Source organism: Mesorhizobium sp. WSM3868 (genome assembly GCF_002294785.1).
Classification (GTDB): domain Bacteria; phylum Pseudomonadota; class Alphaproteobacteria; order Rhizobiales; family Rhizobiaceae; genus Mesorhizobium.
This window is the reverse complement of the sequence record NZ_NSGB01000002.1, coordinates 110457-164834: the sequence shown is the minus strand read 5'-3', so window position 1 is coordinate 164834 and position 54378 is coordinate 110457. Positions and strand designations below refer to the sequence as shown.

59 protein-coding genes and 1 pseudogene (1 of these 60 cut by a window edge) are annotated in these 54378 nt (G+C 65.0%); 33 read left to right on the top strand and 27 right to left on the bottom strand.

Features of this window, described 5'->3' with window-relative positions:
* Nucleotides 1-254 carry the start of a translation elongation factor 4 gene (gene lepA / locus CK221_RS04025; protein WP_095777078.1) on the bottom strand. The gene continues 1552 nt to the left of window position 1, outside the view, so the window shows 254 of its 1806 coding nt (coding positions 1-254); its start codon is at nt 252-254; its stop codon lies beyond the left edge, outside the window.
* Between the two features lie 424 nt (nt 255-678).
* Here lepA and CK221_RS04020 point away from each other — a divergent pair, with 424 nt between their 5' ends.
* From CK221_RS04020 to msrA, 4 genes are all read left to right on the top strand, one after another.
* Nucleotides 679-1743, top strand: a complete 1065-nt coding sequence (locus tag CK221_RS04020) for a pilus assembly protein TadG-related protein (protein WP_095776804.1) — start codon at nt 679-681, stop codon at nt 1741-1743.
* Nucleotides 1744-2049: 306 nt separating this feature from the next.
* Complete coding sequence (locus tag CK221_RS04015) at nt 2050-2751, top strand: DUF1223 domain-containing protein (RefSeq protein ID WP_095776803.1); 702 nt, start codon at nt 2050-2052, stop codon at nt 2749-2751.
* An 85-nt stretch (nt 2752-2836) separates the two neighbouring features.
* Nucleotides 2837-3145 carry a hypothetical protein gene (locus CK221_RS04010; protein WP_095776802.1) on the top strand — a complete coding sequence of 103 codons (309 nt, stop codon included), beginning with the start codon at nt 2837-2839 and terminating at the stop codon, nt 3143-3145.
* Nucleotides 3146-3265: 120 nt separating this feature from the next.
* Complete coding sequence (msrA, locus tag CK221_RS04005) at nt 3266-3994, top strand: peptide-methionine (S)-S-oxide reductase MsrA (protein WP_095776801.1); 729 nt, start codon at nt 3266-3268, stop codon at nt 3992-3994.
* 162 nt (nt 3995-4156) lie between these two features.
* Here msrA and CK221_RS04000 read toward each other — a convergent pair whose 3' ends face one another.
* Nucleotides 4157-5161: a cytochrome d ubiquinol oxidase subunit II gene (locus CK221_RS04000; RefSeq protein ID WP_095777077.1), complete on the bottom strand. Its 1005-nt coding sequence runs from the start codon at nt 5159-5161 to the stop codon at nt 4157-4159.
* 187 nt (nt 5162-5348) lie between these two features.
* On the bottom strand, nt 5349-6710 hold the full coding sequence (locus CK221_RS03995) for a cytochrome ubiquinol oxidase subunit I (protein WP_095776800.1): 1362 nt from the start codon (nt 6708-6710) through the stop codon (nt 5349-5351).
* Between the two features lie 262 nt (nt 6711-6972).
* Between CK221_RS03995 and CK221_RS03990 the strand changes: the two genes are divergently transcribed.
* Together CK221_RS03990 and CK221_RS03985 are read left to right on the top strand one after the other, a co-directional pair.
* Nucleotides 6973-7899 carry an ABC transporter ATP-binding protein gene (locus CK221_RS03990; protein WP_095776799.1) on the top strand — a complete coding sequence of 309 codons (927 nt, stop codon included), beginning with the start codon at nt 6973-6975 and terminating at the stop codon, nt 7897-7899.
* A gap of 14 nt (nt 7900-7913) precedes the next feature.
* Nucleotides 7914-8675 (top strand): ABC transporter permease, encoded by a 762-nt coding sequence (locus CK221_RS03985; protein WP_067003307.1) that lies wholly within the window; start codon nt 7914-7916, stop codon nt 8673-8675.
* A gap of 102 nt (nt 8676-8777) precedes the next feature.
* Here CK221_RS03985 and CK221_RS03980 read toward each other — a convergent pair whose 3' ends face one another.
* Nucleotides 8778-9815, bottom strand: a complete 1038-nt coding sequence (locus tag CK221_RS03980; RefSeq protein ID WP_095776798.1) for a phosphatidylglycerol lysyltransferase domain-containing protein — start codon at nt 9813-9815, stop codon at nt 8778-8780.
* A gap of 234 nt (nt 9816-10049) precedes the next feature.
* Between CK221_RS03980 and CK221_RS03975 the strand changes: the two genes are divergently transcribed.
* A complete protein-coding gene (locus CK221_RS03975; protein WP_067003136.1) occupies nt 10050-10556 on the top strand; it encodes a MarR family transcriptional regulator in 507 nt (168 codons plus the stop codon).
* Nucleotides 10553-11233 carry a GNAT family N-acetyltransferase gene (locus CK221_RS03970; RefSeq protein WP_067323405.1) on the top strand — a complete coding sequence of 227 codons (681 nt, stop codon included), beginning with the start codon at nt 10553-10555 and terminating at the stop codon, nt 11231-11233. Before CK221_RS03975 ends, CK221_RS03970 begins: the two co-directional genes overlap by 4 nt.
* 61 nt (nt 11234-11294) lie before the next feature.
* On the opposite strand, the gene CK221_RS03965 is transcribed toward CK221_RS03970, so the two are convergent.
* Entirely contained in the window at nt 11295-13289 is a 1995-nt protein-coding gene (locus CK221_RS03965) for a PhoX family phosphatase (RefSeq protein WP_095776797.1), read from the bottom strand.
* Between the two features lie 349 nt (nt 13290-13638).
* On the opposite strand from CK221_RS03965, the gene CK221_RS03960 reads away from it, so the two are divergent.
* The 4 genes from CK221_RS03960 to CK221_RS03945 all read left to right on the top strand — a co-directional run bounded on the left by CK221_RS03960 (nt 13639) and on the right by CK221_RS03945 (nt 16840).
* Nucleotides 13639-13977, top strand: a complete 339-nt coding sequence (locus tag CK221_RS03960) for a hypothetical protein (protein WP_095777076.1) — start codon at nt 13639-13641, stop codon at nt 13975-13977.
* Nucleotides 13978-13994: 17 nt separating this feature from the next.
* Nucleotides 13995-14696 carry a phosphatase PAP2 family protein gene (locus tag CK221_RS03955; protein ID WP_095776796.1) on the top strand — a complete coding sequence of 234 codons (702 nt, stop codon included), beginning with the start codon at nt 13995-13997 and terminating at the stop codon, nt 14694-14696.
* A gap of 94 nt (nt 14697-14790) precedes the next feature.
* Entirely contained in the window at nt 14791-15060 is a 270-nt protein-coding gene (locus tag CK221_RS03950; RefSeq protein ID WP_067003144.1) for a helix-turn-helix transcriptional regulator, read from the top strand.
* A 79-nt stretch (nt 15061-15139) separates the two neighbouring features.
* Nucleotides 15140-16840, top strand: coding sequence for a SulP family inorganic anion transporter (locus CK221_RS03945; protein ID WP_095776795.1), 1701 nt, complete (start codon nt 15140-15142; stop codon nt 16838-16840).
* Nucleotides 16841-16863: 23 nt separating this feature from the next.
* On the opposite strand, the gene CK221_RS03940 is transcribed toward CK221_RS03945, so the two are convergent.
* Both CK221_RS03940 and CK221_RS03935 read right to left on the bottom strand, forming a co-directional pair.
* Complete coding sequence (locus CK221_RS03940) at nt 16864-17793, bottom strand: DMT family transporter (protein ID WP_067003148.1); 930 nt, start codon at nt 17791-17793, stop codon at nt 16864-16866.
* A 106-nt stretch (nt 17794-17899) separates the two neighbouring features.
* Entirely contained in the window at nt 17900-18760 is an 861-nt protein-coding gene (locus CK221_RS03935; protein WP_095776794.1) for an ATP/GTP-binding protein, read from the bottom strand.
* Between the two features lie 110 nt (nt 18761-18870).
* On the opposite strand from CK221_RS03935, the gene CK221_RS03930 reads away from it, so the two are divergent.
* Nucleotides 18871-19665, top strand: a complete 795-nt coding sequence (locus tag CK221_RS03930) for a helix-turn-helix transcriptional regulator (RefSeq protein ID WP_095776793.1) — start codon at nt 18871-18873, stop codon at nt 19663-19665.
* Between the two features lie 3 nt (nt 19666-19668).
* Here CK221_RS03930 and CK221_RS03925 read toward each other — a convergent pair whose 3' ends face one another.
* Complete coding sequence (locus CK221_RS03925) at nt 19669-20607, bottom strand: CHAD domain-containing protein (protein ID WP_067003154.1); 939 nt, start codon at nt 20605-20607, stop codon at nt 19669-19671.
* Nucleotides 20604-21077: a CYTH domain-containing protein gene (locus tag CK221_RS03920; protein ID WP_095776792.1), complete on the bottom strand. Its 474-nt coding sequence runs from the start codon at nt 21075-21077 to the stop codon at nt 20604-20606. Before CK221_RS03920 ends, CK221_RS03925 begins: the two co-directional genes overlap by 4 nt.
* A 90-nt stretch (nt 21078-21167) precedes the next feature.
* Between CK221_RS03920 and CK221_RS03915 the strand changes: the two genes are divergently transcribed.
* From CK221_RS03915 to CK221_RS03900, 4 genes are read left to right on the top strand one after another with little or no spacing between them, the layout of a single operon-like run.
* The gene (locus CK221_RS03915) at nt 21168-21872 is read left to right on the top strand and encodes a DUF1956 domain-containing protein (RefSeq protein ID WP_067003157.1); all 705 of its coding nucleotides are present in this window, start codon (nt 21168-21170) and stop codon (nt 21870-21872) included.
* Nucleotides 21869-22822 carry an HlyD family efflux transporter periplasmic adaptor subunit gene (locus tag CK221_RS03910; RefSeq protein WP_095776791.1) on the top strand — a complete coding sequence of 318 codons (954 nt, stop codon included), beginning with the start codon at nt 21869-21871 and terminating at the stop codon, nt 22820-22822. Before CK221_RS03915 ends, CK221_RS03910 begins: the two co-directional genes overlap by 4 nt.
* Nucleotides 22819-23739 carry an ABC transporter ATP-binding protein gene (locus tag CK221_RS03905; protein WP_095776790.1) on the top strand — a complete coding sequence of 307 codons (921 nt, stop codon included), beginning with the start codon at nt 22819-22821 and terminating at the stop codon, nt 23737-23739. The genes CK221_RS03910 and CK221_RS03905 overlap by 4 nt, the downstream gene beginning before the upstream one ends.
* 8 nt (nt 23740-23747) lie before the next feature.
* Nucleotides 23748-24884 (top strand): ABC transporter permease, encoded by a 1137-nt coding sequence (locus CK221_RS03900; protein ID WP_095777075.1) that lies wholly within the window; start codon nt 23748-23750, stop codon nt 24882-24884.
* A 15-nt stretch (nt 24885-24899) separates the two neighbouring features.
* Here the strand turns inward: CK221_RS03900 and CK221_RS03895 are convergent, their stop codons facing one another.
* Together CK221_RS03895 and CK221_RS03890 are read right to left on the bottom strand one after the other, a co-directional pair.
* The gene (locus CK221_RS03895) at nt 24900-25877 is read right to left on the bottom strand and encodes a threonine/serine dehydratase (protein ID WP_095777074.1); all 978 of its coding nucleotides are present in this window, start codon (nt 25875-25877) and stop codon (nt 24900-24902) included.
* A gap of 313 nt (nt 25878-26190) precedes the next feature.
* Nucleotides 26191-26514 (bottom strand): hypothetical protein, encoded by a 324-nt coding sequence (locus CK221_RS03890; protein WP_067003166.1) that lies wholly within the window; start codon nt 26512-26514, stop codon nt 26191-26193.
* A 176-nt stretch (nt 26515-26690) separates the two neighbouring features.
* Here CK221_RS03890 and mbfA point away from each other — a divergent pair, with 176 nt between their 5' ends.
* The gene (gene mbfA / locus CK221_RS03885; RefSeq protein WP_095776789.1) at nt 26691-27674 is read left to right on the top strand and encodes an iron exporter MbfA; all 984 of its coding nucleotides are present in this window, start codon (nt 26691-26693) and stop codon (nt 27672-27674) included.
* A 70-nt stretch (nt 27675-27744) separates the two neighbouring features.
* On the opposite strand, the gene CK221_RS03880 is transcribed toward mbfA, so the two are convergent.
* Together CK221_RS03880 and CK221_RS03875 are read right to left on the bottom strand one after the other, a co-directional pair.
* Nucleotides 27745-28089: an antibiotic biosynthesis monooxygenase gene (locus CK221_RS03880; protein WP_067003170.1), complete on the bottom strand. Its 345-nt coding sequence runs from the start codon at nt 28087-28089 to the stop codon at nt 27745-27747.
* Nucleotides 28086-28454: an NIPSNAP family protein gene (locus tag CK221_RS03875; RefSeq protein WP_067003171.1), complete on the bottom strand. Its 369-nt coding sequence runs from the start codon at nt 28452-28454 to the stop codon at nt 28086-28088. The genes CK221_RS03880 and CK221_RS03875 overlap by 4 nt, the downstream gene beginning before the upstream one ends.
* A 186-nt stretch (nt 28455-28640) precedes the next feature.
* On the opposite strand from CK221_RS03875, the gene CK221_RS03870 reads away from it, so the two are divergent.
* Complete coding sequence (locus CK221_RS03870; RefSeq protein ID WP_067323441.1) at nt 28641-29315, top strand: winged helix-turn-helix domain-containing protein; 675 nt, start codon at nt 28641-28643, stop codon at nt 29313-29315.
* A gap of 24 nt (nt 29316-29339) precedes the next feature.
* Here CK221_RS03870 and ligD read toward each other — a convergent pair whose 3' ends face one another.
* The gene (ligD, locus tag CK221_RS03865; protein ID WP_095776788.1) at nt 29340-31853 is read right to left on the bottom strand and encodes a DNA ligase D; all 2514 of its coding nucleotides are present in this window, start codon (nt 31851-31853) and stop codon (nt 29340-29342) included.
* Between the two features lie 154 nt (nt 31854-32007).
* On the bottom strand, nt 32008-32514 hold the full coding sequence (locus CK221_RS03860) for a ferritin-like domain-containing protein (RefSeq protein ID WP_067003177.1): 507 nt from the start codon (nt 32512-32514) through the stop codon (nt 32008-32010).
* A gap of 398 nt (nt 32515-32912) precedes the next feature.
* Between CK221_RS03860 and CK221_RS03855 the strand changes: the two genes are divergently transcribed.
* Together CK221_RS03855 and CK221_RS03850 are read left to right on the top strand one after the other, a co-directional pair.
* The gene (locus CK221_RS03855) at nt 32913-33059 is read left to right on the top strand and encodes a hypothetical protein (protein ID WP_082980733.1); all 147 of its coding nucleotides are present in this window, start codon (nt 32913-32915) and stop codon (nt 33057-33059) included.
* Between the two features lie 195 nt (nt 33060-33254).
* The gene (locus CK221_RS03850; protein ID WP_095776787.1) at nt 33255-33707 is read left to right on the top strand and encodes a DCC1-like thiol-disulfide oxidoreductase family protein; all 453 of its coding nucleotides are present in this window, start codon (nt 33255-33257) and stop codon (nt 33705-33707) included.
* 201 nt (nt 33708-33908) lie between these two features.
* On the opposite strand, the gene CK221_RS03845 is transcribed toward CK221_RS03850, so the two are convergent.
* Genes CK221_RS03845 through CK221_RS03835 form a run of 3 tightly spaced genes read right to left on the bottom strand, consistent with a single transcriptional unit; the run spans nt 33909 to nt 37407 of the window.
* The gene (locus CK221_RS03845; RefSeq protein ID WP_067003181.1) at nt 33909-34286 is read right to left on the bottom strand and encodes a DUF1850 domain-containing protein; all 378 of its coding nucleotides are present in this window, start codon (nt 34284-34286) and stop codon (nt 33909-33911) included.
* Nucleotides 34283-36409, bottom strand: coding sequence for a TRAP transporter permease (locus tag CK221_RS03840; RefSeq protein WP_095776786.1), 2127 nt, complete (start codon nt 36407-36409; stop codon nt 34283-34285). Before CK221_RS03840 ends, CK221_RS03845 begins: the two co-directional genes overlap by 4 nt.
* Nucleotides 36410-36447: 38 nt before the next feature.
* Nucleotides 36448-37407, bottom strand: coding sequence for a TAXI family TRAP transporter solute-binding subunit (locus CK221_RS03835; protein ID WP_067003186.1), 960 nt, complete (start codon nt 37405-37407; stop codon nt 36448-36450).
* A gap of 252 nt (nt 37408-37659) precedes the next feature.
* Here CK221_RS03835 and CK221_RS03830 point away from each other — a divergent pair, with 252 nt between their 5' ends.
* Nucleotides 37660-38022 carry a YciI family protein gene (locus tag CK221_RS03830; protein WP_067003312.1) on the top strand — a complete coding sequence of 121 codons (363 nt, stop codon included), beginning with the start codon at nt 37660-37662 and terminating at the stop codon, nt 38020-38022.
* A 4-nt stretch (nt 38023-38026) separates the two neighbouring features.
* Nucleotides 38027-39274 (top strand): DUF6596 domain-containing protein, encoded by a 1248-nt coding sequence (locus tag CK221_RS03825; protein ID WP_095776785.1) that lies wholly within the window; start codon nt 38027-38029, stop codon nt 39272-39274.
* 22 nt (nt 39275-39296) lie between these two features.
* Here CK221_RS03825 and CK221_RS03820 read toward each other — a convergent pair whose 3' ends face one another.
* The 6 genes from CK221_RS03820 to hrcA all read right to left on the bottom strand — a co-directional run bounded on the left by CK221_RS03820 (nt 39297) and on the right by hrcA (nt 45044).
* Entirely contained in the window at nt 39297-39926 is a 630-nt protein-coding gene (locus CK221_RS03820; protein WP_095776784.1) for a glutathione S-transferase family protein, read from the bottom strand.
* A gap of 450 nt (nt 39927-40376) precedes the next feature.
* Entirely contained in the window at nt 40377-41357 is a 981-nt protein-coding gene (gene cysK, locus CK221_RS03815) for a cysteine synthase A (protein WP_095776783.1), read from the bottom strand.
* Between the two features lie 188 nt (nt 41358-41545).
* The gene (locus tag CK221_RS03810; RefSeq protein ID WP_095776782.1) at nt 41546-42163 is read right to left on the bottom strand and encodes a LysE family translocator; all 618 of its coding nucleotides are present in this window, start codon (nt 42161-42163) and stop codon (nt 41546-41548) included.
* 112 nt (nt 42164-42275) lie between these two features.
* Nucleotides 42276-43625 (bottom strand): sorbosone dehydrogenase family protein, encoded by a 1350-nt coding sequence (locus CK221_RS03805; RefSeq protein ID WP_095776781.1) that lies wholly within the window; start codon nt 43623-43625, stop codon nt 42276-42278.
* 107 nt (nt 43626-43732) lie between these two features.
* A complete protein-coding gene (locus CK221_RS03800) occupies nt 43733-43930 on the bottom strand; it encodes a hypothetical protein (protein WP_067003314.1) in 198 nt (65 codons plus the stop codon).
* 31 nt (nt 43931-43961) lie between these two features.
* Nucleotides 43962-45044 carry a heat-inducible transcriptional repressor HrcA gene (hrcA, locus tag CK221_RS03795; protein ID WP_067003197.1) on the bottom strand — a complete coding sequence of 361 codons (1083 nt, stop codon included), beginning with the start codon at nt 45042-45044 and terminating at the stop codon, nt 43962-43964.
* Nucleotides 45045-45210: 166 nt separating this feature from the next.
* On the opposite strand from hrcA, the gene rph reads away from it, so the two are divergent.
* The 5 genes and pseudogenes from rph (at nt 45211) to CK221_RS03770 (ending at nt 48585) form a co-directional block, all read left to right on the top strand.
* Complete coding sequence (gene rph / locus CK221_RS03790; protein WP_067003199.1) at nt 45211-45927, top strand: ribonuclease PH; 717 nt, start codon at nt 45211-45213, stop codon at nt 45925-45927.
* A 76-nt stretch (nt 45928-46003) separates the two neighbouring features.
* The gene (locus CK221_RS03785; protein ID WP_095776780.1) at nt 46004-46414 is read left to right on the top strand and encodes a VOC family protein; all 411 of its coding nucleotides are present in this window, start codon (nt 46004-46006) and stop codon (nt 46412-46414) included.
* Nucleotides 46414-47091, top strand: coding sequence for an RdgB/HAM1 family non-canonical purine NTP pyrophosphatase (gene rdgB, locus CK221_RS03780; RefSeq protein ID WP_095776779.1), 678 nt, complete (start codon nt 46414-46416; stop codon nt 47089-47091). The genes CK221_RS03785 and rdgB overlap by 1 nt, the downstream gene beginning before the upstream one ends.
* Nucleotides 47088-48266, top strand: a complete 1179-nt coding sequence (gene hemW, locus CK221_RS03775) for a radical SAM family heme chaperone HemW (protein WP_095776778.1) — start codon at nt 47088-47090, stop codon at nt 48264-48266. The genes rdgB and hemW overlap by 4 nt, the downstream gene beginning before the upstream one ends.
* A pseudogene (locus tag CK221_RS03770) lies at nt 48263-48585 on the top strand (low molecular weight protein tyrosine phosphatase family protein). The gene hemW and the pseudogene CK221_RS03770 overlap by 4 nt, the downstream one beginning before the upstream one ends.
* 86 nt (nt 48586-48671) lie before the next feature.
* Here CK221_RS03770 and CK221_RS03765 read toward each other — a convergent pair.
* Both CK221_RS03765 and CK221_RS03760 read right to left on the bottom strand, forming a co-directional pair.
* The gene (locus tag CK221_RS03765; protein ID WP_067003209.1) at nt 48672-48860 is read right to left on the bottom strand and encodes a hypothetical protein; all 189 of its coding nucleotides are present in this window, start codon (nt 48858-48860) and stop codon (nt 48672-48674) included.
* 7 nt (nt 48861-48867) lie between these two features.
* Complete coding sequence (locus CK221_RS03760; RefSeq protein ID WP_095776777.1) at nt 48868-49065, bottom strand: hypothetical protein; 198 nt, start codon at nt 49063-49065, stop codon at nt 48868-48870.
* 153 nt (nt 49066-49218) lie between these two features.
* Here CK221_RS03760 and rsmI point away from each other — a divergent pair, with 153 nt between their 5' ends.
* Nucleotides 49219-50115 carry a 16S rRNA (cytidine(1402)-2'-O)-methyltransferase gene (gene rsmI, locus CK221_RS03755; RefSeq protein WP_095776776.1) on the top strand — a complete coding sequence of 299 codons (897 nt, stop codon included), beginning with the start codon at nt 49219-49221 and terminating at the stop codon, nt 50113-50115.
* The gene (locus tag CK221_RS03750) at nt 50108-50485 is read left to right on the top strand and encodes a YraN family protein (RefSeq protein ID WP_067323465.1); all 378 of its coding nucleotides are present in this window, start codon (nt 50108-50110) and stop codon (nt 50483-50485) included. Before rsmI ends, CK221_RS03750 begins: the two co-directional genes overlap by 8 nt.
* Nucleotides 50486-50519: 34 nt before the next feature.
* Here CK221_RS03750 and CK221_RS03745 read toward each other — a convergent pair whose 3' ends face one another.
* Nucleotides 50520-51326 (bottom strand): undecaprenyl-diphosphate phosphatase, encoded by an 807-nt coding sequence (locus CK221_RS03745; RefSeq protein ID WP_095776775.1) that lies wholly within the window; start codon nt 51324-51326, stop codon nt 50520-50522.
* Nucleotides 51327-51486: 160 nt separating this feature from the next.
* On the opposite strand from CK221_RS03745, the gene CK221_RS03740 reads away from it, so the two are divergent.
* Genes CK221_RS03740 through CK221_RS03730 form a run of 3 tightly spaced genes read left to right on the top strand, consistent with a single transcriptional unit; the run spans nt 51487 to nt 54239 of the window.
* Complete coding sequence (locus CK221_RS03740) at nt 51487-52179, top strand: glutathione S-transferase family protein (RefSeq protein ID WP_067003220.1); 693 nt, start codon at nt 51487-51489, stop codon at nt 52177-52179.
* Nucleotides 52160-53317 (top strand): tRNA epoxyqueuosine(34) reductase QueG, encoded by a 1158-nt coding sequence (gene queG, locus CK221_RS03735; protein WP_095776774.1) that lies wholly within the window; start codon nt 52160-52162, stop codon nt 53315-53317. The genes CK221_RS03740 and queG overlap by 20 nt, the downstream gene beginning before the upstream one ends.
* Before the next feature lie 16 nt (nt 53318-53333).
* On the top strand, nt 53334-54239 hold the full coding sequence (locus CK221_RS03730; protein ID WP_095776773.1) for an SDR family oxidoreductase: 906 nt from the start codon (nt 53334-53336) through the stop codon (nt 54237-54239).
* Nucleotides 54240-54378 lie beyond the last annotated feature (139 nt).

The window sequence follows — 54378 nt, the reverse complement described above, 5'->3', positions numbered from 1 at the left end:
TGGCCGGGGGTGTCGATGAGGTTCAGCACATAATCCTCGCCGTTTTTGGCGCGGTAGTTCAGCCGAACGGTCTGGGCCTTGATGGTGATGCCGCGCTCGCGCTCGATGTCCATCGAGTCCAGCACCTGCTCCTTCATGTCGCGCTCCTCCAGCGCGCCGGTGAGCTGGATCAGCCGGTCGGCAAGCGTGGATTTGCCATGGTCGATATGGGCGACGATGGAGAAATTGCGGATGTGGTCGAGGGGCGTCGTCATGCGGCGCGCTTTAGCAGGGGCGGGTTTAAGGGGCAAGCGGTGGGCCCGGGGAGATCGGAGCAGAGCAGGCAAAGACGCTCGCCAATGTCTGAACACGGCCAATGATCGGAGGCCGGCGCTGCCCCTCATCGCCCTGCCGGGCACTTCTCCCCGTAAGTGACGGGGAGAAGGGGCTGGCCGCCGCCTCGGTACCTTTCTTGCAGCGTTCCAAATTGGCGAAATCGTCGATGGGGGCGCCCCTCTCCCCGTTACCATACGGGGAGAGGATGCCGGCAGGCAGGTGAGGGGCAGCGCAAGCGTTTGAAGGTTAGGGCGCCTCCGCGCAAAAATTCAAATCCACTTAAACTTTCATGCACTCATTTTAGGCATATCTCCACCTCTGGTGGCAGGCAGGTTGCATTGCCGGTGTGTATGGGGTTGGGGCATGTTCTCGTCGGCAAGAGATTTCGTTCGATCGCAAGGCGGCTCGATGCTGCCGATGATGGCGCTGTTGGCGATCCCGCTGCTGCTCGCGGTCGGCTTTTCCGTCGACTACACCTCGGCGGTGACGACCAGGAGCAACATGCAGCAGGCGCTCGACGCCGCGATCCTGTCGATCACCACGCTGCCGGCCACGACCTCGAAGGCCGATCGCCAGACGGCGCTGCAGCAGGCCTATGTCGCCAATAGCGGGCTGGGCGACGCGACGCTCACCGCCGTCAACGTCGCCGCCGACGGCACGGCGACGTTCAGCGCCACGGCGGCCTATCCGATGCCGACCAGTTTCATGCAGATCGCCAGGATCAATTCGGTCGATGTCGGCGTCGGCTCCTCGGTGCGCAAGATGCCGGCGCTGGTGCAGTCCACCTTCAAGGTGACGAAGGTGTCGGGCTACTGGAACAAGACGATGACGCTCTACGGCACCCAGTTCGGCCAGACCAAGGCCAAGCCGCTGATGACGATCAGCTATAACTACAACGGCTATGGCGACCCGAAGGGCTACGGCACAACCACGGTGAGCACCATCAACGGGTCGACCACGACCGTGGTGCAGAAACAGGTCTGCACGACCTCGACGGTCGACAATTTCAACAATCTGCCGAGCGGGGCGATCACCCAGACCAGCGGCAGCAACAAGTACGTCACGACCTGCGCCGATACCTTCTATCCGGCCAATGGCGCCGGCGCGGTGATCGATGTCAGCCAGATGGACCAGCTCTATCTGCAAATGGATGTTCCCTCGGGCAACCCGAAGGTGCTGAAGTCGAACGATCCCAACACCTCGAACCGACTCTATATCGGCACCAGCGCCACCGATATGCCCGAGGTCGCGACCGGCCAGAAGGTCGACATCTTCACCTCGGTGCCCTGCGGCCAGACCGGCTACCAGGCCTGGGAAGACGGCGGCAACCCGGTGCCGGCGCCGGTTTCCAATGCCGACTTCTTCTACAATGTGACCGGCAAATGCGCCTTCGACCAGCGGCCGTCCGAGACCGTGCTGACGCAGTAGGAACTGCCGATCTCCCCCCTTGTGGGGGAGATGGCCGGCAGGCCAGAGGGGGGCGCTGTCCGCCGGCTTAGCCGGCTAGCGGGGACTAGGCGGAAACGGCCGGCTGTCCCGGTACTGCGGTCTATCGATGGGCTTGCGCTCTACGTCGCCCCCCTCTGTCCTGCCGGACATCTCCCCCACAATGGGGGGAGATTGGACGTCGCCACGGCCTTCGCCACTCTCCGATATCACAAACCGGTGAAGCTGTAACGAAGTCCTCCGCGGCGGCGAAATGGGAGCATTGCCCCGCTACGGAGACTGCTTCCAATGACCGGATTGAAGACAAGGATCGGCCTGCTTGCCGGCGCGGCATTTGCTGCGCTTGCCGCCACGCTCGATGCCGCTTCCGCTGAGCCGCTTACCGTGGTCGAGCTGTTCACCAGCCAGGGCTGCTCGTCCTGCCCGCCGGCCAATGCCAATCTGATCAAGGTCAAGGACCGGCCGGGCGTGCTGGCGCTGTCCTTCAACGTCACCTACTGGGACTATCTCGGCTGGAAGGACAGTTTCGGCCGGCAGGAATTCACCCAGCGCCAGGTCGCCTACGAGCCGCCGCTCGGCCATGACGGGCCGTTCACGCCGCAGGTGGTGGTGAACGGCAGCGCCGACGCCGTCGGTGCGGCGCCCGGCGAGATCGAGCGGCTGATCTCGACAACCCCGTACGCCAAGGGTCCGGCGCTCTCGCTCGGCGACGGCAAGGTGAGCATCGGCGCCGGCACAGCGCCCGGCAGGGCGGCCGATGTCTGGCTGGTGCGCTACGCACGCGGCGTCGTCGAGGTGCCGGTGGCGCGCGGCGAGAACACCGGACGCACGCTGCCGCATGCCAATGTCGTGCATTCGCTGCAGAGGCTCGGCCGCTGGAACGGCGAGGCGACGACGCTGCCGCTGCCTGCGGCACCCAAGGGCTTGAGCACGGCAGTGCTGGTGCAGACGCCGGCCGGCGGGCCGATCCTGGCCGCCGCGGCAAACTGATTTTTCTTTTCGCGCGGGCCGCATCAGAGCGGCAACGCTTAACCAAGGGCCCGCATCCGCGCGCCGCAACCCAAGGAGAACTAGCATGACCAAATTCCTTACGCTGCCGGCGCTGGCTTTCGCGCTTGCCGCTGCCGCGTTCGTTGCCGGCGCCCGCGCCGACGACACGACCGACGCGATGAAGCCCGCCAATGCGATGGCGACCGAAGCCATGAAGCCGGCGACCGATGCTATGATGCCGACCGGCGCGATGAAGCCCGCGGATAAAATGAAGCCCGATGCGATGGCGACCCAGGCGATGAAACCCGCCACGGATGCCATGAAGCCCGCGGATGCGATGAAGCCCGTGACGGATGCGATGAAGCCTGCCGACGCGATGGCGCCGGCGCAATAAGTCAGCGGCCCGGTCTCTTGGCAACAATCGCCATCGGCCAGAAGCCGCCCGCACGGCAAAGTGAGAAACCAGCGGCGGCTTGCTTCGTATATAGTGGAACAACGAACAAGGAGATCCGACATGAACGGCATCGACAAAAAGGCGGCGCGGCGCTCGCTGGCCCCGCTTGCAGCGCTGGTGCTGACGGCGGCCGCGGCCGTCTTCTGGCAGACGCCGGCGCGTTCGGCCGAGGACGCGGTGGTGATCCCGCCGCCGGCTATGGATGAAAAGGCCGCCGGCGGCACGGAGAAAGCGATCTTCGCCGGCGGCTGCTTCTGGGGCGTGCAGGGCGTGTTCCAACACGTCAAGGGCGTCAGCAAGGCCGTCTCCGGCTACGCCGGCGGCAGCGCCGAGCACGCCGTCTACGAGGTCGTCGGCACCGGCCGCACCGGACACGCGGAATCGGTCGAGATCACTTACGATCCGTCGAAGGTCACCTATGGCCAGCTGCTGCAGGTCTATTTCTCGGTCGCGCACAATCCGACGCAGCTCAATTACCAGGGGCCGGACCAGGGCACCCAGTACCGCTCGACGATCTTCGCCGAGAATGACGAGCAGAAGAAGATCGCCGAGAGCTACATCGCCCAGCTCGACAAGGCCAAGGTATTTTCGAAGCCGATCGTGACGACGCTGGAAACCGGCAAGACCTTCTATCCGGCCGAGGATTACCATCAGGATTTCCTGACGCTGAACCCGAACTACCCCTATATCGTCTACAACGACCTGCCGAAGATCGAGAATTTGAAAGCGCTGTTTCCCGCGCTCTACAGCGAGAAGCCGGTGCTGGTGCTGGCAAGTAGCAAAAGCTGAGCCGCGCAGATCTCCCCCCTCGAGGGGGAGATGTCGCCGAAGGCGACAGAGGGGGTCGCCGCGCGTGGAGCGCCGACTGTCTGCAGCAAAGCAGGCTGAGCCCAGTCGGACCAACCCCTCTGCCTGCCGGCCATCTCCCCCTCGAGGAGGGAGATTATGCGCTCAATCGTAGGTCAGATCTGTCGCCTTGCCGCCGAACACGCGGTAGGCGTAGAACGAATAGAAAATAATGATCGGCAGCACGACGACGGTGCCGACCAGGATGAAGGCCAGGCTCTCCGGCGCCGAGGCGGCCTGCCAGATCGTCAGCTTGTCGGGCACGACATAGGGATAGAACGACCAGGCAAGCCCGGCGAAGCCGAGCGCGAAGATGGCGGCCAGAGTCAGGAACGGCCGCAGCGCATGCCGGTCGTCGGACTTGGGCAGATGAAACGTCTGCCGCCACAGCCACAGGAACAAGAGCGCCGATACGATCGGCAGCGGCGAGAGATAGAGGATCTCCGGCCAGAGGAACCATCTGTCGAAGATGCGCGGGCTGGCGAAGGGCGTGGCCAAAGAGACCGCGACCATGCCGAGCGCAGTCAACACCAGCGTGACGCGCAGCCAGCGCACCGCCTTTCCTTGCAGGTCGCCCTCGGTCTTGTAGATCAGCCAGGCCGAGCCCATCGCCGCGTAGGCCGCCGACAGGCAGAGCGCGACCAGCGCGCCGAAGGCCATGCCGCCAATGCCGACATCGAGGCCGAGCACATAGACGCCGAGCATATAGCCCTGCGCCAGCGAGGCCATGGTGGAGCCCAAAAAGAAGATCCGGTTCCAGCGGTGCTTCTTGCCGGCCGGCACCTTGGCGCGGAAATCGAAGGCAACGCCGCGCAGGATCAAGCCGACCAGCAGCAGGAACACCGGGATATAGAGCGCGGTGAGGATGGTGCCGTGCGCCATCGGAAAGGCGACCAGCAAGAGCCCGACCGCCAGCACCAGCCAGGTCTCGTTGGCGTCCCAGAACGGGCCGATCGCCGCGATCATCGTGTCCTGCTCGGCATCTTCGGCGCCTGCGAACAGGATGCCGATGCCGAGGTCGAAACCGTCGAGAATGACGTAGATCAGGATGGCGAGGCCCATCAGGCCGGCAAAGATCAGCGGAAGCGCGGTTGGCCAGTCGAAGGTCATCTTTCTTTCCTCCAACCGAGATTGGTCCGACATGCGGCGATACTGTTCGAAGCAACCGTTTCGGATCGATTGCGAGGGTTGGCGCCGCCCCTCATCGCCCTGCCGGCCGCAACGCGAGGGGCAGCGCCGACCTCAGAAGAAAGCCCCGCATCGAACCGACCGCACCGCTTGTCTTGCTCCTGCATGTTCACTCTCCGGCGGCCGGCTGCGACATCGCGGCGTTCATGACGCCGGGCAGCGGCGAGGTGTCGCCTTCCTTGGCCGCCTTCAGCGCGAGATGCACCAGCACGCCGAGATAGGCGATCAAGAGCAGCACATAGAGGATGAGATAGACGGCCAGGGTCAGCGCGACATGGCTGCCGGCGACCGGGCCGACGGCATCGGCCGTCTTCAACACGCCGGTGACCAGCCAGGGCTGGCGGCCGATCTCGGTCGTGTACCAGCCGGCCAGCGTCGCCAGCCAGCCGGAGAGCGCCATCGGCACCATGATCAGGGCCAGCGGCTTAGGCAGGCTGCGGCGACGCTTGAGGAAGAAGGCCGCCGACCAGGAGACGATGAGCATCAGGATGCCGGTGCCGACCATGACGCGGAAACCCCAGAACACCGGGAAGACCGGCGGGTGGTTGCCCGGATAGTCGTTGAGGCCGGGCACGACGCCGCTTGTGCTGTGGCGCAGGATGAGGCTGGCGCCATCGGGAATGGCGAGCTCGAACCTGTTTTCCTTGGCTGCTTCGTCGGGCAGCGCGAACAGCACCAGCGGCACGTGGGCGCCGGTGTTCCAGTTCGCCTCCATGGCGGCGATTTTCTGCGGCTGGTGCTCGAGCGTGTTCAAGCCGTGCTGGTCGCCGGCAAAGATCTGGATCGGGATCAGGATGGCGGCGGCGAAGACGCCGGTGCGCAGCGCCTTCCACATCGATTCCGAGCGGTCGCCATATAGGTAGCGCAGCGCCGAGCAGCCGGCGATCAGGAAGGAGACCGTGAGCCCGGAGGCGAGCAGCATGTGGACCAGCCGGTAGGGCATGGACGGATTGAAGATGACCGCCCACCAGTCGAGGGCATGCGCCTTGCCGTCGATCATCTCGAAGCCGGCCGGCGTCTGCATCCAGGAGTTCAGCGCGATGATCCAGAAGGCGGAAACCGTGGTGCCGCCCGCCACCAGCACGGTCGCCAGCGTGTGGATGCGGTTGGAGACGCGGCGGAAGCCGAACAGCATGATGCCGAGGAAGGCCGCCTCGAGAAAGAAGGCGGTCAGCACCTCATAGGCAAGCAGCGGGCCGGCGATGTTGCCGACCGTTTCCATATAGCCCGGCCAGTTGGTGCCGAACTGGAAGCTCATGGTGACGCCCGAAACCACGCCCATGGCGAAGGAGAGCGCGAACACCTTCACCCAGGTGAAATAAGCGCGCATCCAGGCCGAGTCGCCGGTGGCGTTGTAGCGGAGCTTGAAGAAGAGAAGCACCCAGCCAAGTGCAATGGTGATCGCCGGAAACAGGATATGGAACGAGATATTCGCGCCGAACTGGATGCGCGACAGGATGAGCGGGTCCATGCTGGGCTCCGGCTGCAATTCAGGCTTGAAGGATAGGCTTCGAACACGCATCGGTCAAAGCGGCGCGGCGTCACGCGAGGCGCGTTGTCGCAGCGTCGGGCGATCATGGACAGACGCACCGCGTGACAGCTTGCAGAGGCCGTTCGACGTCGCGAGCGGCGGCGACTGTCGAGAACTGTCAGCAGCACGGTCGATTGTCGGTTTGCATAAAACGACATCCGACCTATATCAGGTCACGTTTTCCAGCCGGCCATATTTCAGCATGTCATCCATCATCTCCATCTCCGGCGTCACGAAAACCTATGCCACCGGTTTCAAGGCGCTGAAGGAAATCAACCTCGACATCGAGCGCGGCGAGATCTTCGCCCTGCTCGGACCGAACGGCGCCGGCAAGACGACGCTGATCTCGATCGTCTGCGGCATCGTCAACCGCTCGTCGGGCAGCGTCACCGTCGATGGTCACGATATCGGCAGGGACTACCGCGCGGCGCGCAGCCTGATCGGGCTGGTGCCGCAGGAGCTCACCATCGACGCCTTCGAGACGGTCTGGGCGACGGTGAACTACAGCCGCGGCCTGTTCGGCAAGGCGCCCGACAAGGCTTTCGTCGAGAAGGTGCTGCGCGATCTCTCGCTGTGGGACAAGAAGGACGCCAAGGCGATCACGCTTTCGGGCGGCATGAAGCGCCGGCTGATGATTGCCAAGGCGCTGTCGCACGAGCCGCGCGTGCTGTTCCTCGACGAGCCGACGGCGGGCGTCGACGTCGAGCTGCGCCAGGACATGTGGGCGATGGTCAGGCGGCTGCGCGAGGACGGCGTCACCATCATTCTGACGACGCATTACATCGAGGAGGCCGAAGCGATGGCCGACCGGGTCGGCGTCATCAACCGCGGCGAGATCATCCTGGTCGAAGGCAAGGCCGAGTTGATGCGCAAGCTCGGCCGCAAGCAGATGACGCTGGAGCTGCGCGCGCCGCTCGCCGCCTTGCCCGTGGGCCTGTCGCGCTATGCGCTGGAGCTGTCGGCGGACGGCAACGAACTCACCTACACCTATGACAGCCAGAGCGACCGGCCGGGCGTCGCCTCGCTGATCCGCGATCTCGAGGCCGCAGGCATTCAGTTTCACGATCTCGACACCAAAAACAGCACGCTCGAAGAGATCTTCGTCAATCTGCTGAGGCAAGAGCCATGAACCGCCACGCGGCCATGAACCTTCGTGCAGTGTGGGCGATCTACCGGATGGAGATGGCGCGTGCGTTCCGCACGGTGCTGCAGAGCATCGTCTCGCCGGTGATCTCCACCTCGCTCTATTTCGTCGTCTTCGGCTCGGCGATCGGCTCGCGCATCACCGAGATCGACGGCATCAGCTACGGCGCTTTCATCGTGCCGGGGCTGATGATGCTTTCGCTTTTGACGCAGTCGATCTCGAACGCGTCGTTCGCGATCTATTTCCCGAAATTCGTCGGCTCGATCTACGAGCTCTTGTCGGCGCCGGTCTCCTATCTCGAGATCATCATCGCCTATGTCGGGGGCGCGGCAACCAAATCGATCATGCTCGGGCTGATCATCTTGGCGACCGCGGCGCTGTTCGTGCCGCTCAGGATCGAGCACCCGTTCTGGATGATCGCCTTCCTGGTGTTGACGGCGGTGACCTTCAGCCTGTTCGGCTTCATCATCGGCATCTGGGCCAAGACCTTCGAGCAGCTGCAGCTGGTGCCTCTGCTGATCGTCACGCCGCTCACCTTCCTTGGCGGCAGCTTCTATTCGATCCATATGCTGCCCGGCATCTGGAAGACGATCACGCTGTTCAACCCGGTCGTCTACCTGATCAGCGGGTTCCGCTGGAGTTTCTACGGCAAAGCGGACGTCTCGGTCGGCGTCAGCCTCGGCATGACGCTGGTGTTTTTGGCCGCCTGCATCGCGATCGTGGCGTGGATTTTCCGCACGGGGTACAGGCTGAGGAATTGAAGGGACGTCGTGTTGGTGCTGGAGTGATTGCAAGCCTGCATGATTGGTCGAAACGCCTGCCGCCTGCAACGCTGCGGCCGATCGCGGACGTTCGCGGTTCCGCTAAATCGCCTTGATCAGCCGCAGCAGTCCAAGCATCTCCATCAGCGTACCCTTGCGGAAGGCGATGTAGGTCGGCTCCTCCAGCCCGTGGAAGCGGCGCTTGAAGGCGGCCTGGCCCTGCAGGTTGAAGCGCGAGCGGTTGACCCAGGGCGACTCGTAGGCGCGCCGGAAGGTGCTGCGCCAGAAGCTCGATTCGGCAAAGCCGCTCGGTTCGACGTCGAGCAGCGGCGACAGGCCAAGCGTGACCACCGAAACGCCCTCCTCGCGAAAGCGATCGACGGCGAATTTGGTCAGGCCGATCTCGGCATGCGGCGTGGCGTCGACCTGCTTGCGCTTGAAGGCGGTGGTATAGCCGATGACCTCGCCATTGCTGAACAGCGGGTCGAAATCGAGAATGGCGACGAGTTCGCCCTGCGGGCCGTGGAGGACGAAGCGGCGCATGTCGGCGCCGAGATGGTCGGCGAAAGGGCGGTTCAGGAAGCCCATCTCCCAGCGTTTGACGATGCGCTCGCCGCGCCAATTCTCGGACAGCCGGGAAACCTCGTCGAGCAGCATGTTGGCCCTGTCCTCGGCGAAGGTGAAGCCCTTCTTCGCCAGCCAGCGCTCCGAATAGCGCACGGTCTCGTTGCGCTTGCCGGAGAAATCATGCGCCGGCAGCTGCAGCCTTGTGTCGACGCCCAGCCGATTGATCTGATAGCCGAGCCCGGCCAGCACCTTTGCCGTGGCGGCGCTTATCTGAACGAACCAGGGGCCGCCGGCGGCCTCGACGAAGCGCTTGATGTAGCCCGGCCGGTCCGGCGGATCGACGACCGGATCGCCCAGCGCGAAATGGTGCTTCATCTTGGTGCCGAATGCGATGTAGCCATCGCCTTCGCTGAAGTAGGACAGCTTCTGCTGCACGGCGGTGGAATAGGCGAGCGAGAAGTCGCCATGGCGCCGCACCAGCTCCAGGCGCTCGAGATGCGTCAGCTCGCGCCGCGGCACCTTGGGCGCCGCGCCGTCAAGAAACCTGTCGATATGGATGCGCAGGGATGGCATCAAGCGTCCGCATGCCGATGAAGAAAGACCCGAAGCCCACGGGCCTCGAATCAGTCGCCTTGGCGCGACGGATCGGTCATGTCGCGCCAGCGCCATATAGGATGCTATCGGCGGCGAATGAAGAGGGAATGTCTACCGGCCAAAGCCGGCGCTCCGGCTGCATCGTGAAACCATATTGCCAATTTCCATGCAATGTTATATATCATGTTATCTTTTTGTTCCGGCAGTTCGACGATGGAAGATGTTCTGAGGTCCCTCGGCTTTCTCTGCCTCGGCAGCAGGCTGAAGCGCATTGGCGAGCAGTTGCAGGCCGACACGCAGCGCGTGCTCGATCGCCTGGATGTGCGGATCCAGTCGAGTCAGTATCCGCTGCTCGCCGCGCTCGACAGGCTGGGGCCGCTGCCGGTCGGCGAACTGGCGCAGTCGCTCGGCATCGCGCAGCCAGGCGTGACGCGGGCCGTGTCGCTGCTCACCGAGCTCGGCCTGGTCGAAGTCACACCATCGGATGACGACCAGCGGCGCCGGATCGTTTCCCTCTCAGCGGACGGCCAGCGGCTGGTCGACGCCGCGAAGCACGACGTCTGGCCGCGCATCGAGGGCGCGGTCGCGGAATTGTGCGCGGACCTCTCCGGGCCGCTGCTTGGCCAGCTCGCCGCCATCGAGGATCGACTGGCGGCGACCCCGCTCGACCGCCGGGCGGACAAGGCCAAGACAGTCGCACCCAAGGCCGTCGCACAATGAAACATGTTCTCGACCGTCCGATCTGGAGCGCATTGGCGACGCGCCATCAGGCCTTTGCGGAAGGCGATACCCTTGCCAGGCGGTACCGGCCTTCGATCGTTCCCTTCGCCGCCACCGTTGCGGACGATGCGGAAAGCCTACAAGCCCTGGGCAAGCTGCTCCCGCCGCTTGAAAGCGCCATCCTGGTTCAGACGGACCCGATCGCCCTGCCTTCGGAACTTGCCGCGGTTTCGACCGCGTCCTTGGTGCAGATGGTTGCCGAGCAGCCGGTTGAAGCCGCCTCCGACGAGCGCGTGCAGCGACTGACGCCGGACGATGCGGCCGAGATGCTCGCTCTGGCATCGCTCACCAAGCCCGGCCCGTTCACGCTCGAGGCCTTGAGCCTCGGCGAGTTCTGGGGCGTGAAGATCGACGGCAGGCTCGCGGCGATGGCCGGCGAGCGCATGAAGCAGCCCGGCTACTCCGAGCTCAGCGGCGTGTGCACGCATCCGGATTTCCGCGGCGGCGGCCTTGCCAAGCTGCTGTCGCTGTTCGTGGCGAACCGGATCATGGCGCGGGGCGAGGTTCCATACCTGCACGCCTACGCCAGCAATGCTCCGGCCGTCGGCCTTTACGAGGCCATCGGCTTCCGGTTGAGAACCACCCTGAACATGGCCGTGGTCCGAGGCGTGGAGTAATCGCAAGGTGAGGAGGGTCGCGGATCATCGCAACCCTCCCCCTGCTTAAGCGAGTCGCCAATCAGACCGCGATCTTGCCGCCGCCCTGCTTGGTGATGGCAACGACCGCCGGACGCACCGGCATGTCCGGCTTGAAGTCCGGCCACCGGGTCGATGGATCCTCGTAATAGGAGGGGCGGCCGAAAGCTTCCCAGTCCTCGCCGCCGTCGCCCGGATGCTGGACGGCGACGAAGGCGGTCTGGTCGTCCGGCGCGAATAGCGGGCCGCACATCTCGGCGCCGATCGGCACGCGGAAGAACAGCTTTGAAGTCGCCCGCGCCGTGCCCTCGGTGTCGACCGCCCACAGGCCGTCGGTACGGCCGGTGGCCTTCGGGCCCTGGCCGTCGGTCGCGACCCAGAGGCGGCCGGCCGAGTCGACGGCACAGTTGTCCGGCATGCCGAACCAGCCATTGGCGGTGGTGGCGGTCGAGAAGGTGGCGCCGACGTCGGCCACCGAGGGATCGCCGCATTTCAGGAGCACTTCCCACTTGCCCTTCATGGCGGCGAAGTCGCCGCCATCCTCGACGATCTCGATGATGTGGCCGAAGGCGTTCGCCGCGCGCGGATTGGCGGCGTCGACCTGGTCGGCCTTGCGCTTCGAATTGTTGGTCAGCATGACATAGACCTTGCCGTTGCCGGCATTGGGCTGAATGTCTTCCGGCCGGTCCATCTTGGTGGCGCCGAGCAGGTCGGCGGCGCGACGCGTCTCGATCAGAACGTCGGCCTGGCTGGCGAAACCGTTTTCCGCCGTCAGCGGACCTTCGCCGAACACGATCGGCATCCATTCGACCGAGCCGTCCTCGGCGAATTTGGCGACATGCAGCGTGCCCTCGTCGAGCAGGTTCATGTTGGCGGCGCGGTCGTTCGGATTGAACGTGCCTTTGGTGACGAATTTGTAGACATAGTCGAAGCGCTCGTCGTCGCCGAGATAGAAGACGACGCGGCCATCCTTGGTGACGATCGATTCGGCGCCTTCATGCTTGAAGCGACCCATGGCGGTTCGCTTCCTCGGCACCGAATTCGGGTCGTTGACGTCGACCTCGACGACCCAGCCGAAGCGGTTGGGCTCGTTCGGTTCCTTGGCGAGGTTGAAGCGATCGTAATGCGCGCCCCATTCATAGGCGCCCTCCGGAATGCCGAGACGCTTGTAGTTGGCGGCCTCCTTGTGGCCTTCCGGCAGCTCGCCCGAGAAATAGCCGTGGATGTTCTCCTCGGCCATCACATAGGTGCCCCAAGGCGTGACGCCGCCGGCGCAGTTGTTGAGGGTGCCGAAGACTTTGGTGCCGGACGGGTCGGCATTGGTCTTGACGCGATCATGGCCGGCTACCGGACCGGACAGCGCCATTTCGGTGGTGGACATGATGCGGCGGTTGAGCTTGCCGTCACGCACCGCCTGCCATTTGCCGCCCTCCTTGCGGATCTCGACGATGCTGCCGCCGTGCGCCGCCATTTCGACATCGACCTGCTCCTTGCTGAGCGGCGCCACCTCGGCGGCCTTCTTGCCGTCCTTGTCGACGATCTTGACGATGCCGGGGAACATCAGATGCGGGTTGGTGTATTCGTGGTTGACGACCAGCAGGCCATGCTCGGCCGAGCCTTCGATCGGGATATAACCGATATAGTCGTTGTTGTAGCCGAACTGTCTTGCCTGGGCTTCGGCCGATTGTTTTGCCGGGTCGAATTCCGGCGAATCGGTAAAGAGCGGGTCGCCCCAGCGCAAGAGCACGTCGGCATCGTAGCCGGGCGCGACGTGGTGCTTGTCGTCGATGCCGGCCTCGAGTTCGTCGAATTTGAAGGCCGAGGCCTCGGCGGCGCGCGCCTCGTCTGCCGCGACGAGCGCCAGCGGGCTCACGGTAGCGGCGATGGCCGAGACAGCCAGCGAGCCCTTGAGGAAGTCGCGGCGCGAGAAACGCGCGGCGATGATCTCGCCCAGCGTGCGGTTGTCGGTAGGATTGACGGGCGGGCCGTCATTCTCCTCGAGCTGGCTGGTACGGAAGCGGATCTCAGGTTGGGTCATGGGCTGTCCTCTGGCTCTTGAGGTGGCTGGAACGTGTAACCGGTCGATCCCTATAGGCGGCCGATCACATTTTCGTGACATCAGCCCCATTAAGCAACGCCAATTTGCCGGCTGATGACTGTTCGCCCACGCATTGGCCCCACACGAGGCCCACAACACACGGCGGGCAGACTCCCGAGCGCGCTCGGCGCAAGGACGCCAACCATGGCTGCGGGGCTTGCCTTGCGAGATTCCGCCTTCGATCCCGTCGCAGCGTAGCTTGCCCGACTCCATCAGCTTGACGGCTTCGCGCGCTTCGGAAACAAAAGCGGCGAGCGGCGCGGCGAAGGCCGCTTCGGGAGGGATGAAGGTGAGTCTCTGGGGACTGGCGCAGCTTGGCGTTTCGACTGTGATTTTCCTGCTGGCCGCGATGGCGGCCAAACAATGGGGATTGGCGCCGAGTCTCGGCAAGATCGTGCTGACGCTGGTGCTCTATTCCGCCGGCAATCTGATCATGCTCAGGCTGATCCGCGAATTCGGCATGTCGGTGTCGTTCAGCCTGTCGGCAGTGATCCAGCTGGTCTCAGTCAATGTCGTGGCGCTGGTCTTCTTTGGAGAGCGCCTCAACACTTTCCAAGCGACAGGCGTCGTGCTGGCGATCGCCGCCGTCGCGCTGATCACGCTCGGACCCTATATGCAGCGGCTGTAGTTGGACAAGGCCCCCGCATGAAATCGACCGCCAAGGCGCTGCTCAACAGAATAGAGTTCCCGGTGCTTGCGGCCGGGCTGGCCATCGCCTGCGGGCTATGGGGCCTGGTGGAACTCATGGGCGTGGCGCGCGCCACGACTCCGCATGCGTTGGACACGGAAATCCTGCTCGCCTTCCGCCATGCCGGGCAGCCGGACAGCCCGATCGGTCCGCTTTGGCTGCAAGGCGCGGTGCGCGATATCACCGCGCTCGGCAGCACCAGCGTGCTGGTGCTGATCACGACTGCGGTGATCGTCTATTTTCTGCTGATGCATCGACCGGCGACCGCACTGTTCGTGTTCGTTTCGGTGGCGGGCGGCCAGGCAGCGTCCAGCCTGCTCAAGTTCGAGGTCGACCGGCCCCGCCCCGATCTCGTCTCGCACCTCGTCAACGAGACCTCGCTCTCCTTTCCGAGCGGCCATGCGATGCTGTCGGCGGTGACCTATCTCACGCTGGGCTCGCTCGCCGCGCGCTTCCTACCGAACCGCAGGACGAAGATCTTCGTGCTCGGCCTCGCCGTGCTCACCACGGTGCTGGTCGGAACCAGCCGCGTCTATCTCGGCGTGCATTGGCCGTCCGACGTGCTTGCCGGCTGGTGCGCCGGCTTTGCCTGGGCCATGTTGTGCTGGCTTGCAGCGCGCCTGCTGCAGCGGCGCAAAGTGGTGGCGGACAGCGAATGAGTGCTCATGTTCAAACTGTTTGTTATGATGCTTGAAACATCATGATATTTGGATTATCCATTGATACTGCAGGCTCAGACAGGGGTTCTGGCCGATGATCACTGCCGCGCAGATGCGCGCCGCGAGGGCGTTGGCCGGTATCGACCAGAAAACGCTCGCCGAGCGCGCCGGGGTTTCGCTTCCGACCATCCAACGCATGGAAGCGAGTGAAGGTGTCGTCAGAGGCGTGGTCGATACGCTGATGAAGGTCATCCAGGCACTCGACGAGGCCGGGGTGGAGCTGATCGGCGAGAACCAGGCCAGCGAGCGCGGCGGTAGGGGCGTGCGTCTCAAGCCTGCCACGCCGCAGAACTCCCAAGGCTGAGCCGCACAAGAAGTCGCGACGGCGACCGCCGACAGCCCTGCCGACGATCCCGCCGCCCTTACGGAGCGGAAGGCAGTCCATGGATCAGGTCCGGCGGTCAATCCACCCCCAGGCGCGGCCGGCCTTTGCCGAGCTGTTCACGCCCAAGCTGGTCACGGTGCTGCGCGAAGGCTACACGCTGGCGCATTTCAGGGCTGACGCCGTCGCGGGGTTGACGGTGGCCATCGTCGCGCTGCCGTTGTCCATGGCGATCGCCATCGCGTCCGGCGTGACGCCGGAGCGAGGCCTATACACCTCGATCGTTGGCGGCTTCATCATCTCGGCGCTTGGCGGCAGCCGCTTCCAGGTCGGCGGTCCTGCCGGCGCCTTCATCGTGCTGGTAGCGGCGACGGTGGCGCGCGTCGGCGTCGACGGGCTGCTGCTCGCAACGATGATGGCCGGCGTCTTCCTGCTCGCCATCGGCTATCTCAGGCTTGGCACCTACATCAAGTTCATTCCCTATCCGGTGACCGTCGGCTTCACCGCCGGGATCGCTGTCATCATCTTCTCCGGGCAGATCGTCGAGTTGCTCGGGCTGAAACTCGCCGGCAGGGAGCCCGGGCCGCTGGTGCCGAAGCTGACCGCGATCGGCGAGGCGATCGGCACGATCAGTCCGGCCGCGACCTTCGTGGCGATGCTGACGGTCCTCACCATTGTCTTTCTGCGGCGCTGGCGGCCGAGATGGCCAGCGATGCTGATCGCCATCGGCATCGCCTCGCTGGTCGTGGCGCTGTTCGCCCTGCCTGCGGAAACGATCGGCACGAGGTATGGCGGCATCCCGCGGAGCCTGCAATGGCCAGCCCTGCCGCCGGTCAGCCTTGAGAGGATGATCGACGTGCTGCCCGACGCGATCGCCTTCGCGCTGCTCGGAGCGATCGAGTCGCTGCTCTCGGCCGTGGTCGCCGACGGCATGAGCGGAAGGCGGCACCGCTCCAATTGCGAACTGGTGGCGCAAGGCTTCGCCAACATCGCGTCAGCCTTGTTCGGCGGCATATGTGCCACCGGCACGATCGCTCGCACGGCCACCAACGTGAGGGCCGGCGCGCATGGCCCCGTCTCCGGCATGCTGCATTCGGCGATCCTGCTTGTCCTGATGCTGGCGGCGGCGCCCCTGGCCAGCTACATCCCGCTCGCCGCATTGGCCGGCGTACTCGCCGTCGTGTGCTGGAACATGTTCGAGAAGCAGGCTTTCGTCACGCTCCTCAGAGCCTCGCGTGGCGACGCGCTGGTGCTGATGGCGACGTTCCTGATCGTCATCTTCCGCGATCTCACGGAAGGCATCGTCGTCGGCTTCGCGCTCGGGTCGATCCTGTTCATCGATCGCATGGCCATGTCCATCGCCGTCGAGGCCGATCTGCCGCTGGTGCCGGAGGACGTCGCCGATCGCGCCGCCACTTATGATTCAAGCCAGGCGGCCGACGCCGATACCGTCATCTATCGAATCTCCGGGGCATTCTTCTTCGGTGCCGCCTCGACCGTCGGCGCCGTGCTCGACCGCATCGCAGACCAGCGCAAGAATTTCATCCTCGATTGCTCGGCGGTGCCGTTCCTCGACTCGACGGCGGCAAACGTCCTCGAGGGCGCCGCGCACAAGGCCGGAAGCGCCGGCGTGCGCTTCATCATCGCGGGTGCCGCGCCGCAGACAAGGCGCATGCTGATCAACCACGGCCTCAAGCGGCCGCTGGTCACCTATGCCGCCTCGATTCGCGACGCGCGGGCGCAGCTGAAAGGACAATCGTAGTCCGCGTAGAGCGACATGTTCTCTCAAACTGCCGCTTCGATCGGCTCGGCGAGTTTCGGGTTGGCGCGCGCCGCGATCAGGCAGCCGGCGACGATCAGGCAAGCCCCGGTCAGCGTGGTCCAGGCCACCTCCTCGCCGAAGAAGAACCAGCCGAGCGCGATCGCCCAGATGAAGGCCGAGTATTCCGTCGGGATGAGATATTGCGCTTCGGCGCGGGCGTAGGCCCAACTCATCAGGAATTGCCCGGCAAGCGACAGCATAGCCACCCCGACGAGGTGAAGCCACAGGTCACTCGGCAGCGCGACGGCGAGCCACGGCGCGGCGAGACCAAGGATGACAGCGATGCAGAGGTTCTGGAACAGCATGATCTCGACCGGCTTGGCCAACAGCGCTTGCCGCCGCGCGAGGATCAGATTGTAGCCGTAGAACACCGTCGATACGAGCACCGCGGCCGTGCCCAGGAGCGCATCCTGCGAGTGGCCGGCCTGCCCGAACTGGCCGGCCAGAATGATCGCGACGCCGGCGATGCCGGCCAGCGACGCCCACACCGCCTGGCGCCGGATTCTCTCGCCCAGCAACAAGGCTGCGAGAAAAAGCGCAAACAGGGGCGCGACAAAGCTGAGCCCGATCGCCTCGGCGAGCGGCAATCTGGCGAGACCCCAAAAGAACGAAACCAGGACGATGCCGACGACCACGGCGCGCAGCGCATGCAGCCCCAGCACCGGAAGAGCGGGCTTCGAGCGCGGCCCCGCCGACCAGGCCGCGCCCGCGATCAAGGTCGAGACCAGGCTGCGCCACAGCACCGTGTTGTACACACCGACCGCGATGACCAGGGACTTCATTGCCGCGTCCATCCCGGACAAAAGGAAGATCGCCAGTGCGCATACGAGCACTGGGATCATTGGTGAAACGGCGGCGCCGGTCAGGCTGGATGTCTTCACGGCTTGGCCCATGTGACGGTTGCTGCCGGATATCCCGGAGCGAGCGGCTGAACCAGATGGCAGCCCCGTCGATATGGCGGTCCAGCCCCGATCGACCTCGTTCCCGCCGCAATCGTCCTCAGTCGAGCTTCAGCGCCGCGACCGCGCCTTCGTTCATCAGCGGAACATAGATGGTCGAGTTGCCGTCGGTGCCGATATCGGCGCTGCCCGGCTTGAAAGCGGCGATCGCTTCCGGCGCGGCGCCGCCCTTGTAGCGATAGAGCGTGCCGGTCATGTAGGCGGTGGCATAGATCGTGTCGCCGATGGCGACGACGCCGTCGAGGTCGGCAAAGTTTTGCGCGCCCGGCAGCGGCGTCACCTTCTTGCTGGCGAGGTCGACGGCCAGCAAGCCGCCCGGCGCCGCCGTGCTGAAATCGGGCTTGATGCCCTTGCCCCAGGACGCGACGATCAGCCGGTCGCCGTCGGCGAAGACGCCATTGGGCGAGGCGAGCAGCGCATCCTTGATGAACAGCTCCGGTTTGTCGCCGTCGATACGATAGATCGCGTCGGCGAGCATATCCGTGAAATAGACCTTGCCCGAAGCATCGGCGGTCATATCGTTGAGGAACACGGCGCCCGGCACATCGATGGTAGAGACCAGCTTGCCGCTGGCGAGGTCGACGACGCGCACCTTGGTGATGTCGGCGGCGTAGAGCTTGCCGCCGGCGATCGCCATGCCCTTGGGCGCGTCCATGCCGTCCACCCAATGGCGGCTGATGACCTTGCCGTCCAGCGACAGCAGCGACAAATAGCCGTTGCCGTCAGCTTCGCCCGGATTGCCGACGATGTTGGAGACGACGATGCGCTTGTTGGCGGCATCGACCAGCGCCGATTCCGCCTGCTCGAAGCCGCCGGCGCGCCAGATCTCGCCGGCCTCGGCGGTGGCAGCCGTTGCGATGCCGGCGATGGCGAGAAAGGTCGAAGCGATGAGGTTTTTCATAATGCTCTCCTGTGTACGGCCAAGAGCTAGGTTTTTCGATACTTTTCCGGAAGGCGGTTCGAGCGTAGTATCGAGGAGGGATACGAATTCGCGTAAATGAGGTGCATTTCATGAACGGGCCGATCTTCGAGGCGCTGAAACGGACATTGAAGGCCAAGGGCCTGACCTACCGGGCGCTAGCCGAGCGCATGGGCGTTTCCGAGCCGACAGTGAAGCGCATCTTCCATGAGCGCAACTGCAAGCTCGATCGGCTGATGCAAATCTGCGCCGCTGCGGACGTGGAACTGGAGAATGTGCTGGGCTCGATGAACCGGGGACCGGGACCGGCCAACCACGTCGCGCCGGAGATCGAGCGCAAGCTCGCCGCGCGGCCGGCGCTGCTCTTCGTCTTCATCATGCTGTCCGAAAAATTCACGCCCGAAGGCATCATGCGCTCACAGGGTCTCAGCGAAGCTTCGATGTTTCTTTATCTGCGCGACCTGGAAGAGCTTGGGCTGGTGGCGCTCGGGCGCGGCCTGTCGGCAAGATTGCTGGTCGAGACACCGATCCAGTGGGATTTCGAGGGGCCGCTGCGGCCGCATTTCGAGACCACCAACAAGAATTTTGTCGGCTGGGCGATAACCCATCTGGAACGGGAAGCGACCTTCGTCAGCTTCTCGCGGCGCATGCGGCCGGAAACGGCGGAGATGGTGCGGCGCGAGGCGGAGGAGCTGGCGGAGCGCGCCAGGCTGCTTGCCCATCACGACCAGCACACCACGCCGGAAGAGCAGCTCATCGGCTACAAATGGACCTTCGCCTTCGGCGCGACGCCGTTTCCGGCGATCATGCCGATCGGGCCGCATCCGCGCGATGCCGGCGCGCGGACGGATGCCGGGGCGGAAGCAAGGCGGCCGCTGCCGGCGTAGGCGTCAGGCCGCGGCCGAGCCGGCTTCCCCATGCGGCGGCGCGAGGTCGTCGCGCACCTTGCGCGCGAGCTTTCTGGCCGAGCGCTTGGGGCTGTCGCCGAACAATTCGGCGGCATCGGCAAGACAGGTCTTGCTGAGGCTTTTTTCCGCACGCTTCAAGAGCTTGCGCAGAAGCTTGGTGTCTTCGGGCGGACCGAGCGGCTCGCCAGCGGCGGCGAGCAGCGCGCGCATGACGAAGACGTCATGCAGCTCGCCCAGCCGTTCGCCAAGCTTGTCAACCGCTTTGCGGCGCGCCTTGATCGGCGCCGGCCACAGGCGGCCGAGCAGCGACAGATGCATCGAATGCGTCTTGCACGCCTTGCGCAGGTCGTGAAAGTCATCGGCCTCGCCGCGCGAGCTCGCCTTATCCAGCGCCTTTTTCGCCCGCCGCAAGGCGGCGCGGGCGCCTTCGGCCAGTATGTCGGCCGCCTGCTCGGGCTGATCGGGGAGCGACAGCCGGTCGACACGCTCCAGCCCTTCCCGGCAGGCAGCGACCGCGGCGTTTATGGCAGCGTCGAGACCGGGGCCGGCATGGAGCTCATGCTGGCGCAGCACCAGCCGCTCGCGGACGGGATCGAGCCCGCCGGCCGCGGTCTCATCCGGAAAAGCAGAGGCCAGACGGTCTATGGTCTCGATGAGAGCGGTCGCCTCGCGCGGGCCGGCAAGCAGCGCCGACACTTGTTTGTAGCATTCGTTCTCGGTCTGGCAGAACGGTTCGTCTCCGGAACGAACCAGGCGCAGCAAGGCACGCACGCACTTAAGCCGCTTACGGCACTTGTGCAGTCCCTGCTCCGGCTTGTCGCGCGCCGTCTCGAGTTGGCCAAGCGCCTTGCCGATCTCGTCAGCCAATATGCGCCTGACCTCGCCGGTCAGCGGCAAGCGCGGATCGATGCGAAAGCTCATGCGGCTATCTCCGGAATCCCGCCGAGGGCCAGCGACGCGTTGTAAAACCTCGACTCACCGGTGACCTCACGGCCGAGCCAGTCGGGCAGCATTTCGTCAGATACGTCCTCCGGCGTCTCCAGTTCCGCGACCACCAGCCCCGAGAGCACTCCGCCGAACACATCGACTTCATAGAGATAGCCGCGGTGCCTAACATGGTGACGTGTCTTCTCGATGACACGCCCGATCGCGAAGGCCATCAATTCCTCGGCCTCGGCGAGCGGGATCGGATATTCGAATTCGTCGCGCTCGCGCGCCTTGTTGCCGAACTTCAGCGTCAGCGCGGCGGAGCCTCCGTCGCTGATGCGTACGCGAACCGTGCGTCCGGGCTGCGCGGCGACGTAGAACTGGCGAATGCGGATATGCGCCTCGACCAGGCTGCGCCAGGCGGGATCAGCGACCAGGAACTTGCGCTCGACTTCCTTGCCCATGGCCGCGCACTAAAGCCCGCCCGCAGGAAGATGGCAAGCTGCGATGGAATTCAATTTGACTTTAATCAATCGATTGATTAAATGAATGGAATGAGCAAACAAACGAACGCCAAGACGCGGCAACGCGAAGCCTCTCCCGCCGATCAAACGCGCGCGGCGCTGGTGCAGGCCGCGCTGAAGCTGTTCGGCCGGCAGGGCTTCGACGGCACCTCGACGCGCGAGATCGCGGCCGAGGCCAAGGCCAATATCGGCTCGATCGCCTATCATTTCGGCGGCAAGGAGGGGCTGCGCGCCGCCGCCGCCGACTTCATCGTCGAGACCATCCAGGGGATCGCCGGCCAGGCGCTCGGCGCACCCCAGCCGGCGGCCCCTTCGAGCGCGGAAGCCGCCCGGGCGCAGCTCTTTGCCGCGCTGGCGCGGATGGTCGGCTTTGTCGTGGCAAGCCCCCAGGCCGGCGAGATCGTACAATTCGTACTGCGCGAGCTCTCGCACCCGACGGCGGCGCTCGACCGCATTTATGCCGGCGTGTTCGAACCGACGCATCGCCGGCTGTGCCAGATCTGGGAGCAGGCGACCGGCGAACCGGCCGAGAGCGAGGCCACCAGGCTCACCGTGTTCACCATCATCGGGCAGGTCATCTATTTCCGCATCGGGCGCGAGGCGGTGATGCGCAGGATGGGCTGGCGCGAGATCGGCGACCAGGAGGCCGCCAAGGTCGTGGCGGTCGCGACCGACAACCTCAGGGCAATGCTGGCGGCGCGCGACGCAGCCGCCGGCAGGAAGGTCAAATCATGAGCTTACTCTGTTCGCTGCCGCTCGCGGCCCAGCTGTTCGGCGCCTGCGCGCCGGCCGCCCCGCTTGCCGTCGGCTATGTCGAAGGCGAATATGTGCTGCTGGCGCCGATCGAAGTCGCGCAGGTCGAGACCGTGACGGTCAAGCGCGGCGACCGTGTCGAGCCGGGCGCGCCGGTGGTGACGCTGGAAAGCGCCGATGCCAAGATCGCCGTGGCGCAAGCCCAGGCCGCGCTCGCCCAAGCGCAGGCGCAGCTTGCCGACCTCAAGGTGGGCAAGCGGCCGGAAGAGATCGCCGTGCTCAAGGCGCAGGTGGACATGGCGAAGGCGCAGGCTGCCGACGCCAAACGCAAATATGACCGCGCCAGCGATCTCTACAAGCGCGGCACCGGCACCCAGGCCGATTACGACACGGCCTCGGCTTCGCTGGAGACCGCCAACGCGCAGGTCGGCCAGGCGGAGGCGAACCTTGCCGTCGGCGGCCTGCCGGCGCGGGCCGAAACGATCAGAGCTGCCGAGAACCAGGTCAAGCAGGCGCAATCGGAATTGGGGCAAGCCGAGTGGCGCCTGTCCAAGCGCGTGCTGGCGGCGCCTTCGCCCGGCCGCATCGACGACGTGATCCGCAATCCGGGCGATACGGCCGGACCGACCGCACCGGTGATCTCGATGCTGCCCGACGGCGCGGTAAAACTCAGCGTCTATGTGCCGGAGACGGCCTTCTCCTCGGTCAAGGTCGGCACGCTGCTCAGCGTCCGTTGCGACGGTTGCGGGCCGGATTTGAAGGCACGCGTCAGCTATGTGTCGCCCGATCCCGAGTTCACCCCGCCGGTGATCTATTCGCTCGAGAACCGGCAGAAGCTGGTCTATCTCGTCGAGGCGCGGCCGGAGGGCGATGCTCATCCCTTGCAGCCCGGCCAGATCGTCGATGTCGACCTGGCGGATATAGGCAGATGAACGTCATCGACGTCCGCGGGCTGGTCAAGCGCTTCGGCGACAAGACCGTCGTCGACCATGTCACGATGACGGTCGCCGAGGGCGAGATCGTCGGTTTCCTCGGGCCGAACGGCTCGGGCAAGACGACGACCATCCGCATCATGTGCGGGCTTTTGACGCCGGATGCGGGCGAAGGCACGGTGCTCGGCTTCGACATCCTTACCGACGCGCTCAAGATCAAGCGCGAAGTCGGCTACATGACGCAGAAATTCTCGTTCTACGAGGATCTGACGATCGGCGAGAATCTCGAATTCGTGGCGCGGCTCTACCAGCTGAAGCCGGTCGAGGAGTATGTCTCGCACACCCTGCAGGAACTCGGCCTGACGACGCGCCGCAACCAGCTCGCCGGCACGCTTTCCGGCGGCTGGAAGCAGCGGCTGGCACTCGCTGCCTGCATCATGCACAAGCCGAAGCTGCTGCTGCTCGACGAGCCGACGGCTGGCGTCGACCCGAAGGCGCGGCGCGAGTTCTGGGACGAGATCCACCGCCTGGCCAGCGGCGGGCTCACCGTGCTGGTCTCCACCCATTACATGGACGAGGCCGAGCGCTGCCACCGCATCAGCTACATCTCCTACGGCAAGATGCTGGCCACCGGCACAGTGGACGAGGTGGTGAGGAATGCCGGCCTGACCACCTTCGTGCTGCAGGGACCGCGCCTCGACCGCGTGGCCGAGGCGCTGCAGGGGCGTCCGGGCGTCGACCAGGTGGCGCCGTTCGGCGCCACCCTGCATGTCGTCGGCTCCGACAAGGCAGCCCTCGAAAAGGCGCTCGCCGATGTCGAGAAGAAGCACAAGGGCGTGACGGTGGCGCCGGGCGAGACCAGCCTGGAAGATGTCTTCATCCAGTTCATGTCCGGCTCGAAGGACAACATGGCATGAGAGATGGCGTGAGAGCGATCTTTTCATTCGCGAGACTCGGCGCGCTGCTGATCAAGGAATTCATCCAGATGCGGCGCGACCGCATCACCTTCGCCATGATGCTGGGCGTGCCGCTGATACAGCTGGTGCTGTTCGGCTATGCCATCAACAACGACCCGAAGAGCCTGCCGGCAGCACTCGTCGCGACCAGCAGCGATCCCTACACGCGGGCGATGGTCTCGGCGCTGCAGACCACCGGCTACTATCGCTTCGACCATGTGGCGCAAAGTGCGTCGCAAGCCGAGTTCCTGATGTCGCGCGGCGACGTCGCCTTTGTCGTCACCATCCCGGCCGATTTCGCGCGGCGGGTGGAGCGCGGCGACAATCCGCAGATCCTGATCGAGGCCGACGCCACCGATCCGGCGGTGGCGAGCGGTGCCATCTCGACGCTGAGCACCGTCGCCGGCCAGGCGCTGCTGAGAGCGCAAGGCATGCAGGAAGCGGCGAAGGAGGCGGCGCGCGGCCAGCTCGATGTCGTCGTGCACCGGCGCTACAATCCGGAAGGCATCTCGCAATACAACATCGTTCCCGGCCTGCTCGGCGTCATCCTGCAGATGACCATGGTGATGATGACCTCGATCGCGCTGACGCGCGAGACCGAGCGCGGCACGATGGAAAACCTTTTGGCCATGCCGTCCAGCCCGCTCGAGATCATGCTGGGCAAGGTGCTGCCTTACCTGGTGGTCGGCGCGGTGCAGGTGGTGGTGGTGCTGGCAGCGGCGAAGCTCCTGTTTTCCATTCCCTTCATGGGATCGCTGTCGCTCCTGCTCTCGGCGGTGCTGGTTTTCGTGCTGGCGCTGGTGCTGCTTGGCTACACGATTTCGACGATCGCGCGCACGCAGATGCAGGCGCTGCAGCTCACCTTCTTCTTCTTCCTGCCCTCGATCATGCTGTCGGGCTTCATGTTCCCCTATCGCGGCATGCCGGGCTGGGCCCAGATCCTTGGCGAGATCTTTCCGCTGACGCATTTTTTGCGCATCACCCGCGCCGTCATGCTGAAGAGCGCGGAACTGCCGGCTGTGGCGACCGAGATCGGCTGGCTGGTGGTGTTCGTGGCGTTGTTCGCCGGCGTTGCGCTGGTGCGGTTCCGGCGGACGCTGGATTGAGCGGCGACTGGTCGATCAGGCCGCCGCCATGATCTCCGCGTAGGTGCCGAAATCGACATTGCCGCCGGAAAGCACCACCGCCACGCATTTGCCGGCGAGATCGATCTCGCCGGACGCGAGCGCCGCGAGCGCGACGCAGCCGCCGGGCTCGACCACCAGCTTCAAGCACGCCATGGCGTCGCGCATGGCTTGCGCCGTGGCCTTGTCCGAGACGGCGATGGCGCCGGCGAGGTTTTTGCGGTTGATCTCGAAGGTGATGGCACCGGGCTCGGCGGTCAGGATCGCATCGCAAATAGAGGCGTGGCCGGGTCGATTCGAGACCCGCTCACCCTTGGCGAGCGAGCGGCGCGTGTCGTCGAAATGCTCCGGCTCGACCGCCCAGATTTGCGTCTGTGCCGAGGCGTCCTTCACAGCGACGGAAATGCCGCTCGACAGACCCCCGCCGCCGCAGGGCACGACAACTGCGTCGAGGCTGACGCCCAGCGCCTTCACCTGGCGCACCAGCTCCAGCCCGATCGTGCCCTGGCCGGCAATGATGGCTGGATCGTCGAAGGGCGGCACCAGCGCCATGCCGTTCTCGATATAGGGGCGAACGATCGTCATGCGGTCGTCCTTGAAGCGGTCGAACGGCACCACCTCGGCGCCCATCTTGCGCACATTGCCGACCTTGAGCGCCGGCGCGTCCGCGGGCATGGCAATGACCGCCCTGACGCCGAACATGGCGGCCGAAGCGGCGACACCCTGCGCGTGATTGCCGGACGAAAAGGCGACGACGCCGCGGCTGCGCTCTTCTTCGCTTAAGCACGACAATTTGTTGTAGGCGCCGCGGATCTTGAAGGAACCGGTGCGCTGCAGCGTCTCCGGCTTGAACAGGATGCGACCGCCATAGCGCTTGTTGAGCTCCGGCGATTCGATCAGCGGCGTTTCGACGATCAGCCCGGAAAGCCTGGCGGCAGCGGCGTGGATGTCGGAGATGCCGGGGTGGGCGGTCATGGTGGGCCTCGTGAGAATGATGCACATATGCTGCACGGAAAACGCCGCGGCGCGCCAACGAAAAAATGTGATGGAGACAATATTGGCGATGATAGCGTCGACGGCCGTCACCTTCGTCAGTCTCAGGCGGAGCAAGGAGCGAAGCGACGCGGGAATCCATGTCGGCACCTTCGCGATGCGGGCAGCCGAAGCAGAACGGACACTCTTCGCAGGGTCTTCCAGAGCGCGCTCTCGCTTCTGCATTCCGTGATAGGGCTCGCGGCATGATCCTCGGGTCAAGCCCGAGGATGACGAAGCGAAGGGCGGCTGCTGCTCACCCCAGCAGCGCGCGCGTCCGCTTCTTGCCGCCGAGCTTGCGCCAGCTGTTGAAACGATGCGTGGCGGCAGCAAAAGAGATCTTCATCTGCTGGGCGACCGTGTAGCGCGACTTGCCGTCGTCGAACATGCGGTAGCAGCATTCGACGCCTTCCTCGGTCAGCTTGCCGTCCAGCGTCTTGTTGTGCGGATTGGCGGGGTCGAATTTTTCGGCCTGCTGCTCGACCAGGCCTTTGAGCCGCTGCAGGTCGGCCTCGATGCTGGCGATGAGATCGAGAACCGGCTTTGGATCGAATGCGTGCGGGGGCTTCTTGTCCGTCATCCCGTGTTTCCTTCGTTTTTGGCTAATGCGTTCCATATAGGTGAACATTCGGCAATAATGAAGGGTGCGAGCGGAAAGCTGGATCGACGAATTCTGCCTGTCCCGCGGCGTTCGCGATTGACCATCGGCGCACGATTCCCTAGTTTAGAATTGTTCTAAACTAGGGTGATTTTCTCATGCTTTCCCGTGTTTTCGGCTTTGGCCGCCGCTCCTTCGATTCGCTGTCGGAGCAGGAAATCCTGGCGCTGGCGATTTCGTCGGAGGAGGACGACGGACGCATCTACCGGGCCTATGCCGACGGGCTGGCACAAGAGTTTAAACAATCGGCCAAGGTGTTCGAGGCCATGGCGGAGGAGGAAGACGGCCACCGCGATTCCCTCATCGAGCTTCATCGCAAGCGCTTCGGCGAGCGCATCCCGCTGATCCGGCGCGAGCATGTGCGAGGCTACTACGAACGCAAGCCCGACTGGCTGGTGCGGCCGCTCGGCATCGAGCATGTGCGCCGTCAGGCCGAGGACATGGAGCGGCAGGCTTATCGCTTCTATGTCGAGGCGGCCAAGCGCACCACCGATGCGTCGACCCGGAAGCTGCTCGACGAGCTGGCGGCGGCGGAACTCGGCCACGAGAACTCCGCGCATGAGCTCGAACAGGAGCACGTCCCGGGCGAGGTGAAGGAGGAGGAAGCGACAACCGAGCAGCGCCAGTTCATCCTCACCTATGTGCAGCCGGGGCTGGCCGGGCTGATGGACGGGTCGGTGTCGACCCTGGCGCCGATCTTCGCCGCCGCCTTCGCCACCCATGCAACCTTCCAGACCTTCCTCGTCGGCCTCGCCGCCTCGATCGGCGCCGGCATCTCGATGGGCTTCACCGAGGTGGCTTCCGACGACGGCAAACTTTCGGGGCGCGGCTCGCCGGTGAAGCGGGGGCTCACCGTCGGCATCATGACGACGCTGGGGGGACTCGGCCACGCGCTGCCCTATCTCATTCCCTATTTCTGGACGGCAACGATCGTTGCCGCGATCGTCGTGTTCTTCGAACTGTGGGCGATCGCCTTCATCCAGAACCGCTATATGCAGACGCCGTTCTGGCGCGCCGCCTTCCAGGTGGTGCTGGGCGGCGCGCTGGTGTTCGGAGCGGGTGTGCTGATCGGCAATGCGTGAGGGCCGACCCTCCTTCTCCCCTTGCGGGCCAATTACGCATCAGGCCCACAGGGGAAGGGAGAGCCTCGTTTCACCCATTCACTATGCGGCTGTCTTCGGGCGCTTCAGCCCTTTCATTTAGCCCGTAATCGCGCACCACATGGGCGATGCGCAGACGATAGCCGGCAAAGATGCCGCCACGGCCGGCCTTCTGCGCCTGCCGGTGCTCCTCGGTGTTGCGCCAGGCCTTGACGGCTTCCTCGTCGCGCCAGAAGGACAGCGAGAGCACGCGCCTCGGATCGGTCAGGCTCTGGAAGCGCTCGACCGAGATGAAGCCATCGATGCCGTCGAGCAGGGGCTTGAGCTCGGCGGCGATGCCAAGATAGGCGTCACGTTTTCCCTCCGCCGGCTCGACTTCGAAGATGACGGCGATCATGCCTCTATCCCTTCTTTGACCGTTACGTCGGTGCGAAAGACCTGCCTCGGGCCATGCGGTGCCGAGACCAGTTTCAGGAAGATCCGGTCTTCCTTGAGAATGAATTTCTCGCGCCGCGCGAACTCATAGTTTGCCTTGCCGGCCGGGTCGGCGGCAAGCCGCGCGCGATAGGCTTCGTAGGCCGCGAGGTTCTCGATGTTGTAGGCCGCGTAAGCCGTGGTGGCCGAACCCTCATGCGGCGCGAAATAGCCGATCAGCTCGGCGCCGCAGCGCGGAATGGCCTGACCCCAGGCGCGCGCATATTGCTCGAACGCGGCCTTGCCGAAAGGGTCGATCTCGTAGCGGATGAAGCAGGTGACGGTCATTTCGGTCTCCTCGTCGATTGGCTTACTGGGTCGGTGGGCTTGCTGGCGGCGACGGTTCGACCACGGTCGAAACATCGCTTCACCGGCTGTGCTAGACGTTCTGGTGTCAGCAGCGTTTGCCGCGCTCCTTGAGCTCGCCCGAGAATAGTGCTTCCCTCACGGGGATGCTTCGATGAGGATCGAACTATGCGTGAAGGACCCGATATCGCCCGCATCGCCAGCCTGGTCGGCGACCCGGCCCGCGCCAACATGCTCAACGCGCTGATGGGCGGCACGGCGCTGACCGCGTCGGAGCTGGCGCTTGAAGCCGGCGTGTCGCTGCCCACCGCGTCCTCGCATCTGTCCAAGCTGATGGACGGCGGGTTGCTGACGCTGGCGAGCCAGGGCCGGCATCGCTACTACGGCCTTGCCGGCCCGCAGGTGGCGGGCATGCTCGAGGCGATCATCGGCGTCGCCGAGGCGGTCGGCCCGAAGCGGGTGCGGCCCGGCCCGCGCGACGCGGCCATGCGCGTGGCGCGGGTGTGCTACGACCATCTTGCCGGCGAGCAGGCGGTGGCGATGCTCGACCGTCTGGTCGACCGGAAGCTGCTGCTGCGCCAGGAGAACGAGATCAGGCTGTCGCCGTCAGCCATTTCGCATTTCGCCGCGCTCGGCATCGAGATCGACAGCAAAGCGAAGCGGCCGATCTGCCGCGCCTGCCTCGACTGGAGCGTGCGGCGCTCGCATCTGGCCGGCGCGCTGGGCGCCGCCATCCTCGACAAGGTCATCGTCGAAAAATGGGCGCGGCGCGACAAGGACAGCCGCGCCGTGGTGTTCTCGCCGAAGGGCAAGCAGGAGTTCGAGAGGGTATTTCTGGCGTGACGGACTGGCCGGCTCGGCTGCTGGCTAAGCCCGCTTGAGCGGTTTGCCCAACTTGAAGAAATCCGCCCACGGATCGGCCTTCTTCAGCTGCTTTAGCGTCGTGGCGTTGCCGAGCGGAAACGCATTGGGCGGCAGGCCCTTTTCGATCTCCGGCCAGGTCACCGGCATCGACACCGTCGCGCCCTTCTTGGCGCGCGAGGAATAGGGCGCGACCGTGGTCGCGCCGCGGCCGTTGCGCAGGTAGTCGACGAAGATCTTGCCGGTGCGCGCCTTCTTCGACAGCGTCGCCGTGTAGCGGTCGGGCGCGGCCTGCTCCAGGGCGCGGGCGAAATCATGGGCGAAGTCCTTCACCTCGTCCCATTCGGCGGAGGGCTTGAGCGGCACCAGCACGTGATAGCCCTTGCCGCCAGACGTCTTGACCAGGGTCGGCAGCGACAGGTCGTTCAGCTTGGCTCGGATGTCGAGGGCGGCGGCACGCACCGCCTCGACCCCGATGCCCTCGTCCGGATCGAGATCGAAGATGATCTGGTCCGGCTTTTCCAGTTCGTCGACAGTCGAGCCCCAGATATGAACCTCGACGACGCCGTATTGGACAAGGGCTGCAAGCCCGTCGAAATCCCTGATGAACAAGATCTCCTCGCCGTCGGTCGGATCGTTCATCCTGGCGATCTTGTCGCTCATGCCCGGTGAGGCATGCTTTTGGAAGAAGCGCTGGCCATGGATGCCATCCGGCGCCCGCACAAGGCTGAGCGGCCGGTTGACGACGAATGGCTCAATTCGCGGCCAGACCAAGGCGTAGTGATCGAGGAGATCCTGCTTGGAGACCTTTTCGTCGGGCCACAGCAGCTTGTCGGGATGCGACAGCTTCACCGAGGTCTTCGCCGTTCCGGCCGAGGTTTTTGTCTCGGTCCTGCCGCTGCTCGCCTTTGCTCCGCTTTTTGTCTTGCCGTCGGCTTGCTTCGGCTTTTCCTGCACCACGTCCTCCGCCGGCTTGTCCTCGCGCAGCCCCTGGAACGAGGCGTGGCGGATTATATGGTCGGATGTCCAGCTGCGGAACTCCACTTCGCCGACAAGCTCGGGCTTGACCCAGACGAGGCCCTTGCCCTTCGGCACGGCGGCAGAAAAAGGCGACTTCGTCGTCTTGAGGCTGTCGAGTTTTTTCTTAAGGTCCGCAGCCACCTTGCCGGAAAAGCCGGTGCCGACGCGGCCGGCATAGTTGAGCCTGCCGCTTTCATGATAGCCGACCAGCAGCGAGCGCAGGCCGCGCCCGGTCTTGTCCGACGGCAAGTAACCGCCGATGACGAATTCCTGGCGCAGCGTGCATTTCGATTTGATCCAGGCGAGGCCGCGGCCGCTGCGATAGGGCGCGTCGGCGCGTTTCGACACCACGCCTTCGAGACCCATGCGGCAGACATGCTGCAGCATGACGCTGCCGGGTTCCGCAAAATGATCGCTGAAGCGGACGGCGGATTGCTCCGACCGCTCGCCGAGCAGTTCGGCCAGCGCCTGCTTGCGCTCGACCAGCGGCTCGCGGCGAAGGTCCTCGCCATTGAGCCGCATCAGGTCGAAGACGTAGTAGATGAAGCGGTCGGTGCGGCCGGCCGAGAGATCCGCCTGCAGCATGGCGAAGGAGGACACGCCGCTGTCGGCCAACACGACGATCTCGCCGTCGATGATGGCGTCGCGGCATTTCAGTCCGGCAAGCTCGGCCACGACCGGACCTTCGAACTTCTTCGTCCAGTCAAGGCCGGTGCGGGTCAGCAGCCGGACATCGCTGCCGGCGATCTGCGCCTGCATGCGGTAGCCGTCGAACTTCACCTCATGCACCCATTCCTCGCCGGAAGGCGCATTCTTTTCGAGCGTCGCCAGTTGCGGCTCGACGAATTCGAGGCGTGGGGATTTTGCCTTGCCTGCAGCCGGCTTGTTGGAATGCCAGACCCTTGGTTTGGCGCCCTTGGCCGTCTTGCCTTCGCCGATCTCCTCGATGGTCAAGCCCGACTTTACCGATTGCGGCGCCTCTACAAGTATGTCTTCACCAGGGCGGGCGGCGGCGTCATTGGATTTGATCAGCAGCCAGTTGTCGCGCTTTTCGCGCGGGCGCGGCTTCAGCCTGACCAGATGCCAGCGACCGTTGAGCTTCTGGCCTTCGAGCTCGAAGTCGATATGGCCCTTCTTCATGCCCTTGGCCGGGTCGCCGTCGGGGATCCACCGGCCTTCGTCCCAGACGAGGACGGAACCGCCGCCATATTCGCCCTTCGGAATGGTGCCCTCGAAAGACGCATAGTCGATCGGGTGGTCCTCGACATGCACCGCCAGCCGCCTCTCGTGCGGGTCGAGACTCGGTCCGCGCGTGACCGCCCAGCTCCACAACACGCCATCATGCTCGAGCCGAAAGTCATAGTGGAGCCGCGTCGCGGCATGCTTCTGGACAACGAAGATGCCGCCGGCGTCGGTCTTCTTGCTGGGCGCGAGCTGGCCGGCCGGCTCCGAGGTTTTCCGGAAATCGCGCTTGGCGTGGTATTGCTCGAGGCCGGCCATGACATCGTGCTCCTATGCGGATCTGCGCCTGGACGTAGACGCCACGGCAACCTCCCTGGCAGGCGGGTGCCATCGCAACGGCCAAGGCTCCGCTTCGGTTCCGGGCAGGCGAAAGGCCGGCGGCTGTCCGCCGGCCTTTCGGGCTCACAACTAGCTATTCGGCAGCCTGGAGGTTGACCTTGCTTTCCGCGATCTCGGTCAGCTTGCGATCTGTCGCCTCTTCTTCCTTGAGGTTCTTGGCCAGCACATTGGCGCAGTCGCTGCGGCCGAGCTGCTTGGCCCAGGCGATCAGCGTGCCGTAGCGCGTTATCTCGTAATGCTCGACGGCCTGAGCCGAGGCGATCAGCGCGGCATCGAGGACCTCCTTGTCCTCCACGTCGCCGCTCACGTCGTCAGCCTCCTCGAGGATGCCGTCGATGGCGGGGCAGTTGACGGTCTTGGCCTTGACGCCATGCAGCTCGAATACCTGCTCGACCCGTTCGATGTGGCCCTTGGTCTGCGCGAGATGCTTCTCGAAACCGGCTTTCAATTGCGAATCCGTCGCCTTGTCGATCATCTTCGGCAGCGATTTCTCGATCTGTTTTTCGGCATAATAGATGTCGCGCAGCGTGTGGACGAAGAGGTCGTCCAGCGTCTTGATGTCTTTCGAAAAGAAACCCATGGCGGTTGCCTTCCATGTCTGGTGTTGTCCGGAAGTTGCGCGGCCGGTCCGCCGCCAACGCGGCCGGGTTTCGGCCCCGGCCTTGATCGATCAACGTCACCGCGCAGGGCAGGTTCCTGCCGGCGGACGACGCCGCACGGAAATTTCAAGCCACCTTCGATGCGTGAAACAGAAGCGCGCCCAAGCGACATAGAGACGAAACATATGTGATGCAAAAGTCACACGAGCCGGAAACGCGACAAAAGGCTTCGAAAGACCGCGAATCAGCCGCATTCCAGCCACGATGCAACGCGTTTCGGACCAGAAATTAACATCGCGTTCACCGACTATTCACGCCTCGAGGCTATGATCCTCGCAATTCGGAAGGGACATCCGAAAACGGGACAGGGACAGGAAAAATGAACTTCTGGAATCACATCGCCGGCTATGCCGCCGCCATCCGCGAATTCGTCGCGCCGACCTATCGGCCCGAGCGCTATTACATGCGCGGCCCGGGCCCGGCCTGCGCGCGCCGCGGCAACTCGCTCGGCATCGGCACGCACTGACCACGATGCTCGACAGCCGCCACAACAGCCGGATCTGCAAGCCGGCCGACAACACCCGCGCCACGACCTATCGTGACGAGCGCCCCGCCGTCGTCGACGGCAGGCGTGCGACAACGCCGCGACTTTGACGCCGCCGCCGGCTGGCTTAGTGTCCCCCTAGCTTAGTGCCTAGGGGCACAAGCAGCCGGGGCCGACATGACCGACCTGTCCGAACAGAAACGTCCCCTTCTCCCAGGCCAAGCTTGCGATGCCCGCCAGCCGCTGCTCGTGTTCGACGGCGTCTGTGTGTTCTGCTCGGGCTTCGTCCAGATCGTCCTCAAGATCGACCGGAACAAACGCTTCCGCTTCGCCACCGCGCAATCGCCGCTCGGCGAGGCGCTGTTTCGTGAGCACGGCCTGCCGACCGAGGATTACGACAGCAACCTCGCCATCATCGACGGCGCCGCCTTCACGAAGCTCGACAGTTTCGTCGCCGTCATGGCGGCGCTCGGCTGGCCGTGGCGCGCCGCGAGATTGCTGCTCGTCCTGCCGCGGCCGCTGCGCGACTGGCTGTACGACCGCATCGCCAAGAACCGCTATGCGCTGTTCGGCCGCAAACACAGCTGCGAGATCCCCTCCGCCGAGCTGCGGCAGCGGCTGATCAGTTGAGATCGGAGGGTCGGATGAAGCTTCTGATTGTCCGCGGTTACGGCACCTTCGGCGGACGCATCGTGCAGTTGCTGGAGAGCGAGCCGCGTCTGACCTTGCTCGTCGCCGGCCGCTCGCTCGCCGAGGCGGAGGCCTATTGCAAAGGACGAGGCGGTACCAAGGCCAGGCTCGCGCCGGTGATTTTCGATCGCGACGCGGATTTTATCGCGGCTGGCTCGAACCGGCGCAGGCTTCGAGCGCGACCGTATCCCCGGCCGTCCCGCCAAGCTCGCGACAGCCCTTGGCCGTGCACAAGGTCCAGCCTCCCCCGGTTGCGCCGGAGGCCGCGAGCACCAGCCGCGGCTGTGGCCCGATCCGTGGCGCATAGACCCACCATCCGTCCCGCAGCACCGAGCCTTCCGGCGGCTCCATGCCGGCGCCGGAGCCCTTGACGCGCGCTTCGACGACGCGCAGACCTGCCGGCGTCACCTTCCAGTGCTCCTGCCAGCGCGTCCGTTCCACCGAATGTGTCCAGGACAAGGTAAAGGCGGCAACGGCAAGCGTCACCGACTTGCCGGCTGCGAGGATGCACAGGCTCATGCAGGGCCGGCCGCGGATGCCTGGCGCGCGCGCCAGCGGTGCCAGCCGATCCAGAGCAGCGCCAGCGCCCAGCCGCTTTCGTCGGTGAGCGGCAGCGCCGCCACCAGCAGCACGCCGGCGGCGAAGGCGACCAGGCGCTCCCACCAGGCCATGCGGCGGGCGAGGAAGCCGACGGCGGCGGCGCCCCAGAGCACGATGCCCATGCAGGCTTTGGCGACGATGTAGGCGACCTCGACCGGATAGCCGAACGAAGCCGCGATCGGGCCTGCATCCTGCAGCATCAGCGCCGGCGTGTAGACGGCCATGAACGGCACGACGAAACCGGCGATGGCGAGCTTGGTCGCCTGGATGCCGATCTTCAGCCCGCTTTCCTTGGCCATGGGCGCCGCGGCGAAAGCGGCGAGCGCCACCGGTGGGGTGAGATCAGCCATGATGCCGAAATAGAAGACGAACATGTGGCTGACGATGAGCGGCACGCCGAGCGACAGCAGCGCCGGGCCGGCGAGCGAGGAGGTGATGATGTAGTTGGGGATGGTGGGGATGCCCATGCCGAGCACCAGGCAGGTGAGCATGGTGAGCAGCAGCGACAGGAACAGATTGTTCTCGCCGATGGAGATGATCCAACCGATGAAGGTCGAAGCGATGCCGGTCAGCGTCAGCGTGCCGATGACGATGCCGACGATGGCGCAGGCGATGCCGACAGGCAGCGCGTTCTTCGCCCCTTCGGCAAGCGAGTCGACGCAGATGCGCAGCGTCTCGCGACCGCCCTTGAAAGTGACGCAGGCGACAATGAGCGCCGCGATGACGAGGCCGAGGATGTTGACGCCGAAGCGCATGAAGGAGGCGGCGGCAAGGCCGAGCGCCAGCCAGAAGACGACGCGGAAGGCGAACGGTCCGATCAGCGCCGCCAGCGGCGTGCCGAGGATCAGCACGATGGTCAGCGCCAGGCCCATGGTGCCGGCGAAGATCGGCGTATAGCCGGCGAAGAGCAGGTAAACCAGCACGGCAAGCGGCAGCACCAGCGGCCAGTGCTGCCGCACCGCATCCCAGGGATTGGGCAGCTCAGCCTTGGCCATTCCGTGCAGGCCGGCCTTGCCCGCCTCCAGATGCACCTGCCAGAAACAGGCGCCGAAATAGAGCAGCGCCGGAATGATCGCCGCCTTCACCACCTCGGCGTAGGGGACGTTCAGCGTCTCGGCCATGATGAAGGCGACCGCGCCCATCACCGGCGGCATGATCTGGCCGCCCATCGAGGACGTTGCCTCGACGGCGCCGGCGAAGGCCGAGCGGAAGCCGAAGCGCTTCATCAGCGGAATGGTGAACTGGCCGCTCGCCACGACATTGGCGACGCCCGAACCGGAGATGGTGCCCATCAGCGCCGAGGAGAGCACGCAGACCTGGGCCGGACCGCCACGCCAGGAGCCGACCAGGCCAAGCGCGAAATCGTTGAACAGCGCGATCATGCCGGCGCGTTCGAGGAAGGCGGCGAAGACGACGAAGATGAAGATGTAGGCCGCCGAGACATAGACCGGCGTGCCGTATATGCCTTCGGTGCCGAAGGCGAAGGTGTCGACGAGCTGGGCGAAATCGTAACCGCGATGGATGAAGGGCGGCGGCAGGTGATTGCCGACGAAGCAATAGGCGAGGAAGATGAAGGCGATCACCGCGAGCGGCAGCCCCATCAGCCGCCTTGCCGCTTCGAAGACGAGCACCACCAGCAGCGTGCCGACGATCAGGTCCGGCGTGGTGAGGAAGCCGGAGCGGCGGATGAGGTCGGCGTAGAAGACCCAGTTGTAGAGGCCGGTGCCGAAGCCGAGCGCGCCGAGCGACCAGAACGCGGCCTTCGCCGCTACGCCGGTGGCGCGCAGGTTGGCGATCAGGCCGAAGCCGAGCAGCAGCAGGAAGCCGACATGCATGGCGCGTACCACCTGGCTGGGCAGGCTGCCATAGGCGGCGATGTAGATCTGGAAAACGGAGAAGGCGACGGCAATCAGGAAGGCCGCCTTGCCGGCGATGCCGCCGCCGAAGCCCGGCGGCAGGCCTTCGACCTGTTCTTCGGCGACAGGGAGATGAAAAGTGGTCGAATTGCCGTCGGTCGTTGTTCCAGACGTTGCTTTGCTCATCCGAGGCGCTCCATAGCAGACTGCCGCGCCATCCTCGCTTACTTGATCAGCCCTTTTTCCTTGTAATATTTCTCCGCGCCGGGATGCAGCGGCACCGGCATGCCGTCCAGCGCCTTGGCCGGATCGATCGCCTTGGCGGCGGCATGGGCGGCGGCGAGCTGGTCGAGATGCTCGAACATCAGCTTGGTCATCTGATAGGCGGTCTCGTCGGAAACATCGGCCCGGGTGACAAGGAAATTGCCGACCGCGGCGGTGGCGACATCCTCGGTCTGGCCCTCATAGGTGCCCTTGGGAATGATCACCGAAAGATAGGGCGAGCCGATCTTGGCGACGTCCTCGGCCGGCACGGCGACGACGTTGATCGGCACCGAAGTTGCGAGATCGCGGATCGAGGCGACGCCCAGGCCCGCCGATTGCAGCGTGGCGTCGAGCTGCCGGTTCTTGATCAACTCGACCGACTCGGCGAATGGCAGGTACTCGACCCGTCCAAGATCCTCATATTTCAGCCCGGCGGCGGCGAAGATGGCGCGGGCGTTGAGCTCGGTGCCGGAGGCGGGCGCGCCGACCGACAGGCTCTTGCCCTTGAGGTCGGCGAGGGTCTTGATGCCGGACTCCTTGCTGGCGACGATCTGAATATAGTTCGGATAGATGGCGGCTATGCCGCGCAGCTTGTCGAGCTTGCCGGGGAAGCCGGCTTCGGTGTTGCCTTCGGCGGCGAGCTTGACGGAATCGCCGAGCGCGAAGGCGATCTCGCCCTTGCCCTGCTGCAGCAGGTTGAGGTTCTCGACCGATGCCTTGGTTGCCTGCACCTGGGTGCGGGCGCCTTCGATGCCCTTGCCGTAGATTTCCGACAGCGCGACGCCGAGGGGATAGTAGACGCCCGACGTGCCGCCGGTCAGCACGGTGATGAATTCCTGTGCCCCGGCCGACATGGCGCCGAGGCCGAGCGACAATGCCAAAGCGCCGGCGGCAACAAATTTCGTCCTGAAATCGAGCATTTGGTTTCCTCCTCCTGATGGTCGCGCCGCGCCGCCTCTGCCGGCGCGAAGCTGGGAGTTTAGACAGGAGACGCCAAATGCCAACCCGCAATTGCAGCCATTAGACGAACGATCGAGGGGTGGCGAAAGCGCCGGCTTGCGCTCAATTGCTTTGGAGGCGAAAGATTTTCGCGGCGCCTGTCGAAATCGGCCGTGGCCGCACGACATAGGTCGGCCCGCGACGACGCGGCCTTCGAGAAAACGGAGAAGACCATGCGATACATGCTTTTGATCTACAATGACGAAGCGGCAATGGCGAATGCGCCGCGCGACAAGACCGAACAGACGCTTGCCGCCTACGGTGCCTATACCGAAGCCTTGAAGAAATCCGGCGCGTACCTTGCCGGCGAAAGGCTGCGCCCGACCCAGGCGGCCACTTCGATACGGCTCGCCGACGGCAAGACCAATGTGCTCGACGGTCCCTATGCCGACACAAAGGAACAGCTTGCCGGCTTTTACATGATCGAAGCGACCGACATCGACACCGCGATGGAATGGGGCGCGCGCTGCCCGGCAGCCAGCACCGGCACGGTCGAGGTGCGGCCGATCTGGGAAATGACCGACTACCGGTCCTAGCAATATGGACAAGCGCCCGGAAACGGCGCGGGCGGCGGCCGAGGCGGCCGCCCGGCAGAGCTACGGCAAGCTGGTTGCCTATCTCGCTGCTCGCATGCGCGACGTTGCCGGCGCCGAAGACGCGCTGGCCGACGCGTTCGCCGCCGCACTGGAGCGCTGGCCGAAGAGCGGCGTGCCCGAAAAGCCCGAGGCCTGGCTGCTGGCGGTGGCGCGCCGCCGCGACGTCGACGCCGTGCGGCGGCGGCTGACCGGCGAGGCGGCCCGCGGCCACCTGCAACTGATTGCCGAAGAGGCGGAGGCGCGCATGACGCACGAGGATTTGCCCGACGAGCGGCTGAGGCTGATGTTTGCCTGCGCGCATCCGGCGATCGAGGCCAGCGTACGCGCGCCGCTGATCCTGCAGACCGTGCTTGGCTTCGACGCCGCAACCATCGCCTCGGCCTTTCTGGTCTCGCCGACGACGATGGGCCAGCGCCTGGTGCGCGCCAAGAGCCGCATCCGCGAGGCCGCCATCCCCTTCCGGGTACCGGAGCGGGCCGAGCTCGGCGAGCGGCTCGAGGCGGTGCTGGAAGCGATTTACGCCACATTCGCCGAGGGCTGGTCGGATCCGGCCGGCACCGAGACGCGCCGACGCAACCTGGCCACGGAAGGCATCTGGCTCGGCCGGCTGGTCGCGTCGCTGATCCCGGACGAGCCGGAAACGCTCGGGCTCCTGGCGCTGATGCTTTTCGCCGAAGCGCGGCGCACGGCGCGGCGCAGCCCCGACGGCGACTTCGTGCCGCTGGCGGAGCAGGATATCGCGCTTTGGGACGACAAGCTGATCGACGAGGCGGAAGCGCTGCTCAGGCGCGCCGCGATCAGGGGAACCATCGGCCGCTACCAATTGGAGGCTGCGGTCCAGTCGGCGCACACGGCAAGGCGGCGGAGCGGCCGCACCGACTGGACCGCGATCCGCCAGCTTTACGACGCGCTGATGGCAATTGCCGGCTCGCCGGTGGTGGCGATCAACCGCGCTGTCGCGATCGCCGAAGCCGAGGGCGCAGCCGAGGGTCTTGCCGCGCTCGACGAGATCGGCGGCGATAAGCGGCTTGCCGAATACCAGCCCTATTGGGCGGCGCAGGCCGAGCTCTTAGCCAGGCTCGGCAGGACGGCCGAGGCCGCCGAGGCTTACGACCGGGCGATCGGCCTCGAGCGCGATCCGGCCTTGCGCCATTTCCTGCAGGCCGAGCGGGGGAAGCTGGTCCGCAACTGAGGCGAGACACTAGTTCCAGCAACTAGTCCTGCGGCCACATCTCATGAGAAAGGTTCAGTTTCCGCATGATCGCATGCTGGCGCAACTTGCCCCACAGCCGTTCGATGTTCGGCCAGGCCACGCGAGCGCTCGTGGTGTCGGGATGCCAGGCCACCAGCATCACGAGATAGATGTCGACAAGCGAAAGTTCCTCACCGGCCAGCCACTCACGGCCGGCGAGCGCGCTGTCGAAAATGGCAAAGCCGCGATCCATTTCCGCGATAGCCGCCTCCTTGACCACCTGCACGCTATCGGCGTCGGCCGTGTACCGGTGGGGGTAATAGAGCCTCAGGATCGCGGGATAGAGCGCCGACGACATGAAGGCCATCCAGCGCAGGAAATCGGCGCGCGCCGGCGAGCCCGCTTGCGGCGCCAGATGCGCTTCTGGATGACGCTCGGCGAGCAGGATGCAGATCGCGGCCGATTCGGTCATCGACCGACCGTCGGGCAATGTCAGCGCCGGCACCTGGTTCAACGGGCTGATGGCGAGGAAAGCCGGATCGGGCGGATCCTTTTTCGGCACGTCGATCTGCCGGAAAGGCGCGCCGGCCATGGCCAGGGCCGCCTCGACGACGAAGCCGCCGCTGCCGGGACGCGTGTAAAGCTTGTACATAAAATCCTCCCGCCGGCCGATTCGAGGCCGGCGGCGATTTGAACCGGAAGCGGCGCCTTCCTCAAGCCGGGCTCCGCTTGCCACAGACGCTTTTTGAGCGATCCAGCTTGCATCATCCCGGGAGTGCCGCTTGTCCGCAAGCTCTTGAGATTGGCTGTGGCGTTCCCGACTTGGTCATCCACGGGCGGAGCAAGGAGCAAAGCGACGCGCGCAGACCCGAGGATCCATGCCGTGACGTCTCCACGTCACAAGCTTTGCGGGTCTTTCTGCGGAGGAGGAACAGCGGCTCCGTTAATCTCGGATAAGACAGGTGGTATCCATTCTGGACCGTGGCATTTCCTGGCCGCGGTCACGGCGTGGATGCCAGGGTCGACCGCGACGGAGTTTCGCCCCTGCTTCGCCCTGGGACTACGACCCAGGGGCTGAAGCCATTCCTCGAGGGATGAGCGCCTAGGCCCCCAGCCCGTCGAACAGGATCGTCGAGAGATAGCGCTCGGCGAAGGACGGAATGACGACGACGAGGTTCTTGTCCTTGTTTTCCGGCCGCGAGCCGACGACGATCGCCGCCTGCAGCGCGGCACCCGACGATATGCCGACCGGCACGCCTTCGAGGCGGGCGACGAGGCGCGCATTGGCGACCGAATCCTCGTTCGAGACCCTGACGATCTCATCATAGATCGTGGTGTCGAGGATCTTGGGCGCGAAGCCGGCGCCGATGCCTTGAATCTTGTGCGGGCCGGGCTGGCCGCCGGAGAGCACCGGCGAGGCTTCCGGCTCGACTGCCACCACATGCAGCGAAGGCTTGCGCTTCTTCAGCACCTGGCCGACGCCGGTGATGGTGCCGCCGGTGCCGATGCCGGCCACGAAGATGTCAACCTCGCCATTGGTGTCGTTCCAGACCTCCTCCGCCGTGGTGCGGCGGTGGATTTCCGGATTGGCCGGGTTCTCGAACTGCTGCGGGATGATGGCGTTGGGCAGCGTCGCGGCAAGCTCGTCGGCCTTGGCGATGGCGCCCTTCATGCCTTTCGGGCCTTCGGTGAGCACCAATTCGGCACCGAGCAGCGCCAGCATCTTGCGACGTTCGACCGACATTGTCTCCGGCATGGTGAGGATCAGCTTGTAACCCTTGGCGGCGGCGGCGAAGGCCAGCGCGATGCCGGTGTTGCCGGAGGTCGGCTCGATCAGCGTGGTCTTGCCCGGCGCAATCTTGCCGGCCTCCTCCAGAGCCTCGATCATCGAGACCCCGATGCGGTCCTTGACCGAGGCGATCGGGTTGAAGAATTCGAGCTTGGCCAGCAGGTTGGCGACGATGCCCTTCTCCTTGGCGAATTTATCCAGCCGCACCAGCGGCGTGTCTCCAATCGTCTCGGTGATCGAGTTGAAGATGCGGCCGCGGCCGGGGACACGCGCGGAGGTGACGGGCTTGTTCATTGGTTTCGCTCCCAAGGCAAAGGCATAGGCAAACAGAATAAGGCTTTCAGCCGCGCAAGATAGGCTGCTCGCCCAAAATTTCCGAGTGGGGCGATTGCTGAAAACCTCCCCGCGCCGGAAATGCATTTTTTGGATCGGCCCGTTTTGGGGACGCTTTCCCCGAAATGGGGGCCGGTTGAGAATGGGCCTTATTGACGGGCCGCGATGGCGGCTGCCGCTCCCATCATGAAGCCGGCGGCGGTGCGGTTCAGCACCTTCAGCGCGCGCGGCGACTTCAGGAACCAGCGCGCTTTGGCAGCCAGCGCCAGATAGGGGACCAGCACCACGAACAGCACGACGACGGTCAGCGCGACGAGGATGCCGTAGTCGGCCGGCGTGATCGTCTTCAGATTGACGATGGTCGGCGTGATGGCGAGATAGAAGATCATCGTCTTCGGGTTGCCGAGCGTCACCGTCAGCCCGGCGATGAAGCTCGACGCCAGGCCGCTCTTGCTCTTCCGCGCCTCGACCGTTTCGGGCGAGATGCCGCTCGTCCAGAAGCGCCAGGCAAGGAAGGCGAGATAAGCGACGCCCGCCCATTTGATGGCGAGAAACACCATGCCGAAGGTCTGGGCGACGAAGGCGAGGCCAAGCACGACGGCGGTGAGGTAGGTAATGTCGCCCAGCATGAGACCGAACGACATAGCCAGCGACGAACGGAAGCCGGAGCCGAGCGCGCGGGCAACAAGCGCCGTCACGCCGGGGCCCGGAATGGCGGCGGCGACGCCGAGGGCGGCGCTGTAGGCGAGAAATCCTGTCAGTGTCATGGTTTGAACCCAACGCTATCCCGAGATCGGGATCCAGAGCGGCGGCCTCCTACCACGGCGTCGGGGCGGCGTTAATTGCCTTGCGGCCGGATTCGGTTGCACCAGCGCCGCTTCAGGACCGGCCGTCGCCGTAGGTGACGCGCCATATCGTGCCGTTGCCGTCCTCGGTCAGGATCAGCGATCCATCCTTCGCCACCGCGACACCGACCGGCCGGCCCCAGACCGCATCGTCCGCGATGACGAAGCCGGTGGCGAAATCCTCATACTCGCCGGTCGGCTTGCCGTCCTTGAACTTCAGCCGCACCACCTTGTAGCCGGTGCGGACATTGCGGTTCCACGAGCCGTGCAGGGTGACGAAGGCGTCGCCCTTATAGTCGGCCGGGAAGTTGCCGCCCTCGTAAAAGGCGATGTTGAGCGGCGCCGAATGTGCCTGGATCAGCACGTCCGGAACCGTGACCTTGCCGGCGAGATCGGGCCGCGCGCCTTTGTGGCGCGGATCCTCGTTGTCGCCGATGTAGTACCAGGGCCAGCCATAGAAGGCTCCCTCCTTGACGGCGGTCGCATATTCGAAAGGCACGTTGTCGCCGAGCTCGTCGCGTTCGTTGACGACGCACCAGAGCGCGCCCGTGGCCGGCTGCACCGTCATGCCCGAGCAGTTGCGCAGGCCGGTGGCGACCATCCTGCGGTTCTTGCCGTCAGGATCGAAAGCGAGCACATCCGCTCGGCCTTCCTCCGCGCCCCAGGTAGCGCCGAGCGGTGCCGATCTCGCCCATTCTTCGACGCCGCCCTTCGGCCTCGCTCCCATGCCCTCCGCGGTATTCGAGCCCGAGCCGACCGAGAGATAGAGCGTTTTGCCGTCGGGCGAAAAGGCGATGTCGCGCGTCCAGTGATGGCTCGACGGGATGTCCGAGACGATCGTTTCGGGCTCGCCGGAAGCTTTGAGGTCGCCGTCGCGATAGGCAAAGCGGACGACGCTGTTGCTGTTGGCGACATAGACCCATTGCGGCTTGTCGCCCAGCGGATAGAAGGCGATGCCGTAGGGCCGGGTCAGGCCTTTGGCAAAGACCGACTTCTCGGCGGGCTTGGCGCTGCCTTCGGCCAGTCGATAGACGCGGACCTGGTTCGCCCTGCTGTCGGCGACGAAGAGATCGCCGTTCGGCGCCGTGCGCACGACACGCGGGCTGCTGATGCCCGAAGCCACCAGCTCGGCCGAAAAGCCGGGTGGAAGGGCTGGCTTGGCATCCTCGGGGCGATCGGTGACACCGCCGCCGTTCGAGGCGGATTCGGCGACATTCGGCTTCGGGAGATCGTCGGGCCTGATGAGGCGCCGCACGCCGGGCCGGTCGGCCTTCCAGTCACCGAAGGCCTTTTTGCCGGTGAGCAAGGGCTGATCGGCCTGTTGCGCGACGGCGCCGGAGGCCAGGAGCAAGGCGAGGGCGGCAAGGCCGGCAATCCGTATCATGCTGTTCTCCGTTATTCGCCAACGTGCATCAGCAACCAGACAGCGAATATCCAGGCTCTCCAAAAGAGAAGCCGGGCATGCAAATTTTGACGGGAAGCGCCGGCAGTTCAGCTCTCTTCGATATCCAGATCGTCGTCGAGCTGCTTTTCCAGCGCGACCAGATCGGCCGGCAGCGGCAGGCCCATGGCGCGCATTTCCCTGAGCTTCTCGCGCAGTAGCTCCTGGATCTCGTGATCGTCTTCCGGCTGGTTCACCATCTCCTCGAGCAGCAGGCTGATCTGGGCCTTGAACGATTCCAGCGCCATTTCCACCCTCCTTGCGACGTTTCCCGCTCGCCTACCTCAGCATGCGCGAAATCAACTGGGCCGTATAGTCGACCATCGGGACGATGCGGGCATAGTTCAATCGCGTCGGGCCGATGACGCCGAGCGCGCCGACGACGCGCGCATCCTTGTCGCGATAGGGCGCGACCACGAGCGACGAACCGGACAGCGAAAACAACTTGTTCTCCGAGCCGATGAAGATGCGCACGCCCGGACCTTCCTCGGCGAGGTCGAGGAGCTGCAGCAGTCCGTCCTGCGTTTCCAGATCCTCGAACAGATGGCGCAGCAATTCGAGATCGGCCTGGGCGGTGACGTTTTCCAGAAGATTGGCGCGGCCGCGCACGATGAGGCGCGCCGGCAGGCCGCTTTCGGCGCCGGCCCAGACCGCGAGGCCCTTCTCGACCAGTTCCTGCGACAGCGTGTCGAGAGCCGCCCTGGTCTCGTCCTTGATGCGCGCGATCTCGACCCGGGCCTCGGCCAGCGTGCGGCCGCGGATATGGGCGTTGAGGAAGTTCGAGGCCTCGTGCAGCTGCGAGACGGTGATACCGGCCGGCAGGTCGACAACGCGGTTCTCGACATCGCCGCTCTGCGACACGAGGACGGCGAGCGCCTTGGTGGGTTCCAACTGGATGAACTCGATGTGCTTCAGAGCCACCTCGTTCTTGGCGGCGAGCACCAGGCCGGCGCCGCGCGACATGCCGGAGAGCATCTGGCTGGCCTCTGTCAGCATATGCTCCAGCGTCGCGCCCGAGCCCGAGGCACGCACCTGCGCCTCGATGACGCGGCGCTCGTCGTCCGACAGATCGCCGAGCTCCATGAAGGCATCGACGAAGAAGCGCAGGCCGGTCTGGGTCGGCAGGCGCCCGGCCGAGATATGCGGCGCGTAGATCAGCCCCAGATGCTCGAGGTCGCTCATCACGTTGCGGATGGTGGCCGGTGACAGCGACGACGGCAGGATGCGCGACAGGCTGCGCGAGCCGACCGGCTCGCCGTCGCGCAGATAGGAATCGACAATCCGCCGGAAGATGTCGCGCGAGCGCATGTCGAGCGACTGAAGCACGGGCGGCTGCGATGCGGGATCGACTGCCTTGTTCATTCCAGCGAAAAACCTCCTATCGAAAGATATAGACTTAAGCCTCCCTGGCGCAACCCGGGCCATTTTCGCGTGCGCGGAGTTTCCTTGGCGCCCTTTTCCTTTGCGCCATCCATCGCATGCGTCTACAAGCCGCCGACGAATCCAAAACCATAGGAAAGAAGGCCGAATGCGCCCCTCCAAACGCCAGCCCGACGAAATGCGCGCCATCTCCTTCGAGCGCGGCGTCTCCAAGCATGCCGAAGGCTCGTGCCTGGTGAAGTTCGGCGACACGCATGTGCTGTGCACGGCGAGCCTGGAGGAAAAGGTGCCGGCCTGGATGCGCAATTCCGGCAAGGGCTGGGTTACGGCCGAATACGGCATGCTGCCGCGCTCGACGGGCGAGCGGATGCGCCGCGAGGCTTCCGCCGGCAAGCAGGGCGGCCGCACGCTGGAGATCCAGCGGCTGATCGGTCGTTCGTTGCGCGCCGTTGTCGACCTGCAGGCCCTGGGCGAACAGCAGATCACCGTCGACTGCGACGTCATCCAGGCCGACGGCGGCACCCGCACCGCCTCGATCACCGGCGGCTGGGTGGCGCTATACGATTGCCTGCGCTGGATGGAAGCGCGCCAGATGGCCAGCGTTTCCAAGGTGCTCAAGGACCATGTCGCGGCGATCTCCTGCGGCATCCATGACGGACAGCCGGTCATCGATCTCGATTATCTCGAGGATTCCTCGGCCGGCACCGACGCCAATTTCGTCATGACCGGCAAGGGCGGCATCGTCGAGATCCAGGGCACGGCGGAAGGCGAGCCCTTCTCCGAAGAGCAGTTTTCGGCACTGATGGGACTGGCCAAGAAGGGTATTTCTCGGCTGGTCAGCCTGCAGCAGATGGCGGTGGCGTAGGTTTTCGAATGCCGAGCCTAGGCACCCCCCTCTGGCCTGCCGGCCATCTGCCCGACAGGGCAGAGGGGGGTGCTTCGTGACTCCCTCCGCGATTCTGGAATCAGCGCTCTACGTCACAGACCTAACCGCTGCCGAAGCCTTCTACCGCGACATCCTCGGCCTGGATCCGCTGGGCAAGGTCGAAGGCCGCCACGTCTTCTTCCGCTGCGGCAACGGCGTGCTGCTCATCTTCAATGCCGAGGCGACGAAAATTCCGCCGGCGCCCGACGCCAAGCTGAAGGTGCCGCCGCACGGCACGGTCGGCGAAGGGCATCTTTGCTTCACCGCGACTGCGGCCGAGATCGCCGAATGGTGCAAGCATCTGGCGGCCAAGAACATCGCCATCGAAAGCGATTTCGAATGGCCGCAAGGCGGACATTCGATCTATATCCGCGACCCTTCGGGCAATTCGATCGAGTTCGCCGAACCAAGGATCTGGGGTCTCTGATGCATTCTTTGAACGGACAAAAGATCGTCGTCGCCAGCCACAATGAAGGCAAGCTGCGCGAATTCGCCGACTTGATGGCCCCGTTCGGCTTCGAGGCGAAGTCGGCCAAGGATTACGGCCTGCCGGAACCGGACGAGACCGGCACGACCTTCGAGGAGAATGCCTATATCAAGGCCTATGCAGCGGCCAAGGCCACCGGCCTGCCGGCGCTGTCGGACGATTCGGGGCTCTGCGTCGACGCGCTCGACGGGGCGCCCGGCGTCTACACAGCCAACTGGGCCGAGACGGCGGACGGCACACGCGATTTCGGCATGGCCATGCAGCGCACCGAAGTGGCGTTGCAGGAGGTCGGCGCGACCGAGCCGGCGCAGCGCACCGGGCGTTTCGTCGCCGTCATCTGCCTCGCCTTTCCCGATGGCGAGGCCGAATATTACCGCGGCGAGGCCGAAGGCACGCTGGTCTGGCCGCCGCGCGGCACGCTCGGCTTCGGCTACGATCCGGTGTTCCTGCCCAACGGCTTCGCCAAGACTTTTGGCGAGATGAGCGCCGAGCAAAAGCATGGCTGGAAGCCCGGCCAGGCAACAGCCCTGTCGCACCGCGCCCGCGCCTTCCAGAAGTTTGCCCAGGCCCGCTTGGATTTGGCGCGGCTGGATGTGGCGCGGCTCAGGTCAAAATGATTGGGACAGGCCAGACCATGCCGCTCGACCGCAGCCCCGGCTTCGGCGTCTATATCCATTGGCCGTTCTGCGCGGCCAAATGCCCTTACTGCGACTTCAACAGCCACGTTCGCCACCAGCCGGTCGACCAGGAGCGTTTTGCGCGTGCCTTCGAGACGGAGCTGAAGACCATGCGCGCCCGCACCGGGCCGCGCGAGGTGACCAGCATCTTCCTCGGCGGCGGCACGCCGTCGCTGATGAAGCCGGAAACGGTGTCAGCGGTTCTGGAAGCCGTAGCGAGGAACTGGACGGTGCCTGCCGGGATCGAGGTGACGCTGGAGGCGAACCCGTCCTCGGTCGAGGCGGAGCGCTTCCGCGGTTATCGGGCGGCAGGCGTCAACCGCGTCTCGCTCGGCGTGCAGGCGCTGAACGACAAGGACCTGCGCTTCCTCGGTCGGCTGCACAATGTCGAGGAGGCGCTGCACGCCATCGGGCTGGCGCGGGAAATCTTTCCGCGGCTCTCCTTCGACCTGATCTATGCGCGGCCCGGCCAGACGCCGGAGGCTTGGGCTTTAGAGCTTGAGGAAGCGATCGGGCACGCCGCCGACCACCTGTCGCTCTATCAGCTCACGATCGAGGAGGGCACGCCGTTCCATGCACTCCACTCAGCGCGAAAATTCGTCCTGCCCGACAACGACCATGCCGCCGACCTCTACGCGCTGACGCAGGAGGTGACCGCGGCGCACGGCCTTCCGGCCTACGAAATCTCCAACCACGCGCGGCCGGGCGCGGAAAGCCGGCACAACCTGACTTATTGGCGCTACGGCGAATATGTCGGCGTCGGACCCGGCGCGCATGGCCGCTTCGTCGAGAACGGCCGCCGTACCGTGACGGTCGCGGAAAAGATGCCTGAGACCTGGGCCAACCTGGTCGAAGCCAGGGGCCATGGCGTCACCGGCGGCGAGGTGCTGACGCGCGCCGAAGAAGCCGACGAGTTCCTATTGATGGGGCTGCGGCTGGCCGAAGGCATCGACCTCCAGCGCTACGAGACGCTTGCCGGGCGTAGTCTGGCGAGCGACCGATTGTCGGTGCTGCAGGAAGAGGGGCTGGTGGCGCCGGTCGGCAACGCCCGCCTCCGCGCCACGACCGCCGGCATGATCGTGCTCGATGCGGTGGTGGCAGACCTCGCGCGGTGAAAAAGGTTCTCTTCGTCTGCAGCCAGAACCGCCTGCGCAGTCCCACCGCCGAGCAGGTGTTTTCCAGGCGCCGCGACCTCGAGGTCGAATCGGCCGGCACCAATCACGACGCGGACAACCCGCTGACGCATGAGCTGGTCGCGTGGGCCGACATCATCTTCGTCATGGAGAAGGCGCATCGCGTCAAGCTGCAGACGAAGTTCCGGTCAAGCCTGATGCGGGCACGGTGATCTGCCTCGACATCCCGGACAACTATGCGTTCATGGATCCGGAACTGGTGCGACTTCTGGAGGCGAAGGTCACTAAATATCTGGGCTGAATGGCCTGGTTGAACGGCCAAGCATGGCGCTTCGCTCCTCGCTCCGCCTGGGATGAGGCGAGAGATCGCGAAGCGTCGCAGCTGCTCTAGGCGTCGTGCTTCTGACGCTGCTTCCCGCGATCCTTTTCCGCATGCGCGTCGCCGGAGCGGCCTTGCTTCAGGTCGGTCTTGTCGCGGCGGTTCCCGTGCTGGGCGGCGATCGGATGGGAAGGAATGCCCTCGCGGGCGGTCTTGCTTTCGAGTCGTGTGATGAAAATGTCGAAGCGATTGGGCATCGTCCGGTCAGTGCTCCGTCGTGCTTTCGGTTTCGGTCGAGGCGTCTTGAACCGCGGGGCTTGGAAGCGGCTTCATCGCTTCCTTGTCCTTTGTCCTGGCGGAGGGTTCCCGATTCTCCGAACCGGCAACCTTCTCCGATCCGGCAAAGCGCTTGCAGCCCGAATAATAGGGCGTGAAAGCGTCTTGAATGATCAGGCTGTCCATCCTGTCCTCCTCCTCGGGAATCAGGGGTAAAATCCGCCTTATGCGGTTTGGTTCCGCATCGTGGCAAAGGCATGGCGATTCCCTTGCATCGCCATCACGTTTTGCAACCGCAGATCAGCCGTGGCAAACAGTGGCGCGTGGGGAGGGCCTCAATTGACCGGCGACAAACGCAGCTATGTAATCGGGCAGACCGAAATTGCGGCGCGGCCGCTGGAGCCGGCGCTCTATCTGGTGGCGACGCCGATTGGCAATCTCGCCGATGTCACGCTGCGAGCGCTGGAGACGCTGGCCGGCGCCGACATCGTTGCCTGCGAGGACACCCGCGTCTCGCGCGTGCTGCTCGAACGCTACGGCATTCGCCGGCGCACCACGGCCTATCACGAGCACAATGCCGCCGAGGCCGGGCCGAGGCTGATCGAATCGCTCGCTGCCGGACAGAGCGTGGCGCTCATTTCGGATGCCGGCACGCCGCTGGTTTCCGATCCCGGCTACCGGCTGGTCGGCGAGGCGCTGGAGCGCGGCATACGCGTTATTCCGGTGCCCGGACCGTCGGCGGCGCTTGCCGCGCTGACCGCTTCCGGCCTGCCTTCCGACGCCTTTCTGTTCGCCGGCTTCTTGCCGGCCAAGGCGGGCCAGAGGCTCACCAAGCTCGAAAGCTTCAGGCAGGTGCCGGCGACGCTCATCTTCTATGAATCGCCGCGCCGGCTGGCCGAGACGCTTGGCGCGATGGTCCAAGTGCTTGGCGGAGCGCGCAAAGCGGCGATCGGCCGCGAGCTGACCAAGGCGTTTGAGGAGATGCGAACGGGGACGCTCGGAGAGCTTGCCGATCACTACGCGGCGGCCGAGACGCCCAAAGGCGAAATCGTGGTCTGCGTCGGCCCGCCGGAGGCGGCCGAGGACCAGCCGGCCGACATCGACCGGCTGCTGTTGTCTTTAGCCGCCGAAATGCCGGCCTCCAAGGCGGCGGCGGAAGCGGCGAAGATGACCGGCGGCCAGAAACAGGCGCTCTATCGCCGGCTGATCGAGCTGAAGGCGGACGGCGGTGGCTGAGCGCACCGTCGGTCATCGGCGAAAAGCCTATCGGCGCGGCCATCGCGGCGAATGGCTGGCGGCGTTGGCGCTGATGCTGAAGGGGTATCGCATCCTTGCGCGCCGCCATCGCACAAAGCTCGGCGAGATCGACCTGATCGCCAGGCGCGGCGACCTGGTGCTGTTCGTCGAAGTCAAGGCGCGGCGCACGCTGATGGAGGCGATGGAAGCGATCGCCCACGCCTCGGAACGGCGCATCGAGGGTGCCGCCGACCTCTGGCTGTCGCGCCAGCCGGACTATGGCCGGCTGTCGGTGCGCTTCGACATGGTGGCGGTGCTGCCCTGGCGCTGGCCAGTGCATGTCGAGAATGCATTTTACGGGCGGAATTGAGGGGCTTACCCTCCCAACTCGTGGGAGGATAAGCTCACCCCCAGATCATCAGCGCCGCCAGTCCGAGCCCGCCAACCACCAGCCGCCACCAGCCGAACAGCGAATAGCCCTTGCGCGAGACGTAATCGAGCAGGAAGCGCACCACGAAGAGCGCGGTGACGAAGGCGGCGATGAAGCCGACGGCGATGATCGGCAGGTCGGCCGAGGTCAGCACGTTGCGGTTCTTGAACAGATCGAAGGCGAAGGCGCCGACCATGGTCGGCATGGCGAGGAAGAAGGAAAACTCCGCCGCCGCGCGCTTGTCGACGCCCAAGAGCAGCGCGCCGACGATGGTCGAGCCGGAGCGCGAGGTGCCGGGTATCAGCGACAGACACTGGAACAGGCCGATCTGCAGATAAAGCCTGGTCGGGAAGCGCTCGACATCGCGGTAGACGGGCTTCAGGTTCATGCGGTCGACGGCGAGCAGCACCACGCCGCCGATGACCAGCATGATGCAGATCAGGCGCGGCGATTCGAACAGGAAGGTCTTGATGAAGTCATGCGCCAGCGCGCCGATGAGCGCGGCCGGCAGGAAGGCGATGAGGATGCCGATGGCGAAATGCCTTGTCAGACGGTCATGCGGCAGTTCGAGCAGCATCTTCCAGAGGCGGCGGAAGTAGACGCTCAAGATCGCGAGGATCGCGCCAAGCTGGATCAGAATCTCGAAGGCCTTGCCGGTCGAATGGAAGCCGAGGAAATGGCCGGCGAGCAGGATGTGACCGGTCGACGAGACCGGGATGAATTCGGTCAGGCCCTCGATCAGCCCAAGCAGCAGTGCTTCGACGATGGTCTGGCTTTCCATGGCAACCTCTGCTTCGAGTGACGGCTAAGGGGAAGGGCTTGCTTGTCATGGCGCGGAAGTGCCCCTATAGGTCGCAACACATGACAGTCCCTGGAATCGGGCCGCCAAGACTTACCGGCGCTCACACCAATTTGCCAGTGCGCCCTATCATCGCGGAACCATGCTGACGCTTTTTCACCACCCGATGTTCGCCACCTGCCGGTTCGTCCGCCTCGCCTTCGGCGAGTATGGCGAGGAGCTGGCCTTGATCGAGGAGAAACCCTGGACCCGGCGCAAGGAGTTTCTGGCGCTCAATCCGGCCGGCACGCTGCCGATCCTGCTGGCCGAAGGCGATGTGCCAATCGTCGGCGCCATGGTCATTGCCGAATATCTTGACGAGACACGCGGGGTGCTGAAGCGCGACAGGCGGCTGTTTGCCGAGGACCCGATGCAGCGCGCCGAAATCCGGCGACTGACCGACTGGTATCTCAGCAAGGCCGAAAGCGAGGTCACCCGCCATCTGGTGCGCGAGCGGGTGCTGAAGCCGGTGATGCCGGAGACGGCGGGCGGCGGCTCACCCGATTCGGGCGCGATCCGCGCCGCGCGCGCCAACATCCGCCAGCACATGAAATACACCAACTGGCTGGCGGGCACGCGTCATTGGCTGGCCGGCAACAAGGTGACCTATGCCGACCTCGCCGCGGCCGCGACGCTTTCCGTGCTCGACTATCTCGGCGAGATCGACTGGCGCGAGCACGCGGCGGCGCGCGAATGGTATACTCGCGTGAAATCACGGCCGTCGTTCCGGCCGCTGCTCACCGATCGCGTGCGCGGCCTGTCGCCGGTATCGCATTATGCGGATCTCGATTTCTGACACGACGAAGCTGCGCGCGCTGATCGACGCGGAGGCGCGCCGCGCCGGCTTCGACGCCGTTGCCGTCACCCGGCCGGACGCGATCCCGCTGGCTCCCGCGCGCCTGGCCGAGTTTGTCGCCGAGGGATTTCACGGCTCGATGGACTGGATCGCCGAGACGATCGGGCGGCGCGCCGAGCCTTCGACGCTGTGGCCGGAAGTGCGTTCGATCATAGTGCTCGCCATGAACTATGGTCCGGACCGGGATCCGCGCGATGTCCTCGACAAACACGATCGCGGTGCGATCTCGGTCTACGCGCAAAATCGCGACTATCACGATGTGATGAAAGGTCGGCTGAAGGAAATCGCGGGCAAGATCGTCGCGCGGGCCGGCGGCGACGTGAAGGTCTTCGTCGACACGGCGCCGGTGATGGAAAAGCCGCTTGCCGAAGCCGCGGGGTTGGGCTGGCAGGGCAAGCACACCAACCTGGTGAGCCGCGAGCATGGCTCATGGCTGTTCCTCGGCACTATCTTCACCACGGCCGAGCTTGAGCCGGACAAAGCCGAGATCGACCATTGCGGCTCCTGCCGCGCCTGCCTCGACATCTGCCCGACCGATGCCTTCCCGACGCCCTACCGGCTCGATGCGCGGCGTTGCATCTCCTACCTCACCATCGAGAACAAGGGGCCGATCCCGCGCGAATTTCGCGAGGCGATCGGCAACCGCGTCTATGGTTGCGACGACTGCCTCGCCGTGTGTCCGTGGAACAAATTCGCCAGCGTCGCCGCCGAGGCCAAGCTTGCCGCTCGCGAAGATCTGCGCGAGCCGCGGCTGTCGAAGCTGCTGTTGCTCGACGATGCGACGTTCCGCTCCTTTTTCTCGGGCTCGCCAATCAAGCGCATCGGCCGCGACCGTTTCATCCGCAACGCGCTGATCGCCGCCGGCAATTCGGGCGATGCTTCGCTGACGCCGGTCGCGCGCGGCCTAATCGACGACGGCTCGCCCCTGGTGCGGGGTGCGGCAGTATGGGCGCTATCGCGACTGATGCCGCGGCGCGATTTTGCGGAGTTCGCCGCATCGGCCTTGCAGGCCGAAGGCGATGCAACGGTGCGCGAGGAATGGCTGTCAGCGCTGCCGGTTCCCGCAAAGGACCATTGAGGAACGGATTTAATTGATGGGCGAGAGACGCTTCTTCATTTTCGGCGCCGGTTATTCCGGCAAGGGTTTTGCGAGAGCCAATGAAGATGGCGCGCCGATCCTTGGGACGACGCGATCGCCGGAAAAGTTCGAGGTGTTGCGGCAGGCAGGCATCAATCCGTTAAGCTTCGACGGTTCGTTGACGGCGGAAATCAGCGATGCGCTTCGGCACACAACACATCTCATCGTCTCGGTCGCTCCGGACGAAGCGGGCGATCCGGTGCTCAACGCGGCAGGCGAGGCGATCCGGGCCAAGATGCCGGCGCTCAAATGGATCGGCTATCTTTCCACTGTCGGCGTCTACGGCGACCATGGCGGCGCCTGGGTGGACGAGAGCGCCGAGTGCAGGCCGGTTTCGAAGCGCTCGGTAATGCGGGTGGCGGCCGAACAGGAATGGCTGGCTCTTGGGCGGGAAATCGGAAAGCCGGTAGCGATCCTGCGGCTTTCCGGCATTTACGGCCCGGGCCGCAACGCGCTGGCCAATCTCGAGGACGGCACCGCGAGGCGGCTGGTCAAGCCCGGCCAGGTCTTCAACCGCATCCATTGCGACGACATCGCCGGCGCCCTGTGGCACCTGGCCGATAGGAACCGCGGCGGCATCTTCAATGTCACCGACGACGAGCCGGCGCCGCCGCAGGATGTCGTCGCCTACGCCGCCCGGCTGATGGGCGTGGAGGCGCCGCCGGAAATCCCCTTCGAAACCGCGCAACTTTCGCCCATGGCGCGGTCCTTCTACGGCGAGAACAAGCGCGTCGCCAACGCGGCGATCAAAGCGGCCGGCTACAGCTTTCGTTTGCCGAATTATCGGGTGGCGCTGGAGCGGATGTGGGCCGACGGCAACTGGCGGGACGGAGAGCCGCGCAGCCCGATGAAACGCTCGTGAGCGAAGCGACGTGCATTGGCGTGATATGATTCGCGCCTGAACTGCGTCGCCAAGGTTTGATTTATGCATGTCTTTGTCCCGAAACCGGGTCCCACTTTCGGGAGACATGTTTTAGCATGCCGCCTGAGATTGCGTCGTG

Bases quoted from the DNA above. Each gene is read 5' to 3' on its own strand.
- CK221_RS04020 (WP_095776804.1), top strand. From the start codon at position 679: ATGTTCTCGTCGGCAAGAGATTTCGTTCGATCGCAAGGCGGCTCGATG.
- CK221_RS04015 (WP_095776803.1), top strand. From the start codon at position 2,050: ATGACCGGATTGAAGACAAGGATCGGCCTGCTTGCCGGCGCGGCATTT.
- CK221_RS04010 (WP_095776802.1), top strand. From the start codon at position 2,837: ATGACCAAATTCCTTACGCTGCCGGCGCTGGCTTTCGCGCTTGCCGCT.
- msrA (WP_095776801.1), top strand. From the start codon at position 3,266: ATGAACGGCATCGACAAAAAGGCGGCGCGGCGCTCGCTGGCCCCGCTT.
- CK221_RS04000 (WP_095777077.1), bottom strand. From the start codon at position 5,161: ATGACCTTCGACTGGCCAACCGCGCTTCCGCTGATCTTTGCCGGCCTG.
- CK221_RS03995 (WP_095776800.1), bottom strand. From the start codon at position 6,710: ATGGACCCGCTCATCCTGTCGCGCATCCAGTTCGGCGCGAATATCTCG.
- CK221_RS03990 (WP_095776799.1), top strand. From the start codon at position 6,973: ATGTCATCCATCATCTCCATCTCCGGCGTCACGAAAACCTATGCCACC.
- CK221_RS03985 (WP_067003307.1), top strand. From the start codon at position 7,914: ATGAACCTTCGTGCAGTGTGGGCGATCTACCGGATGGAGATGGCGCGT.
- CK221_RS03980 (WP_095776798.1), bottom strand. From the start codon at position 9,815: ATGCCATCCCTGCGCATCCATATCGACAGGTTTCTTGACGGCGCGGCG.
- CK221_RS03975 (WP_067003136.1), top strand. From the start codon at position 10,050: ATGGAAGATGTTCTGAGGTCCCTCGGCTTTCTCTGCCTCGGCAGCAGG.
- CK221_RS03970 (WP_067323405.1), top strand. From the start codon at position 10,553: ATGAAACATGTTCTCGACCGTCCGATCTGGAGCGCATTGGCGACGCGC.
- CK221_RS03965 (WP_095776797.1), bottom strand. From the start codon at position 13,289: ATGACCCAACCTGAGATCCGCTTCCGTACCAGCCAGCTCGAGGAGAAT.
- CK221_RS03955 (WP_095776796.1), top strand. From the start codon at position 13,995: ATGAAATCGACCGCCAAGGCGCTGCTCAACAGAATAGAGTTCCCGGTG.
- CK221_RS03950 (WP_067003144.1), top strand. From the start codon at position 14,791: ATGATCACTGCCGCGCAGATGCGCGCCGCGAGGGCGTTGGCCGGTATC.
- CK221_RS03945 (WP_095776795.1), top strand. From the start codon at position 15,140: ATGGATCAGGTCCGGCGGTCAATCCACCCCCAGGCGCGGCCGGCCTTT.
- CK221_RS03940 (WP_067003148.1), bottom strand. From the start codon at position 17,793: ATGGGCCAAGCCGTGAAGACATCCAGCCTGACCGGCGCCGCCGTTTCA.
- CK221_RS03935 (WP_095776794.1), bottom strand. From the start codon at position 18,760: ATGAAAAACCTCATCGCTTCGACCTTTCTCGCCATCGCCGGCATCGCA.
- CK221_RS03930 (WP_095776793.1), top strand. From the start codon at position 18,871: ATGAACGGGCCGATCTTCGAGGCGCTGAAACGGACATTGAAGGCCAAG.
- CK221_RS03925 (WP_067003154.1), bottom strand. From the start codon at position 20,607: ATGAGCTTTCGCATCGATCCGCGCTTGCCGCTGACCGGCGAGGTCAGG.
- CK221_RS03920 (WP_095776792.1), bottom strand. From the start codon at position 21,077: ATGGGCAAGGAAGTCGAGCGCAAGTTCCTGGTCGCTGATCCCGCCTGG.
- CK221_RS03915 (WP_067003157.1), top strand. From the start codon at position 21,168: ATGAGCAAACAAACGAACGCCAAGACGCGGCAACGCGAAGCCTCTCCC.
- CK221_RS03910 (WP_095776791.1), top strand. From the start codon at position 21,869: ATGAGCTTACTCTGTTCGCTGCCGCTCGCGGCCCAGCTGTTCGGCGCC.
- CK221_RS03905 (WP_095776790.1), top strand. From the start codon at position 22,819: ATGAACGTCATCGACGTCCGCGGGCTGGTCAAGCGCTTCGGCGACAAG.
- CK221_RS03895 (WP_095777074.1), bottom strand. From the start codon at position 25,877: ATGACCGCCCACCCCGGCATCTCCGACATCCACGCCGCTGCCGCCAGG.
- CK221_RS03890 (WP_067003166.1), bottom strand. From the start codon at position 26,514: ATGACGGACAAGAAGCCCCCGCACGCATTCGATCCAAAGCCGGTTCTC.
- mbfA (WP_095776789.1), top strand. From the start codon at position 26,691: ATGCTTTCCCGTGTTTTCGGCTTTGGCCGCCGCTCCTTCGATTCGCTG.
- CK221_RS03880 (WP_067003170.1), bottom strand. From the start codon at position 28,089: ATGATCGCCGTCATCTTCGAAGTCGAGCCGGCGGAGGGAAAACGTGAC.
- CK221_RS03875 (WP_067003171.1), bottom strand. From the start codon at position 28,454: ATGACCGTCACCTGCTTCATCCGCTACGAGATCGACCCTTTCGGCAAG.
- CK221_RS03870 (WP_067323441.1), top strand. From the start codon at position 28,641: ATGCGTGAAGGACCCGATATCGCCCGCATCGCCAGCCTGGTCGGCGAC.
- ligD (WP_095776788.1), bottom strand. From the start codon at position 31,853: ATGGCCGGCCTCGAGCAATACCACGCCAAGCGCGATTTCCGGAAAACC.
- CK221_RS03860 (WP_067003177.1), bottom strand. From the start codon at position 32,514: ATGGGTTTCTTTTCGAAAGACATCAAGACGCTGGACGACCTCTTCGTC.
- CK221_RS03855 (WP_082980733.1), top strand. From the start codon at position 32,913: ATGAACTTCTGGAATCACATCGCCGGCTATGCCGCCGCCATCCGCGAA.
- CK221_RS03850 (WP_095776787.1), top strand. From the start codon at position 33,255: ATGACCGACCTGTCCGAACAGAAACGTCCCCTTCTCCCAGGCCAAGCT.
- CK221_RS03845 (WP_067003181.1), bottom strand. From the start codon at position 34,286: ATGAGCCTGTGCATCCTCGCAGCCGGCAAGTCGGTGACGCTTGCCGTT.
- CK221_RS03840 (WP_095776786.1), bottom strand. From the start codon at position 36,409: ATGAGCAAAGCAACGTCTGGAACAACGACCGACGGCAATTCGACCACT.
- CK221_RS03835 (WP_067003186.1), bottom strand. From the start codon at position 37,407: ATGCTCGATTTCAGGACGAAATTTGTTGCCGCCGGCGCTTTGGCATTG.
- CK221_RS03830 (WP_067003312.1), top strand. From the start codon at position 37,660: ATGCGATACATGCTTTTGATCTACAATGACGAAGCGGCAATGGCGAAT.
- CK221_RS03825 (WP_095776785.1), top strand. From the start codon at position 38,027: ATGGACAAGCGCCCGGAAACGGCGCGGGCGGCGGCCGAGGCGGCCGCC.
- CK221_RS03820 (WP_095776784.1), bottom strand. From the start codon at position 39,926: ATGTACAAGCTTTACACGCGTCCCGGCAGCGGCGGCTTCGTCGTCGAG.
- cysK (WP_095776783.1), bottom strand. From the start codon at position 41,357: ATGAACAAGCCCGTCACCTCCGCGCGTGTCCCCGGCCGCGGCCGCATC.
- CK221_RS03810 (WP_095776782.1), bottom strand. From the start codon at position 42,163: ATGACACTGACAGGATTTCTCGCCTACAGCGCCGCCCTCGGCGTCGCC.
- CK221_RS03805 (WP_095776781.1), bottom strand. From the start codon at position 43,625: ATGATACGGATTGCCGGCCTTGCCGCCCTCGCCTTGCTCCTGGCCTCC.
- CK221_RS03800 (WP_067003314.1), bottom strand. From the start codon at position 43,930: ATGGCGCTGGAATCGTTCAAGGCCCAGATCAGCCTGCTGCTCGAGGAG.
- hrcA (WP_067003197.1), bottom strand. From the start codon at position 45,044: ATGAACAAGGCAGTCGATCCCGCATCGCAGCCGCCCGTGCTTCAGTCG.
- rph (WP_067003199.1), top strand. From the start codon at position 45,211: ATGCGCCCCTCCAAACGCCAGCCCGACGAAATGCGCGCCATCTCCTTC.
- rdgB (WP_095776779.1), top strand. From the start codon at position 46,414: ATGCATTCTTTGAACGGACAAAAGATCGTCGTCGCCAGCCACAATGAA.
- hemW (WP_095776778.1), top strand. From the start codon at position 47,088: ATGATTGGGACAGGCCAGACCATGCCGCTCGACCGCAGCCCCGGCTTC.
- CK221_RS03765 (WP_067003209.1), bottom strand. From the start codon at position 48,860: ATGCCCAATCGCTTCGACATTTTCATCACACGACTCGAAAGCAAGACC.
- CK221_RS03760 (WP_095776777.1), bottom strand. From the start codon at position 49,065: ATGGACAGCCTGATCATTCAAGACGCTTTCACGCCCTATTATTCGGGC.
- CK221_RS03745 (WP_095776775.1), bottom strand. From the start codon at position 51,326: ATGGAAAGCCAGACCATCGTCGAAGCACTGCTGCTTGGGCTGATCGAG.
- CK221_RS03740 (WP_067003220.1), top strand. From the start codon at position 51,487: ATGCTGACGCTTTTTCACCACCCGATGTTCGCCACCTGCCGGTTCGTC.
- queG (WP_095776774.1), top strand. From the start codon at position 52,160: ATGCGGATCTCGATTTCTGACACGACGAAGCTGCGCGCGCTGATCGAC.
- CK221_RS03730 (WP_095776773.1), top strand. From the start codon at position 53,334: ATGGGCGAGAGACGCTTCTTCATTTTCGGCGCCGGTTATTCCGGCAAG.